Origin of the sequence: Pseudomonas sp. WS 5011 (assembly GCF_012985775.1) — a bacterium.
Lineage (GTDB): Bacteria > Pseudomonadota > Gammaproteobacteria > Pseudomonadales > Pseudomonadaceae > Aquipseudomonas > Aquipseudomonas peli.
Genome location: NZ_JAAQXA010000009.1, coordinates 114198 through 171868 on the forward strand (window position 1 = coordinate 114198; position 57671 = coordinate 171868).

Here is a 57671-nt window from a genome sequence, read left to right on the forward strand (position 1 = left end):
AAGTCGATGCTCTTGATCTCGATGCCTGAGCGCTCAGCGTAGTAGTCGGCGAACTGCTGGCGAGTCAGCATGCCAGGGGCATTGCTCGGCTGGCGGCGCATCATCTGAATCGGCGCCGAGTCGCCTGCTTCGATCCAGTAGGCGAGGGTGTTGCCCAGATCCATCAACGGGTCACCGATGGTGGTCAGCTCCCAGTCCAGTACGCCGATAATTTGACTTGGGTTCTGCGGGCTGAGGATGACGTTATCGAAGCGGTAGTCGTTGTGCACGATACCGGGCTTGTGGTGGTCGGCCGGCATCTTGTCTTTGAGCCAGGCCTTGACCGGTTCCCACAACGGTGCGTCGGGGGTCAGCGCCTTGTCGTAGCGATCACTCCAGCCGCCGATCTGCCGCTGCACATAGCCCTCAGGCTTACCCAGGTCACCAAGGCCGCAGGCTTGATAGTCGACGTTGTGAAGTTCGACCATCTTGTCGATAAAGCTCTTGCACAGCTCGCGGGTCTGCTCGGCGCTGAAGTTCAGCTCCGCTGGCATCTCTGAACGCAGTATGATGCCGTTGACCCGTTCCATGACATAGAACTCGGCACCGATCACCGACTCGTCGGTGCAGTGCACGTAGGCTTTCGGGCAGTAAGGAAAACCGGCGTTGAGCTGATTGAGGATGCGGTACTCGCGGCCCATGTCGTGAGCCGATTTGGCTTTGTGGCCGAAGGGCGGACGACGTAGTACAAATTCCTGGTTGGGGTATTCGAGCAGATAGGTCAGGTTCGAGGCGCCGCCAGGAAACTGGCTGATGCGCGGCTCGCCCGCCAAGCCAGGGATATGCGCCTTGAGGTACTGGTCGATGACCGCAGCGTCGAGTTCTTCGCCTTCGCGGATTCGGGTGGACTGGTCAGTAAGCGCCATGTTTATCCCTTCTGCTTATGATGGGTGCCTAAGATAATTAGCTAATCTAATGCTGCAGCCTGTAGCTCACAAGGAATACCCGCTGTTATAGGTGGGCGTGTTGCTGCTTAATCAAGCTGCCTGATTGGCCATTTAAGCCTGGTTTCTAGCCATAAAAAAACCGGAGTCAATGACTCCGGTTTTTGGTGCAGCGCAGAAGCGTTACCGCTTAAACCGGGAACAGCTCGCCCAGCTTCATGGCCAGCATCATGTCGCCTTCGGCGCGCAGTTTGCCGGACATGAACGCTTGCATACCGTCGGTTTCGCCGCTGGTGATGCCTTTCAGGGTCTCGGTGTCCATGATCAGGGTCACGTTGGCGTTGGCGTTGTCGCCTTTCTCAACGGCGCAGGTGCCGTCCTTGACGATCAGCGCGTAGTTCTCGCCGTCTTCGATGTTGAATTGAAACACCAGGTCCAGGCCTGCAGCGGCACCGGCGTTGAATTTGGACTGCATGGTATTGACGATGTCTGCAACGCTCATGGTTTCTTCCTTTTTCTCAGGTTTTTCTAGCGCCCGTGATGGGTGCAGTGGGCCGAAGCTCAGCGATACGTGATGAGCTCCGGCGCCTTCAACAGCTGTAAATGCACATGGCTGTTGAAGGAAGCCAGGCTCACTTGGCTGCCACGAAACTTAAGGCAGCTAAGTGAGGTGTTAACAATTTGCCAGTTCAGTTCAAACGCCTGTGCAGGCGCGATACCGGTAATGAGGTGCAATAGGGCGGTGATGGTGCCGCCTGAGGTGAATACGGCAATGTTTTGTTTGCTGTCAGCCTGTTCAAGTAGACGGGTAAGGCCGCCCTGAACCTGCTCGACGAAGCCTTGCCAGCTTTGCAGGTCCGGCATGTCGTGCTCACCGGAAATCCAGCGGCCAATCAGCTTGGCGAACAGGCGCTGAAATTCAGCTCGGTTTTGGGCGCCATTGCGCAGAATGTGCAGGGCTTCGGGTTCTTCGCCAAGCATGTCCGGCAGCAGGCTGCGGATTACGGCATCCGCATCAAACTCGTTGAAGGCAGAGTCAATCTCCAGCGATGGTGTGGCAATGCCTGCTTGCTCCAGCTGCTGTAAGGCACTGTTAGCCGTGTGCTGCTGGCGGCGCAGATCACCGCTTACACTGCGGTCAATGCGTATACCCAGTTGAGCAAGGTGCTCGCCCAGCACTTCGGCCTGGCGAATTCCAATGGGCGATAGCACATCGTAATCGTCTGCACCGAAGGAGGCTTGGCCATGTCGAATCAGGTAGATGCTGCCCACGTCCGCTCGATTCCGCTGCGGTGAAAGTTTCGCGAGGGTATGAGGAAGCTCAAGAGCTGTCAACGTAAAAACATACGCTTGTTTGAATTGCATGAATGCGCTGAATGTCTAGACCTTGCTTGCTGGCCGTGAACCCATGGCCTCGGTATGCTTGGGGGCTAATGTGCGCAGTCAGTGAGTGCGCGCAGCCATGGGGAAAAGGGGGAATACGTGGAGTTTTTTGCAGAGTACATCGGCTTTCTGGCCAAGACAGTGACCCTGGTTATTGCCATCGTGGTGGTGCTGGTGACGATTGCCGCTCTGCGTAGCAAAGGCCGTCAGGGCACGGGTCAGTTGCAGGTGAACAAGCTCAATGATTTCTTCAAGCAGCTGCATCAGCGCATGGAACATGCGGTGCTCGATAAAGAGCAACTGAAAGCCGCGAGTAAAGCTGAAGCCAAGGCTGCAAAGCAGGAAAAGAAGGCCGGTGTTCACAAACCGCGCGTTTACGTGCTGGATTTTGATGGCGACATCAAAGCCTCGGCCACCGACAGCCTGCGGCACGAAATCACTGCTTTACTGACTATGGCAACGCCGCAGGATGAAGTGGTGCTGCGCTTGGAAAGTGGTGGTGGCATGGTGCACAGCTATGGGCTGGCCTCTTCACAGTTGGCGCGCATTCGTCAGGCGGGCGTACCGCTGACTGTCTGCATCGACAAGGTCGCTGCCAGCGGTGGCTACATGATGGCCTGCATTGGCGAGAAGATCATTTCCGCGCCGTTCGCCATTCTTGGTTCGATTGGTGTGGTAGCCCAGCTGCCTAACGTGCACCGCCTGCTGAAGAAGCATGACATCGATTTTGAAGTGCTTACCGCCGGTGAATACAAGCGCACCCTTACCGTGTTCGGCGAGAACACCGAAAAGGGCCGGGAGAAGTTCCAGGAAGACCTGGAAACCACCCATGAGTTGTTCAAGGGCTTTGTTGCCCGCTACCGGCCGCAGTTGGATATCGATCAGATTGCCACCGGCGAAGTCTGGCTGGGCCTGGCGGCGCTGGATAAGCAACTGGTCGATGAGCTGAAGACCAGTGACGAATACTTGGCAGAACGCGCCAAGAGCGCCGAGCTGTTTCATTTGCACTATGCCGAGAAGAAAACCCTGCAGGAGCGCGTTGGACTGGCGGGCAGCGTTGCGCTGGATCGCTTCGTTCTGAACTGGTTGAGTCGTTTGAATCAGCAACGCTTCTGGTAATCGGTCCGTCATACAGAGGAAGAACATGAGCAAGTTCAGTGCATTGCAAGCCCGTGAAAGCGCAGCGGGCGGTTTCGAACAGGTGATTGTGCAGCGTGATATCGATGACTTGCCCGCCGGCGAGCTGCTGATTCGGGTCAAGTATTCCTCGCTTAACTACAAAGATGCGTTGTCCGCGAGTGGCAACCGTGGTGTGACCAAAAGCTTTCCACACACACCGGGTATAGACGCCGCGGGCGTAGTGGAGGCTTCCAGTGTGGCTGAATTCAGCGCCGGCGATGAGGTGATCGTCACCGGCTATGACCTGGGGATGAACACCTCTGGCGGGTTGGCTCAGTACATTCGCATTCCCGCCAGCTGGGCGCTGAAACGACCTAAAGGGTTATCGCTGCGCGAGGCCATGGTGCTTGGCACCGCTGGGCTGACGGCTGCGCTGTGTGTCGACAAGCTGGAGCAAAGCGGGCTGACGCCGGATGCCGGCACCTTACTGGTGACGGGTGCCACAGGTGGTGTTGGCAGTGTCGCGGTGGCTTTGTTAACTACCCTGGGTTACCGCGTAGCGGCATCGACTGGCAAGGCAGAGCAGGCGGATTACCTCAAGGCGCTAGGTGCTCAGCAAATTGTGTTGCGTGCCGAACTGCAGGACGGCACCGATAAACCGATGCTCAAAGAGCAGTGGGCTGGCGCAGTGGATTGTGTGGGCGGGGATATTCTGTTCAACGTGGTTAAGTCGCTGCGCTACGGTGCCAGCGTTGCCTGCTGTGGCCTGACGGCTGGGGTCGGTTTCAAGGGCAGTGTGCTGCCCTTTATTCTCCGTGGAGTGAATCTGCTCGGGGTTGATTCGGTTGAGCTGCCGTTGGTGGTTAAGGCGTCGATGTGGGACAAGCTGTCGCTGCAGTGGAAGGTCAAGCTCGATGCACTGGTCACCGAAGTGACGCTTGAGCAACTGCCGGATGCAATTGCGCAGATCCTCGCGGGCAATCAGGTCGGTCGTGTGCTGGTCAATCTGGGTTGAATCGCAATAAACAAAAAAGGCCACCCCAAGGGGTGGCCTTTTGAATTGCCGGCAGAATCAGGCGCGGCGACGGAACAGCGGTAGCGGCTGGTCCGTGGAGGCCTGATAGACCTCGCTGAACTCCTCGAAGGCTTTCAAGGCATCCAGCGGGTCTTTGTCCTCGCGCAGGGCGAAGGCATCGAAGCCTACGCGCAGGTAGGAGAACAGCTGATCGCGCAGCACATCGCCAATGGCACGCACTTCGCCTTTGTAGCCGTAGCGGTTACGCAGCAGGTAGGCGGTGGAGGTGTGGCGTCCATCAGTAAAGGCCGGGAAGTTCAGCGCGATGACCTGGAAGTTATCCAGCTGATCGGCGATTTCCTCGATTTCCTCTCCGGCATCCAGCCACACGCCCAAGCCGCCATCGCGGGCCTTGAGCGCAGTGCTGTGCTCGACCCACAGGCCCAGCGGCACGATCAGGTCGTCGCAGTTGGGAATGCCGTCCAGCGTGGCGTCCTTGGGCAACAGGTGCCAGCTTTCATCGATCAGCTGACCGTTCTTAATGATTCGCTGCATATACGCGCTCCTTGAACGGATCTACGCCAATACGGCGGAAGGTGTCGAGGAAACTCTCTTCTTCGGTGCGGCGCTCGACATAGACCTTGACGATCTTGTCGATCACGTCAGCCATGTCCGCTTCGGCGAAGGATGGGCCAAGGATCTGTGCCAGGCTGGCGTCACGACCGGCGCTGCCGCCGAGCGATACCTGATAGAACTCCTGACCTTTCTTGTCCACGCCGAGGATGCCGATATGGCCGACGTGGTGGTGGCCGCAGGCGTTCATGCAACCGGAGATATTCAGGTCGATATTGCCGATGTCGAACAGGTAATCCAGGTCGTCAAAACGGCGTTGAATGGCTTCGGCAATCGGGATCGACTTGGCGTTGGCCAGCGAGCAGAAGTCGCCGCCCGGGCAGCAGATGATGTCAGTCAGCAGGCCGACGTTCGGCGTGGCGAAACCGTTTTCACGCAGCTCGCCCCACAGGGTGAACAGCTGCGCCTGCTCAACATCCGCGAGGATGATGTTCTGGTTGTGGCTGTTGCGTATTTCGCCAAAGCTGTAGCGGTCGGCCAGGTCGGCAATCGCATCAAACTGCTTGTCGGTGACATCGCCCGGCGCCACGCCGGTTGGCTTGAGCGACAGAGTCACGGCGACATAGCCTGGCTTCTTGTGCGCGAAAGTGTTGCGCTGACGCCAGCGGGCAAAGCCTGGGTGTTCGGCATCCAAGGCAGCCAGAGCGGCATCTTGATCCTCGAGGGCTTTGTAGCTTGGGTCGATAAAGTGCGCGGTAACGCGGGCCACTTCGGCTTCGGTCAGGGTGGTCGGGCCATCTTTCAGGTGAGCCCACTCAGCATTCACGCGTTCGGCGAACACTTCAGGGGTCAACGCCTTGACCAGAATCTTGATGCGCGCCTTGTACTTGTTATCACGACGGCCGTAGCGGTTGTACACACGCAGGATAGCGTCGAGGTAACTGATCAGGTGCTGCCACGGCAGGAATTCGTTGATAAAGCTGCCGACGATCGGGGTACGGCCCAGGCCGCCACCAACGGACACACGGAAGCCCAGCTCACCGGCGTCGTTCTGGACCGCTTCCAGGCCGATGTCGTGCACTTCAATCGCGGCACGGTCGCTGACTGCGCCGTTTACGGCAATCTTGAACTTGCGCGGCAGGTGGGTGAACTCAGGGTGGAAGGTCGACCACTGACGAATGATCTCGCACCACGGACGTGGGTCGATGATTTCATCCTTGGCCACACCAGCGAACTGGTCGGTGGTGGTGTTACGGATGCAGTTGCCGCTGGTCTGGATCGCGTGCATCTGCACGGTGGCCAGCTCGGCAAGAATGTCAGGCACATCTTCCAGGTCTGGCCAGTTGAACTGGACGTTCTGACGGGTGCTGATGTGCGCGTAACCCTTGTCGTAGTCGCGGGCAATCTTGGCCATCATGCGCACTTGGGCGGACGACATCAGACCGTACGGCACGGCAACGCGCAGCATGGGCGCAAAGCGCTGGATGTACAGGCCATTCTGCAGGCGCAGCGGGCGGAATTCTTCACCGCTCAGTTCACCGGCAAGGTAACGGCGGGTTTGATCGCGATACTGCTTGACGCGGTCTTCGACGATTTTTTGGTCGTACTGGTCGTATACGTACATGGAGTGTCCTGTTATCAGGCTTTTTACAGCTATCAGCGCGCACGGCCGCGCACTCCCTGCGGAGCCGGAGGAAGATACCAGCTCAGGGTTATGCGCAAAAGTGATGTTTGAGTATATGGAAAGAACTTAAAGGGATAAGACGGCCGTTGAACATAGCCCTACGGCTTGAGTAAGCGAGCATGCTGGTCTTAACTGCAGAAGACGATTCACCCATAAACACAACAAGAGGGGTAGTCCATGAGTGAGCACAGCGAGCCGGATAATGCTGACAGCGTGGTCGATGCCAAGGCTATTTTCGCCTTGATTGTGATTTTCGTCGTCACCGCAGTGTTCTGGGTCAGCCAGCAATAAGACCTAGGCACGGCTAAAGCACAAAGCGGGATCAGTTAACTGATCCCGCTTTTTTATTGGCAGCAGGCTTGAGTGGTATTCAGTGGCAGCTGAGGCTGTCGGCCTGGCGATAGAGCATAAGCAGTTTGCGCGTAATGGACTGCTGAATATCGTCGCGCTCGAAGGTCGATAGCCGCGTCAGGCGACTAACCTGCAGGCGGTGCAGGTGGATATAGGGCATCTGCTGATCAAACTCACGCAGGTCGCCCTTCATCATGATTGGCAGGAAGATATCGCCTGCCTTCTTCTGGTTGCTGATGATTTGCGCCAATGCTGGTTTGAACGGCATGGTTTTCGGTGCTGGGCCACCTTCCTTGATCATCGTGGTCAGCAGCAAGCCAGGCTTGCGCAGGACCACGCCGGGCAGCACGCACAGCCCGGTTTTACGGACAGCATGCGCCTCGATGCCATGCAGGGTGTCGTGGAAGGCATAGGGGTTGGGCAGCACCACCATCTTGCGGCCCATATCGCTGGGGAAGTGCAGGTCATAGTTGGTGTACAACTGCCGCGTTGACTCCGAATACACGCACAGGCGGTTCTCGAACAGCTTGATAAAGCGTTCCGCCAGTTCGCGTCGGGCGATGCTGTCCAAGTCCCAAATCAGGTCCTGGTTTTGCGGTTTGCTCAGGTCGACTTCCTGGTGTTCCATGTTGCTCATTGCGTTCTCATACCCTGAACTGTCCAAGCAGACGATTGAGCTGCTCAGCCAACTGACCTAAGTGTTGCCCGGCATCGCTGGATTGCTGCGCCGCCAGGGCGTTGTTATGGGCCAGGCTGGCTGCCTGGGTGACGTTCTGATTGATGTCCTCGACCACGTGCGATTGTTGCAGTGTCGCGCTGGCGATGGAAGCGTTCAAACCGCTAAGGTTGCGCAGCCCGCTGGCGATTAACGTCAGGCTGGTTCCGGCCTGACGGGCCTGCTCGATGGTCAGCTGAGAGGCTTGGCTGCTGTCGTTGATCACCTTGACGGCTGCTTCCGAATTGCCTTGCAGGCGCTCGATCATGACCTGGATTTCCGCTGTGGATTTTTGCGTGCGTTGCGCCAGCAGGCGCACCTCATCGGCCACTACGGCAAACCCACGGCCTTGCTCACCGGCGCGGGCGGCTTCGATGGCCGCGTTGAGCGCGAGCAGGTTGGTCTGTTCGGCAATCGAGCGGATAACTTCTAATACGCTGCCTATCTGCGTGCTTTCCTGAGCCAGGGCCTGAATCACCGTTACCGCTTGGTCGATGGTGGCGGACAGCGCATTGATCTGGCGCAGGCTGGCCTCAATGTTCTGCTGACCTTGCAGCGCCTGCTCTTCGGCCGTGTGCACCTCTGTAGCGGCGTGTTCGGCATTTTTCGCCACATCCTGCACGCCATAAGTCACTTCATTGATCGCTGTGGCAACCAGTTCCATTTGCTGCGACTGCTGCTCGCTGTGCTGTTGCGATTGGCCCGCAACATCACCGAGGTTGCGGGCAGCAGCATCGAGTTGGCCGGCAGAGTCGAGGGAGTGTTTGATCACCTGGCGTAACTTTTCGGTAAACGCGTTGAAGTGACGGGACAAGGCGGACAACTCGTCGTTGCCCTGGGTATCGAGGGTTCGTGTCAGGTCGCCATCACCGCTGGCAATATTGGCCATGGCATCGACCGCGTGCTGCAGCGGCTGGGTGATGCTGCGCACGATCAGCACAATGAGCAGGGCCACCAAGGCGGCAATCACCAGGCCAATCAGCAGGGTTTTCAAGGCCTGGGTGTGAAACTCGGCCTGCACATCATCGACATAAACCCCTGAACCGATGATCCAGCCCCAGGGCTGGAACAGTTGCACATACGACACCTTGGGCACAGGGTCACTGGCACCAGGCTTGGGCCAACGGTAATTGACCTGGCCAGCGCCCTGATTTTTGCTGATAGCGACCATTTCATTGAACAGTGCCTTGCCATCTGGGTCTTTGAAACCTGAGAGGTTTTGCCCTTCCAGTTTGGGGTTGGTCGGGTGCATGACCATCACTGGGGTTTGATCATTAATCCAGAAATACTCCTGGCCGTCGTAGCGCAGGTTACGAATGATCTCTGCAGCCTGTTTTTGAGCCGCTTCGCGGGTGATTCCGCCCGCCGCTTCCAGTGCATGGTAATGCTGCAGAATGCCCGCGGCGCTTTGCACTACATGCTGGGTTTTTTCAGATTTGGCGGCATATAGGTCGGCCTCAATCTGCTTGAGTAACAGGGCGCCCTGAATAATCAGCATGACAATGGCGACCACCAGAATCAGCCAAAGACGACGGTTAATAGGCAAGCTGCGCAGGTTATTCATGGTGGGCTCCCTGGTTGTTTAGGCGCGGGGTCGCCTCTTACTAGATGATGAGTCTTGCTTCGCTACTCTAGACCTTAGGCTAATTGGAGGATAAGTGACGGCTCGGGTGGCGATTACTTTCATCAGGTCGAGGCCAGTACAGCGTGCCGTAGCCTCAATACTCAGGTTCTCTGCTAGGATTCGCGCGGTGCGGGTTAAGTGTGTGATTTGATTATTTATTCTACCGACCGGAACCTTTTAATAGCCGGTTGGTCGGAGGCCCTCGCGAGTTCATCATCATAATGTTGCTGTTCGTGCCGGTGCGCACGTATTGAGGAGTGAGGATGGATCTTTGGGTTGCTGTTCAGGCACTGATTTTGGGTATCGTGGAAGGCATTACGGAGTTTTTGCCCATTTCCAGTACCGGACACCAGATTATCGTCGCGGACCTGATTGGTTTTGGCGGTGAGCGGGCGATGGCCTTCAACATCATCATCCAGCTGGGGGCGATTCTCGCTGTGGTCTGGGAGTACCGGCGCAAGATCCTCGACATTGTCATCGGTCTGCCCAAAGAGCAGCAGGCTCAACGTTTTACTGCCAATTTGCTGATCGCTTTTCTGCCGGCCGTGGCGCTGGGTGTGCTGTTCGCCGATCTCATTCATCATTACCTGTTCAACCCGATCACCGTGGCGCTGGCGCTGGTGGTGGGTGGGCTGATCATGCTCTGGGCCGAGCGGCGCACGCACCTGGTGCACGCCGAGAGCGTCGACGACATGACATGGAAGGACGCGCTTAAGATTGGTTTTGCCCAGTGCCTGGCGATGATTCCGGGTACTTCACGCTCCGGTGCGACGATTATCGGCGGCTTGTTGTTCGGCTTGTCGCGTAAGGCGGCCACCGAGTTTTCCTTCTTCCTTGCTATGCCGACCATGGTCGGTGCTGCGGTGTACTCCGGCTACAAGTACCGCGACTTGTTCCAGGCCAGTGATCTGCCGGTGTTTGCCATTGGCTTTGTCACCTCGTTTATTTTCGCCATGATTGCGGTGCGGGCACTGCTCAGCTTCATCGGTAAGCACAGTTATGCAGCGTTCGCCTGGTACCGCATCGGTTTTGGCTTGTTGATTCTGGCGACCTGGCAGTTACAGTGGATTGACTGGAGCACGGCGCAGGGCTGATTGCTGCCGTTGTATTCGTCGGATGAATAAAGGCGCACCCCAGGGTGCGCCTTTGTCATAGTGGGACCTCACACAGGAGGTGCCATGCACAATACGGCCGATCATTTCCAACTCGATCTCAACGGTATATCCCTCAGTCTTTACTGCGCAGGGCCAGAACAGGGCGCGCCTGTGTGGTTATTGCACGGTTTTCCGGAGTGCTGGTATTCCTGGCGTCAGCAGGTTGATCCGTTGGTCGCGGCCGGCTATCGGGTGTTCATGCCCGAGATGCGGGGGTATGGCCGCAGCGAGGCGCCGGCGGAAGTGGCGGACTATGACGTACTGACGCTGTGCGCTGACATACGTGCGGCCATGGATCACTTTGGCCACACTCAGGTGGCAATGGTCGGCCATGACTGGGGCGCAATGGTCGCCTGGTATCTGGCACTGCTTGAGCCCTTGCGGATCAAAGCCCTCATCACCCTGTCGGTGCCTTTTGCCGGGCGGCCTCGTCGCCCAGCCACCGAGATCATGCGTGAGGCCAGTGCCGGACGATTCAATTACATCCTCTACTTTCAGGAACCTGGCCGCGCCGAACACGAGTTGGACGCTGACATCGACCGCACCTTGCGCCTGCTGATGTATTTCGAGGAGCGAAACCTGTTACTGCAGGACAAGCCTTCCGATGGGCGTTTGTTCGAGGACGACATGCAGGTGGGCGCGCTGCCCGACTGGTGCACGGAGGACGACTTTTCGGTGTATCGCCACACCTTTGCTCAGCACGGTTTACGGGGAGCGTTGAATTGGTACCGCAACTTCGAACGCAACTGGCACGTGACCGAGCCATTACAAGGGCTGACGATCAAACCGCCGACGCTGTTCTTGATCGGTGACCATGACCCGGTAGGCAAACTGGAAGCCTACACCCTGAAGAAAATGCCGGAATGGGTGGATGACTTGCAGCAGCACGTCCTAAAGGACTGTGGGCACTGGATCCAGAACGAGCAGTCTGAGCAGGTTAATCAGTATCTGCTTGAGTTTTTGGATCGCCATTTCCCTGGCTGCTAGAGTGCGCGCGGCGTATATCTGGTGAGAGTGATAGGAATGGAACAACGTGGCGTGTTGCGCAGCTGGAATGACGACAAAGGCTTTGGTTTTATCCAGCCGGAGCAGGGCGGGGCTGAGCTTTTTGCGCATATCTCGGCCATGGGCGGCGACCGTCGCCCTGTGACCGGGGATCAGGTGATGTACGTGCCTGGTAAGGACCCTCAGGGGCGTGCCCGTGCCGAGCATATCCGCGTTGCTGGCGAACTTGCGTTGGACCGTCCGGCGATTCGCCGTAAGCCTCGCGCTGTTAAGCCCACGGTTGCACCATCAGCGAAAGCCAGGGTGCGTCAGGTTTCGTCGATGCGCAGCCATGAGCCGATTCAGCACCTCGGACTGAAGTTAGTGCTGCTGACGGCGTTGTGTGTGTTGCCTCTAATGGGCGCTTGGCAGCTGTTTCTAACGTCTGGTTTTGTGTGGGTGCTGGTTGCTTACCCGCTCGCCAGCCTGATCAGTTTTGTGCAGTACTGTCAGGACAAGTCCAGTGCCCAGCGAGGCCGTTGGCGCACGCCGGAAAAAGCATTGCATCTGGTCGAGTCGCTGGGTGGCTGGCCCGGCGCGTTGATCGCGCAGCAGTGCTTTCGGCATAAAACGCGCAAGCTCTCTTTCCAGTTGGTGGTTTGGCTGATTGTTGCAGCCCATCAGCTGATATGGATTGACTGGCTGTTGTTGGATGGCCAGCTGTTCGGTGAACTCTTGCGCCGTTACAGCTGATGCAGCGGCGCTAAATCGGTTGGTCCCAGCGGCTGAAGGCGTCGCTGATATGCTCAATCCATGCCCGAACGGCTGGCAGCATGCCGCGTCTGTGGGTGTACACCGCTTGCAGGTGGGCAGCAGGCAGTGCCCAGTCCGGTAGCAGGCGGATCAGTCGTCCATCGGCCAGTTCATCCAGGCACAGGGGCGCGGGCAACATGGTAAATCCGAGGCCGCTCATCGCTGCATGTTTGCGGACGTTGAAGTCCTCGATGGCCAGTCGCGCGTCCAGCACCACTTCCTGCACGCGCCCATTGTCATCCTGCAAACGCAGATGAATTTTGCGGTCCGCTTCCAATGCGCCCAGGGCCGGCAGTGCCGCCAGATCGTCAGGTGTGCTGACCCGTGCGTGCTCCAGCAGGGCCGGTGCGGCAACCATAAAGGCCTGCGCGGGGCGCAAGCGCCGGGTGATCAGCGTAGGGTCTTCATCCTCGGCGCTACGTACGCGCAAGGCGACGTCTACGCCTTCGTTGAGCAGATCAATGCGCCGGTTGGTCTGAATCAGCTCCAACTGCACCTTGGGATAGGCCGCGAGAAAGCTCACCACCAACTCCGAAAGCAAAGCAATGCCGCCTGGCGCGCTGACACGTAGGCGGCCGCGCGGCTCGCTGGTCAGGCTGGCCACGGTTTCCTCGGCCTGTTCAGCCTCCTGCAGCATGGCTTGGCAATGGCGCAGGTAGCGCTCACCAATGTCGGTCAATGCCAGTTTGCGTGTGGTGCGTTGCAGCAGGCGCGCGCCGAGGCGATTTTCCAGCTCGGCAATGCGTCGTGACAGGCGGGATTTGGGAATGCCCAGGGTGCGCCCGGCAGCGGCAAAGCCGCCGGCTTCTACCACTTTGGCGAAATAAAACAGGTCATTGAGGTCATGCATGGTTTTATCGTCCTATTAGTGGGACGAACTATCGCATTTACAAAGACTAATCGACCATTGCTTTCATCGATAGTATCTCCAACATCTTGATCGCCGTGGGGCGATCTCACTTTGGAGATTGTCATGAAACTACTGCACCTCGATTCCAGCATCCTTGGCGACTCGTCTGCTTCCCGCCAACTCAGCCGCGCTGTGGTCGACGCCTGGGTGGCCGCTGAACCTGAAGCTCAGGTGAGCTATCGCGATCTGGCCAGCGATGCGCTGAGCCATCTGTCCGCCGCCAGTCTGGTCGCCGGCGGTACACCTGCGGAGCTGCGCGATGCAGCGCAAAAGCATGAAGTCGAGCTGGCGGAAGGCACCCTCAATGAGTTTCTCGCGGCCGACGCCATCGTGATAGGTGCGCCGATGTACAACTTCACCGTGCCGACTCAGCTCAAAGCCTGGATCGACCGCGTGGCAGTAGCCGGTAAAACCTTTGCCTACGACGAGAATGGCCCCAAGGGCCTGGCAGGTGGCAAGAAGGTGGTGATCGTGTCCACTGCAGGCGGTATTCATGCGGGTCAACCAAGCGGTCAGGCGCACGAAGAGTATTTACTGCTGGTGCTGCGCTTCCTCGGCATCACCGACATCGAGATCGTTCGTGCCGAAGGCCTGGCCTACGGTGAAGAGCCGCGCGCGAATGCTTTTGCAGCAGCGCACGCCCAGATCGGTGGTTTGTTCGCCGCAGCGTAATAACCGCACCCAGCAAAAAGCCCGCTCAGTGAGCGGGCTTTTTTATGCCGGCTAGGAGCCGGTTAGACGATCACGCCCTGGCTGCGCAGGTAGTCATCGTAGGTACCGCTGAAGTCCGTGATGCCGTTGGCTGACAACTCGATGATGCGCGTAGCCAGGGAGCCCACGAACTCGCGGTCGTGGCTAACGAAGATCAGTGTGCCTGGGTAGTTTTCCAGCGCCAGGTTCAGCGCTTCGATGGATTCCATGTCCAAGTGGTTGGTCGGTTCGTCCATCACCAGCACGTTAGGCTTTTGCAGAATCAGCTTGCCGAACAGCATGCGGCCTTGCTCACCACCGGAGATGACTTTTACCGACTTGAGGATCTCGTCGTTGCTGAACAGCATACGACCCAGTGTGCCGCGGATCATCTGCTCGCCGGTGGTCCACTGGCCCATCCAATCGAACAGGCTGACGTCGTCTTCGAAGTCGTGGGCGTGGTCCTGGGCGTAGTAGCCGATTTCCGCGCTGTCGGTCCATTTCACCGCACCGGCATCCGGTGCCAGTTCGCCAACCAGGGTGCGCAGCAGGGTGGTTTTACCAATACCGTTCGGGCCGATGATGGCTACGCGCTCGCCCGCTTCAACCTGGAAGCTGAAGTTCTTGAACAGCTCCTTGCCGTCGAAACCCTTGGCCATTTTCTCGATCATGACGGCCTGGCGGTGCAGCTTCTTGTTCTGTTCGAAGCGAATGAATGGGCTGACACGGCTGGACGGTTTGACCTCGGCCAACTGGATCTTGTCGATCTGCTTGGCACGCGAGGAAGCCTGCTTGGATTTCGAGGCGTTGGCCGAGAAGCGGCTGACGAAGCTTTGCAGCTCGTTGATCTGCGCCTTTTTCTTGGCGTTTTCGGACAGCAACTGCTCGCGCGACTGGGTCGCTGCAGTCATGTACTCATCGTAGTTGCCTGGGAACAGGCGCAGCTCGCCATAATCCAGGTCCGCCATGTGCGTGCACACGCTGTTCAGGAAGTGGCGGTCGTGCGAGATGATGATCATGGTGCTATTACGCTGGGTCAGGATGTTTTCCAGCCAGCGGATGGTGTTGATGTCCAGGTGGTTGGTCGGTTCGTCCAGCAGCAGCACTTCTGGATCGGAGAACAGCGCCTGGGCCAGCAACACGCGCAGTTTCCAGCCGGGCGCTACTTCGCTCATCGGGCCGAAATGCTGCTCCAACGGAATACCCAGGCCGAGCAGCAACTCACCGGCGCGGGATTCGGCGGTGTAGCCGTCCATCTCGGCGAACTCACCTTCGAGTTCACCGACCTTCATGCCGTCTTCTTCGCTCATTTCCACCAGGGAATAGATACGGTCGCGTTCGGCTTTGACTTTCCACAGTTCTTCGTGACCCATGATCACGGTGTCGATCACCGTGAATTCTTCATAGGCGAACTGGTCCTGACGCAACTTACCCAGGCGCACGTTCGGCTCCAGCATCACCTGGCCACCGCTCGGCTCTAAATCGTCGCCGAGAATTTTCATAAAGGTCGACTTGCCGCAGCCGTTGGCCCCGATCAGACCGTAACGATTGCCGCCGCCAAACTTGACGGAAACGTTCTCGAACAAGGGCTTAGCCCCGAATTGCATTGTGATGTTGGCGGTGGAGATCACGAATCTTGGTCCAGATAAACGGGCGCACGGGCGCGAAAGGGGCGCGATTGTAGCGGTTTACGGCCGCAAAAGGCAGCGGATGGACAGGCGGAGTGTCTGTTCGACGCTGCTATCTGCTGCGATTGCCCCTCAGCGCGACGAGTATCAGCCACTCATGCGTACACTTTGTGAACGTCGACGGCTGTCAGCACGTTACTCAGTGCAGTGGGTTGCGCGCGTTGCCAGGCGATGGACCCACGGAATCATTAATAACGCCACACCGGCAACGGCTGCCGCGACATAGCCGACATAGCCGATACCCGCGGTTTGGATGGTTAGGCCGCCGACCAGCGCGCCGATCCCAATCCCGGCGTTGGCCGCAGACACGTTGGTTGTGCCTGCCAGCGCCTGAGAATGCGCCACCGAGTTCATGACCCGAACCTGGCAGATCGGGTACAGCGCCGTGTTGGCAATGCCCCACAGCGCGAGCGCGATACACACCAGTACGCCTGCTCCTGCCAGAGGTTTCACCGCTGCCATTCCCAGTGCAAGCAGTGCCACAAACAAAGCAGTGGCGTTGAGTGGCGAGTGATCCACTGCTTTGCCGCCCATCCAATTGCCAATCAGGCCGACGGCGCCAAACCCCATCATCCACCACCCGACATCTGCTGGCGCCACATCAGCCAGGCGTTCCAGCATGTCGGCCAGGTAGGTGTACGCAACGAACATAGCGCTGAAGATAATGATCGACAGTGCGACATTGGCCAGAAACAACGGCTCCTTGAAAATGCGTGCCTGTTTCAGGAAGTCAACTCGCTCGCTACGCGCGACAGTAGGCATGCAGATCAGTACAGCCAACGCCATCAGCAGTGACAACCCAGCCAGCAATGCAAAGGCGCCTCGCCAGCCAATCCCGTTAGCCGCCAGCGTCCCCAATGGAATACCCAACAGCAGCGCAGCGGTAATGCCCAGGTAGACCCGGGCAATGGCCTGGCCTGCTTTGGCTGGGCCGGCCAGCTGGGCTGCCGTTTCACTGGCCGTGCCCCAGAAGACCGGCAGCATCAGCGCAGGGATGAAACGTGCAACGGCGAGCATCCAGATGTTCGAAGACAGTGCCGCCAGAGCATTGGCGAATGCGAAGACCAGCAGGATCGCGATAAACAGCTTTTTTCTGTCTAAGTGGGCGAGGGCAGCGGTAAGAGGGGGACCGAAGAGCATGACTGTAAAGGCGAACAGCGTGACCAGCTGGCCGGCTGCGGCAATTGAAACGCCGAGGTCACGGGCCAGGGCGGGCAGTAGGCCGATGATCAGAAACTCAGTGGTTACGATCAAAAAAGCCGAGATGGCCAGGATGATAATGCTGAGTGAAGAGCCTGCCGCAGGCATAACCTGGGGGCTGGATGAATCGATAGCACTCATAACGACGCTCTTGGTTGGGGAGGGCGCTATGGTATTGATTCTTTAGCGGTCTATTTGTGGCGTTTTTTCTAACAATTACTGATTTTAATTCACTTATCTGATGGTGTCGGCAATGTGTGGCCACTGGGGGATAAACACTTGGCTAAGACCTCTAACAGCGCGTTGACCTTGGGCAGTGTTTCGCGCTTTTTCAGCCAGACCAAGTTCATCGGCAGGCCATCACTAGATAGCTGCGGCAGCACTTCAACCAAGGCTCCGCTATCTAAATGCGTTTGCACCAGCCACGTGGGCAATTGCGCAATGCCATAGCCTGCCAGCACAGCCAGTACTTCACCCTCGCCATCTCCCACGGCGATGCGTGCCGGCATGATTAGTCGCTTCTTGTCGCCGGGCTGTGGGCCTTCTCGATACCACGGGCTAACCAGGCCATTACTGAGGCCGTAGAGCACGCAGTCATGCTCTTCAAGCGCGGCTTCAGTGGTCGGCATGCCACGCCTGGACAGGTATTCGGGGGCGGCGCAGTAGATCAACCGCTCAGCACCCAGGTAGCGGTGGCCCAAGGTCGTCGGCCACACGTCTGAACCGCCGATGCGCACCAGCAGGTCGATGCCCTGATCAGCCGGTTCAACAAAGCTGTCGGTAAAGGAAATATGCGGCGTCAACAGCGGATATTGCTTCACGAAGTGCAGGATCACCGGCAGCACGTGCAAGCGCCCATAGGATGCCGGCAGGTCGATCCGAATCCTTCCGCGCGGTTCGAGGAACTCGGCATGCAGCGCCAGCTCCGATTCTTCAAGGTCTGAGAGCACGCGGGTGCAGGTTCGGTAGAAGGCTGTACCCGCGTCAGTCAGCGCCAATCGGCGCGTGGTGCGCTCAAACAGGCGTATATCGAGGCGACTTTCCAGCCGTGCAATGCCTTTACTCACCGCCGAGCTGGTCAGGCTCAGACGCTCTGCCGCCGCAGTAAAGCTGCCCAGTTCTGCGACGCAGACGAAAACATCGATGCCTTTCAAACGCTCAGAGGAGAACACGTGGCGGCCTTATATCGCAGTGGAATGCTGAGAAGGTTAACTCAGCTGATCAGTGAAGACTGCTGGCAGCTTTCTGACATGACCGGTCAGCTTGCTCCGTCAAGCCAGCGTCGTTGCTGTCCCTGCGCCGGGCATCCGAGCTGCGCACGGAGCCTGTGGAGCCGGCGGCAGTTAACCGTTCGCTGTTGGCGGATCAAGCAGCAGTGCTAGCTTTAAGCGTTTGGGTAGTTTACTGACCACCAACTGATGGGAGCGCGTTAGCAGGGCTTGCAGTTCGCTATCGCTCAGCTTATCCAGCGGGCGCGGGCCAGATAAGGAGCCGGGCGGATGCCGGGGCGGTCGCAATAGCCAAGGAAGAGGTCATCATCCACCTTAAAGGCCAGGCCGTCATGGCTGCCCAAGTGAAACAAGGCGAACATCTTGCTCTCAGCCACTGAGAATACCCGCACGCCGCCCCATTTGATGTCCTCACGGACACCCGGCAGGTTCAGGCAAAAAGCAGCAACGTGTTCGGGCGTCATGGCAGATCACTCGCGGTAGAAAACCTGCACCAGATGGTAGCCAAACTGGCTTTTCACCGGTCCGTGCACTTCACGCACCGGCTTTTTGAAAATGACTTGATCAATAGCACGCACCATTTGTCCGGGACGTACTTCACCCAGATCGCCGCCTTTCTTGCCGGAGGGGCAGGTTGAGTACTTGCGTGCCAGCACATCGAAGGCTTCACCAGCGGCGATGCGTTTTTTCAGCGCAGCGGCTTCTGCTTCGGTTTTCACCAAAATGTGGCGGGCCATTGCCTTAGCCATGACAGGCTCCTCGGAATTCAATCAACCTATTGTGCCAGTATTCTCAACCGCTTAGCGCCTGAACCAGGCACGCTCCGATTTTCTCAGGAGCGATGTGAAATCTTGGCCTAACGTAATACATCCAACTCACGGGATAGCTCGTTATGGACCTCAACGCCATGCTCAAAATCCTGTCCAGCCAGGACGGGTCCGACCTTTATCTTTCCACCGGAGCGCCGCCCTGCGCCAAGTTCAATGGCGTGCTCAAGGCACTCAGTGCTGAACCGCTAAAGGCTGGCGAGGTGGCGGCGATTGCCGATTCGGTGATGGATAGCGCGCAGCGTGAGGAGTTCGAGCGTGAGCTGGAAATGAACCTGGCGATCTCGATTGCCAGTGTTGGGCGCTTTCGCATCAATATTTTCAAACAACGCAACGAAGTGTCGATCGTGGCGCGCAATATCAAGATGGATATCCCCAAGTTTGAAGACCTCAAACTGCCGGAGGTGCTGCTCAAGACGGTGATGGAAAAACGCGGGCTGGTGCTGTTCGTCGGTGGCACGGGCTCGGGCAAGTCGACCTCGCTGGCGGCGCTGATCGACTACCGCAACCGCAACAGCGGCGGCCATATCATCACCATCGAGGACCCGGTGGAGTACGTGCACAAGCACAAGAAGTCGATCATCAACCAGCGTGAAGTCGGCGTGGATACGCGCAGCTTTCACGCGGCGCTGAAGAACACCTTGCGCCAGGCGCCAGACGTAATACTGATCGGTGAGATCCGCGACCGCGAAACCATGGAGCATGCCCTGGCCTTTGCTGACACCGGCCACCTGGCAATCTCCACGCTGCACGCGAACAACGCCAACCAGGCGCTGGACCGTATCATCAACTTTTTCCCGGAAGACCGACGTCCGCAGCTACTCAACGACCTGGGCAACAACCTCAAGGCGTTCGTTTCCCAGCGTCTGGTCAAAACCATCGACGGCAAGCGCCGGGCGGCGGTGGAAGTGCTGCTCGGCACTCCGACCATTCGTGACCTGATCAAGCGCAACGAGTTTTCCGAGATCAAGGAGATCATGGAAAAGTCGAAAAACCTCGGCATGCAAACCTTCGATCAGGCGCTGATCGACCTGGTCAACGATGGCTCGATTGATGAAGAAGAAGCGGTGAAAAACGCCGATTCGGCGAACAACGTGCGCCTCAAGCTCAAGCTCTACCGCGACAACCCAGGTACCTCAGCGCCTGCCGCTGCGCCCGCGCCAGTGGCCGCCGCACCGACTCCTGCTGCGCCTGCGGCACCCGCAGCGTCGGCGGGTGAATGGGGGCTGGAGTTGAAACTGGAGGATATCGAAGAGGAGCAGCTGCCTGAGGACCCTGGGCGCAAAGGCATTTAAACACCGGTGACGACACGGATGTCCGCTGTTAGCGCGCGGGTTGGTAGGCGTCCTGAATACGTTGGATCATGCCTTCGGCGCGTAGCGCGTCGACCGCTTTGCGTAGATTCTCCTGCAAGTCTGCGTCGCACGCTTTGGAGCAGGCTAGGTACAGATCGGTACTGGCCATCACGGGGCTCATCTGCAATCGATTGTCGCTTTTCGGCCACAGGTACAACCCTTCCGGCACCCAGGTAAACCAGGCATCGACGCGGCCCAGTTCGAGCATGCGTGCGGGGTTATCGCCAAGCTTGAGGCTGACAATCTGCTTATCGGTAAACCCTTCGCGCTTGAGTATTTCCATCTGTGCGGTGCCCAGACCGACGGCGATACGCTTATAACGCTGACGCGCTTCGGCAAAGTCGGCCACTGGCGTGTCGAGGCTGAAGAAGGCGCGCTCAAGCGGTGAGATCGGGGCGATCCAGGTGTACAGCGCTTCCCGTTCCGGCGTGCGCGAGAGCGGGATAATCAGCAGGTTGTTGCCACGGCTGACCCGCTGCTGGGCCCGAGCCCAGGGGGTTACATGGATATGGCTGAGATACCCCGCGCGGGCAATGGCGGCCAATGCCACATCGCCCACCATGCCGTAACCACCCTGAAAGCTGACAAAGGTCAGCGGTGGCGCGTCCGGCATATGCAGCTCCAGCGGTTCCTGTGCTGTTGCGCTTAGGCTCAGCGAGGTTAGCAGTACAGCGAGACAGATCCAGCGCAAAACCACGGCAGCACTCCAGCAACGACTGACTTGGAGTATAAGCACCGTGCGCTTGGATCGGCTGGAGTTTTTGGTACTTTAGTCCCGTAGTTCTGCCAGATCGCGGTACAACTCCAGCGCCTGTGGGTTGGCCAGGGCGTCGGTATTCTTCACCGGTTTGCCGTGTACCACGTTGCGCACCGCCAGTTCGACGATCTTGCCGCTGATGGTGCGCGGAATATCCGCCACGGCGATGACCTTGGCTGGCACATGGCGCTGTGTGGTGTTGGCGCGGATCATCTGGCGAATCTGTGCTTGCAGCGCATCGTCAAGCTCAACGCCTTCGCGCAGGCGCACAAACAACACCACGCGCACGTCATCTTCCCATTCCTGGCCTATAGCGATGGACTCCAGCACTTCTTCGACCTTTTCCACCTGGCGGTAGATTTCGGCGGTGCCGATGCGTACACCGCCGGGGTTGAGTACGGCATCCGAACGGCCATGTATCACCAGACCGCCGTGCTCGGTTATCTCAGCGTAGTCGCCGTGGGCCCAGACTCCGGCGAAGGTATCGAAATAGGCCGCCTGGAACTTACTGCCATCTTCATCCTTCCAGAAGCCAATCGGCATTGACGGGAAATGCTGGGCGCAGACCAGCTCGCCTTTTTCGCCTGTCACCGGTTGGCCGGCGTCATTCCATACCTGCACGTCCATGCCTAAGCCTTTGCACTGCAGCTCGCCGCGCCACACCGGCAGCACCGGGTTGCCCAGGGCGAAGCAGGAGACAATATCGGTGCCGCCGGAGATCGACGATAAGCAGATATCGGCTTTGATCTCGCGGTAGACGTACTCGAAGCTCTCATGGGACAGCGGCGAGCCGGTCGATAGAATCGCTTTGAGCCGCTGCAGCTTGTGCGTGCTGCCCGGTTTGGCGCCGGCTTTTTCAAGCGCGGCGAGAAACTTCGCACTGGTGCCGAAGATACTAATGTTCTCCGCATCAATCAGGTCGATCAGGCGCTCGGCTCCCGGGTGGAAAGGCGAGCCGTCAAACAGCACCAGGGTTGCGCCCAAGGCCAGGCCAGAGACCAACCAGTTCCACATCATCCAGCCGCAGGTGCTGTAGTAGAACAGCGTGTCGTCGGCATGCAGATCGGTATGCAGGCCGAGTTCTTTGGCGTGTTGCAGCAAGGTGCCGCCAGTGCCATGCACGATGCACTTGGGCACGCCGGTGGTGCCGCTGGAATAGAGGATATACAGAGGATGATCGAACGGTACTGGGGTGAATTCGGGTTCGCCGCCGGCCTGGTAGAAGTCCTGCCACAACGCAACTTTGGCCGCAGTGTGGAAGTCGGCGGCTTTGGCCTGGGGATTGGAGTAGGGCACCACAATCAGCTGTTCAAGCGAGGGCAGACGTTCGAGGATTTCATTGAGCTTGGCGCTCAGGTCGAGAGTCTTACCTGCGTAGCGGTAGCCGGCGGCGGCGATCAGCACCTTGGGTTCGATCTGGCCGAAGCGATCGATTACGCCCTGGGTGCCAAAATCCGGCGAGCAGCTCGACCAGGTGGCGCCCAGGCTGCTGGCGGCCAGCATGCCGACCAGGGTTTGCCAAGTATTAGGCATAAAGGCCGCAACCCGGTCGCCGATGCTAACGCCGGCATCGCGCAGGCTTTTCTGCAGCCCGGCGACATGAGCGGCCAGTTCTGCGTAGCTCAGTTGTTCGCGCGAGCCGTCCTCGCCAATGGCGATAAGAGCAGGGTGATTATCACGGCGGCGCAGCAGGTGTTCGGCAAAGTTCAGCGTCGCGCCGGGAAACCAATGGGCGCTGGGCATGGCGCTGCCTTCTTGCAACACGGCTTCGGGCTGCGCGCTAAAGCGGATGTCGAAGAAGTCCACTACCGCCTGCCAGAAGGCTTCACGCTGCGCCACGCTCCAGGTGTGCAGGGCCGGATAGTCGGCCAGTTGCATGCTGTGGCGCTGATTGACGAAGCGGCGGAAGCTGTCCATTCGCGTCGAGGCGATACGTTCGGCAGAAGGCGTCCACAGTGGCTGTTGCATCGTGCTTCCTCATCATTCTTGTTATGCCGACACTGTTAGCCGGCTTGGTGCGGCAAGCCTACTGACTGGCGGCGGGCTTGCGTCGAACTGTTGGGGGCCGGTTTTGTTCGGTTTCAGCAGTAGCTGTAGTCGCTTTGCACCGCCGTCAGGCAACGGGCAGTGAGTCTGAGGGTTGTGCTTTACAGTGCGTAAACAAAACCTTACGCACTGCCTGCAACTAAGCGCTGGCCAGTTTGGCCCGCGCCACCCGAGAACCGTTTGGCTTGTCCAGCACCGCGCAAATACGCTGGCCGGCTGCGATTAACCTGTCCATATCGATACCCGTTTCGATGCCTAGGCCATTGAGCAAATACAGCACATCCTCGGTGGCGACGTTGCCAGTCGCGCCCTTGGCATACGGGCAGCCGCCCAGTCCTGCGACCGAGCTGTCGAACACGCTGATGCCTTCCAGCAGGCTGGCATAAATATTCGCCAACGCCTGGCCGTAGGTGTCGTGGAAGTGTCCGGCCAGCAGGTTGCGTGGCACCTCGCGGCCAACCACGTTGAACAGGTGGCGGGTTGCCCCAGCTGTGCCGGCACCGATGGTGTCGCCCAACGACACCTCATAGCAGCCCATGGCATATAGCTCACGGGCCACGCTGGCGACTTGCTCAGGCGGCACAGAACCGTCATACGGGCAGCCCAGTACGCAGGAAACATATCCGCGCACGCGGATGCCATGCTGCTTGGCGGCGTCCATCACCGGTACAAAACGTTCCAGGCTCTCGCTGATCGAGCAGTTGATATTCTTCTGTGAGAAGGCTTCTGAAGCCGCGGCAAATACCGCAATTTCCTTGACGTCCGCTTCCAGCGCGCCTTCAAAACCTTTCAGATTGGGGGCCAGGGCCGCGTAGACGATGCCTGGCAGTTGCTGAATTTGCGCAAACACCTCGGCGCTGCCTGTCATCTGCGGCACCCACTTGGGCGAGACAAAGCTACCGACCTCGATATAACCGAGGCCAGCGGCCGACAGGTCATCGACCAGGCGCACCTTGTCGGCCACGCTGATCGGTTGTTTCTCATTCTGCAAACCGTCGCGGGGGCCGACTTCGACCAGGCGAACTTGTTTGGGTAGGTTCATCGTTGCCTCGTTGTTCGTCTCGATGGGTATCACGCTCAACGTCGTAGGAGGCGCTTTAGCGGCGAGCTTGGCTAAACGCACTCCTACAAAAGGTTATGCGCTGATTTCTTCCAGCTCCACCAGCACTGCACCTTCGCTGACCATCTCGCCCTCGCTGCAATACAGCGCCTTGACGGTTCCGGTATGCGGCGCGCGGATGCTGTGTTCCATCTTCATCGCTTCCAGCACCACCAGCGCAGTGTCGGCTTCGACTTGCTGGCCGGCTTCGACCAGCACGCGCACGATACTGCCGTTCATGGGGGCCGTCAGGCCGCCGTGATGCTGATGGCCGGCTTCAACTTCAGCAATCGGGTCGACGCGTTGAATGCTGCGCAGCTCGCCGGCATAGTGCAGATAGAGGCTGTCGCCGCGGCGAATTGCCAGATGTTGCTGACGCAGACCATCGCGTTCAACCGACAGGCTTTCCCCCTGCAGTTCTACGGTAGAAGCCGTCGCATGGCGCAGGCGAATTACCTGGCGTTCGCTCTGGCAGTTCAGATGTAGATCGGTTTCCGCTGGCAGGCCCAGGCGCAGGCCGTTATTGCAGGCCCAGGGCGAGTAATAGTCGTCGTGGCGCTGCAGCGGCGCTTCACTTTGCACAAAGGCTTCGGCGGCCAGTTGCCAGAACTCGGCCGGCAATTCAGTTACTGGAGGCAGAAGCTGCGCTTCGTGACGCGGAATAAAACCGGTATCCAGCTCCGCATTGGCAAAGGCCGGTTGGGCTAGCACGCGGGTGAGAAAGGCTAGATTGGTTCTGACTCCGCCGACGCAGGTTTCTTTAAGCATGGCCAGCAGGCGCAGGCGCGCCTCCTCGCGGTTTTCGCCCCAGGCGATCAGTTTGCCGAGCATCGGGTCATAGAAGGGCGAGACTTCATCGCCTTCGCTGACGCCGCTGTCTACCCGGCGACCTGGGCCGGCATTGGCTTCGCGGTACAGCGCCAGGGTGCCGGTGGCCGGCAGAAAGTCGTTGTCCGGATCTTCCGCATACAGGCGCACTTCAATGGCGTGACCAATCAGCGGCACTTGCTCCTGGGTGATCGGCAGCGCTTCGCCACGGGCGACGCGAATCTGCCAGGCCACTAGATCCAGACCGGTAATCAGCTCGGTGACTGGGTGCTCGACCTGCAGGCGGGTGTTCATCTCCATAAAGAAGAAGTCGCCGCGCTCATCCAGCAGAAATTCCACGGTGCCGGCACCGACATAACCGATGGCTTGCGCGGCTTTGACCGCAGCCTCGCCCATGGCGCGACGAAGTTCGGCTGACAGACCCGGAGCCGGCGCTTCTTCGACGACCTTCTGGTGACGGCGCTGGATCGAGCAATCGCGCTCATTCAGGTACAAGCAGTTGCCGTGCTGGTCGGCAAAGACCTGAATTTCCACATGGCGCGGCTTGAATACGTATTTTTCCACCAGCATGCGCGAGTCGCCGAACGAGGACTGCGCTTCGCGCTGGGCGCTGGCCAGGGCCTCGGCTAGTTCGCTTTCGCGCTCGACCACCTTCATGCCCTTGCCACCGCCACCGGCCGCCGCCTTGAGCAGCACCGGGTAGCCGATTGCGTTCGATGCTACGCGGAAGGTTTCCACATCCTGTGCTTCGCCGTGATAACCGGGCACCAGCGGCACGCCGGCGGCTTCCATCAGTGCCTTGGCGGCGGATTTGCTGCCCATGGCGTCGATGGCGCTGGCGGGCGGGCCGAGAAAGACCAGTCCAGCGGCTTCGATGGCGCGGGCAAAGCCGGCGTTTTCCGAAAGAAAGCCATAACCGGGGTGAATCGCCTGGGCACCGCTGGCTTTGGCCGCAGCGATCAGCGCGTCGATCCGCAGGTAGCTTTCCGCCGGCTTGGCACCGCCAAGATTCACCGCCAGATCGGCTTCGCGCACATGGCGGGCGTTGGCGTCGATGGCGCTGTGTACCGCCACGGTCTGGATACCCATGACTTTGGCCGTGCGCATCACCCGGCAAGCGATTTCGCCACGGTTGGCCACCAGCAGGGTATCGATAGGCTTGAGACTCATGCTTGTGGCTCCTGCCAGGCGGGTTTGCGCTTATCCAGGAATGCCCGTAGGCCTTCCTGACCTTCGGGGCTAACGCGGATACGGGCAATCGCGTTCTCGGTATAGCGGCGCAGCGCAGGGGTCAGCACGCCGCTGCCGACTTCGCGCAGCAAATCCTTGCTGGCGAGCATCGCTTGCGGGCTATTGAGCAGCAGCGTGTCGACCCACTCGGCCACGGCCGGCTCCAGGGCATCGGCGGCATAGGATTCGGCAAACAGCCCCAGCTCCTGGGCGCGCTGACCACTAAAGCGCTCAGCCGTCAGGGCATAACGGCGCGCAGCGCGTTCGCCGATGGCTTGGACAACAAACGGGCTGATCACCGCCGGCGCCAGGCCAATGCGCACTTCGGACAGGCACAGCTGGGCATCAACGGTGCCGATGGCCATGTCGCAGCAGCTGATCAAACCCAGCGCGCCGCCAAAGGCCGCGCCTTGTACCACGGCCAGGGTGGGGATCTTCAGCTGATAAAGGTTGTGCATCAGCTCGGCCAGCTCACGCGAATCAGCCAGGTTGGCGTTGTAGTCCAGGGTCGCGGCGTGCTGCATCCAGGCCAGGTCCGCGCCGGCGGAAAAGTGCTTGCCGCGGCCGCGCAGCAGCAGGAAGCGCAGGCTTTTGTCGGCCATCACCGTATCGAGGGCGAGAATCAGCTCGCGGATCATTTCGGCGTTAAAGGCGTTGTTCTTGTCCGCACGGTTCAGCCAGAGGGTGGCAAAGCCGCGTGGGTCTGTTTGCAGTTCGATGGTGTTGAAGTCGGTCATGGTCTGTCGCTCTAGAATCCGGGGCAGGGCGCTGCCTTACATGCGGAACACGCCAAAGGTGGTCGGCTCGATTGGCGCGTTAAGGCTGGCGGACAGCGCCAAGCCCAAGATGTCGCGGGTTTGCGCCGGGTCGATAACCCCGTCATCCCACAGGCGGGCGCTGGAGTAGTAAGGGTGGCCCTGGCGCTCATACTGTTCGAGGATCGGCTGCTTGAGCTTGGCTTCATCCTCGGCGGAGAAGCGCTGCCCGGCGCGGGCGGCCTGTTCGTGTTTGACCTGCACCAGTACGCCAGCGGCCTGTTCGGCGCCCATTACGCCGATGCGCGCATTCGGCCACATCCACAAAAAGCGTGGATCGTAGGCGCGGCCGCACATGCCGTAGTTACCCGCGCCGAAGCTGCCGCCGATGATCACGGTGAATTTTGGCACCTTGGCGCAGGCCACCGCGTTTACCAGCTTGGCGCCGTGTTTGGCGATGCCGCCGGCCTCGTACTTCTGCCCGACCATAAAGCCGGTGATGTTCTGCAGGAACAGCAGGGGAATGCCGCGCTGGCAGGCCAGCTCGATAAAGTGCGCGCCTTTTTGTGCGGATTCGGCGAACAGGATGCCGTTATTGGCGAGGATCGCCACCGGATAGCCGTGGATATGCGCAAAACCGCAAACCAAGGTTGCGCCAAACAACGCCTTGAATTCATCAAATACACTGCCATCGACGGTGCGGGCGATCACTTCACGCACATCGAACGGCTGCTTGGCGTCCGCCGGAATCACCCCGTACAGCTCTTCGCCGTTGTACAGCGGGTTGATCGGTGCACGGTTATTCAGCACGCCGAGTTTGCGCCAGTTCAAATTGCTGATGCTGCGCCGCGCCAGGGCCAGGGCGTGTTCGTCGTTGTCGGCGTAATGGTCGGCCACGCCGCTGGTTTTGCAGTGCACATCGGCACCGCCAAGGTCTTCTGCGCTGACCACTTCACCGGTGGCGGCTTTTACCAGCGGCGGGCCGGCGAGGAAGATGGTCGCCTGGTTGCGCACCATGATCGCTTCATCGGCCATGGCCGGCACATAGGCCCCGCCAGCGGTGCAGGAACCCATGACTACGGCGATCTGCGGTATACCCATGGCCGACATATTGGCCTGGTTGAAGAAGATCCGCCCGAAGTGCTCGCGATCCGGGAATACCTCATCCTGGCGCGGCAGGTTGGCGCCGCCGGAATCCACCAGATAGATGCACGGCAGGCGATTCTGCTGGGCGATGGTCTGCGCGCGCAGGTGCTTTTTCACCGTCAGTGGATAGTAGCTGCCGCCTTTTACCGTGGCGTCGTTGGCCACGATCATGCATTCGACACCCTCGACCCGGCCGATACCGGCCACCACCCCAGCCGCCGGCACTTCTTCGCCGTACACCTCATGGGCGGCCAGTTGACCGATTTCGAGGAAGGGAGAGCCGATATCCAGCAGGCGGTTGATTCGTTCACGTGGCAGCAACTTGCCGCGCGAGGTGTGACGCTCCTGAGCCTTGGCACCGCCGCCTTCATGGATGCGGGCGAGCAGGGCGCGCAGGTCGTTGACCTGGGTGAGCATCGCCGCGCTATTGGCGGCGAACTCCGGCGAACGGGTGTTGATCTGGGTGTGCAGAATGGCCATCTGGCGCGCTCCGTCAGGCTATTTGGTTTCGTTGAATAGTTCGCGGCCGATCAGCATGCGGCGGATTTCGCTGGTGCCGGCGCCGATCTCGTAGAGTTTGGCGTCGCGCAGCAAACGGCCGGCCGGGTATTCGTTGGTGTAGCCGTTACCACCGAGCAGCTGGATGGTGTCCAGCGCCATCTTGGTGGCCATTTCGGCGGTGTAGAGGATCACGGCGGCGGCGTCCTTGCGCGATTCCTCGCCGCGGTCGCAGGCCTTAGCGACGTTGTAGAGGTAGGACTTGGAGGCGTTCATGCCGGCGTACATGTCGGCCAGCTTGCCCTGCACCAGCTGGAACTCGCCGATCGATTGCTTGAACTGCTGGCGTTCGTGCACGTAGGGCAGTACCACATCCATGCAGGCGGTCATGATCCCGGTCGGCCCGCCCGAGAGCACGGTGCGCTCGTAGTCTAGGCCGCTCATCAGCACGCGTACGCCGCCGCCTTCGGCACCGAGGATGTTCTCTTCCGGTACTTCGCAATCCTCGAACACCAGCTCGCAGGTGTTCGAGCCGCGCATGCCCAGCTTGTCCAGCTTTTGGTGGCGGGAGAAGCCCTTGTAGTCGCGCTCGACGATAAACGCGGTCATGCCGCGCGAGCCGGCATTGATGTCGGTCTTGGCGTAGATCACGTAGGTGTGGGCATCGGGGCCGTTGGTGATCCACATCTTGTTGCCGTTGAGCACGTAGCAGTCGCCACGCTTTTCCGCGCGCAGCTTCATCGACACCACGTCGGAGCCGGCATTCGGCTCGCTCATGGCCAGGGCGCCGACGTGTTCGCCGGAGCACAGCTTGGGCAGGTACTTGGCCTTTTGCTCGTGGGTGCCGTTTTTGCGGATCTGATTGAGGCACAGGTTGGAGTGCGCGCCGTAGGACAGACCGACCGAGGCCGACGCGCGGCTGATCTCTTCCATCGCCACCACATGCGCCAGGTAACCCATGTTGGTGCCGCCGTATTCCTCTTCCACGGTCATGCCGAGCAGGCCCATGTCGCCGAACTTGCGCCACATGTCCATGGGGAACTCGTTGTCGCGGTCGATCTGTGCGGCACGCGGGGCCAGTTCGGCTTGTGAGAACTGATACACCGAGTCGCGCAGCATATCGATGGTCTCGCCGAGACCGAAGTTGAGGGATGGGTAGCTCATGGTTCCACCTGTAATTGTTCGAATTAAGTTCAGGAGATAACGGTTTGTTTTTTATCAGTTTCAGCTAAAGCCGCCAGGCAGCGTTCTTCGGCGGTATCCAGCTCAAGCTGCATCTGTTCGATGTCCAGCAGTTGCTGCTGCAGCTGGGCGCGGCGCTCGGCGATCTTGGCCATAAAGGTGTGCAGCTGCTTGTGATTGCCGTGCACCGGGTCGTATAGCTCGATCAGTTCCTTGCACTCGGCCAGCGAAAAGCCGATGCGTTTGCCGCGCAGGATCAGCTTGAGAGTCACTTTGTCCTTGGCGGTGTAGATGCGCTCCTGACCGCGACGCTCGGGACTGAGCATCTGCTGTTCTTCATAGAAACGAATGGCGCGGGTGGTGATATCCAACTCGCGGGCCAGTTCGGAAATGGAGTAGGTGGTGGCGGACATACGGCAGCGCTCTTGTTTACCTTTACGTTAACGTAAGCTTGCCGACGCCTGTAGTCAATCAGAGCGCATGCTGCGCGATCAGGTTGATCAAACCTGATGCGGATTTATGAGCTGAAAAGTGTTATCTGATAAAGGCTTACGGCGCTTATCTAGAAAGGTAGGGCGGTACGCGCTGTTGCAGCACATGCACCAGCGCGGGCTCCATATACGCGTAATGGTCGGGGGTATTCAGGTTGTAGATGGGCTTTTTACCAAGCTGGCGGCGAAACTTTTCCGCCAGTTTGCGCCGATGGCGACTTTCCATCACCAGGATCAACTCGGCCCACTCGAGCAGTTCGCGGCTGACGGGGTTGTCAGCATCGCGGTTAACCCCAGCCGAGGCGGTTTCTACCCCAGGCCAATTGGCGAAAACCTGTTCAGCGGTGGGGCTGAGCAGGCGGTTCTTGGCGCAGATAAACAGCACCCGTAGTGGCTTACGCGTGCTGGCCAATGGCATCAGGCCTGAGCCTTCTCGGCTTTTTTCTCCAAGGCGATGGCCTGCTGGGCAATTTCGATGATCTGTTCGCGCATCCAGCGATTGGCTGGGTCCTGGTCGGTGCTTTCGTGCCAGTACAGGTGGGTTTCCAGGGGCGTCATGTCCTTGATCGGCAACTCGACAAAATGCAGGTCATTGCGACGGGCAAAGCGCTCCGGCACGGTCATGGCCATGTCTGTGCTCTGCAGCACAGTGGTGGCCATCAGATAATGCTGCGAGCGCAGGGCAATCTTGCGCTGGATGCCCATGCGGCCCAGAGCCAGGTCAACGTGGCCCAAACCGCTGCGCCGGCTGGAAATATGGATATGGGTCAGGCCCATGTATTCGTCGAGGCTGATCTTGTCTTTGGCCAGCGGATGGCTACGGCGCAGGGCGCAGACGTAACGGTCTTCCATCAGCTTGACGTGGCGCACCTGCGGGTCCGTATTAAGCGGTGCGTCCACCGCAAAATCCAGGCGGCCAGCAGCCAGCTCCTTGGTGGTTTCGCGGCGCCGCGCGAGCATGCTTTCAATGTTTACGTTAGGTGCCATGCGGCGCAGGCGCTGGAACAGCGGCGGCAGAATGATGGCCTCGGTGAGGTCAGTCATGCTGATGCGGAAGGTTTTATTGGCCTGCGCTGGGTTGAAAATGCGGCTTTCCTGCACGGAGATACGCAACTGCTGCAGCGCGTTGCGCACTGGGCCGATGATGTTTTGAGCCATTGGCGTGGGCACCATACCCTGGGCGGTGCGTACAAACAGCGGGTCATTGAAGGTTTCCCGCAGGCGTGCCAGGGCGTTGGAAACGGCGGGTTGGGTAATACCGACGATCTGTCCGGCGCGGGTTAGATTGGCCTCGGTGTAGATGGCATCGAAGACGACAAAGAGGTTGAGGTCGACCTTGTTCAGATTCATTACACGCTCGCTCCGCAGGTTGTCGGTATCAGTGGATCATATATCGGTGATGAATGTTTATACACGGTGAGAATAGATTAGATAAATCCTAAGCCCTGTTCTAGCATCATTTCCACTTCACCGAATTCCCCAAAAATCAGCGTCAGAAGGTAGCCATCATGGATTTCGCCTACTCCCCCAAGGTTCAGCAGCTGCGTGAGCGCGTCACCGCGTTTATGGAGACCCATGTCTATCCAGCCGAAGCCGTGTTCGAGCAGCAGGTCAATGAAGGCGATCGCTGGCAGCCCACTGTGATCATGGAAGAGTTGAAAGCCAAGGCTAAAGCCGAAGGCCTGTGGAACCTGTTTCTGCCGGAGTCCGAGCTGGGCGCCGGGCTGACCAACACCGAATACGCGCCGCTGGCGGAAATCATGGGCAGCTCGTTGATCGGCGCCGAGCCGTTCAACTGCGCCGCGCCGGATACCGGCAACATGGAAGTGTTGGTGCGCTATGCCAATGAAGCGCAGAAAGAGCAGTGGCTCAAGCCGCTGCTGGACGGCACCATCCGTTCCGCCTTCGCCATGACCGAGCCCGGTGTAGCGTCCTCCGATGCCACCAATATGCAGGCCAGCGCTGTGCGCCAGGGTGATGAGTGGGTGATCAACGGCCGCAAATGGTGGACATCGGGCGCTTGCGACCCGCGCTGCAAAATCATGATCTTCATGGGCCTGACCAATCCGGATGGCCCGCGCCATGCACAGCACTCGATGATTCTGGTGCCGATGGACGCCCCCGGCGTGAAAGTGCTGCGTCCGCTGCCGGTGTTCGGTTACGACGATGCGCCACACGGCCATGCCGAAGTACTGTTCGAAAACGTCCGTGTACCTTACGAAAACGTGCTGTTGGGTGAGGGCCGTGGCTTTGAAATTGCCCAGGGTCGCCTTGGCCCAGGCCGTATTCACCACTGCATGCGCTCCATCGGCATGGCCGAGCGCGCACTGAAGTTGATGTGCGAGCGCTCCATCAGCCGCACCGCCTTCGGCAAACCGCTGGCGCGTCTGGGCGGCAACATTGATCACATCGCCGACTCGCGCATGGAAATCAACATGGCACGTCTGCTGACGCTGAACGCGGCGTACATGATGGACACCGTTGGTAACAAGATTGCCGCCAGTGAGATCGCCCAGATCAAGGTGGTCGCACCGAACGTGGCGCTGAAAGTGATTGACCGCGCCATCCAGATTCACGGCGGCGCAGGGGTTAGCAACGACTTCCCGCTGGCCTACTGGTACGCCATGCAGCGCACCCTGCGTCTGGCTGACGGCCCGGACGAAGTGCATCGCGCGGCGATCGGCAAGTTCGAGATCGGCAAGTACGTGTCCAAGGATGTGATGAAAGCCAGCCGCTAAGGCGCCGGGCACGTCACTGAAAACGCACAAGGCCCGCAATTGCGGGCCTTGTGCGTTGTGGGCAGTGCTGTTTTAGGCACGCGCTGTCGTTGTTTGCCAGTCTATGTGGGGAGGTCTTTAGTCGCGATTGATCGTGAACGTGTCGCGGCTAAAGCCCTTAGCAAAGAAAGCACAGGCTATTCGTATGATTTGCCCGGCGGGGCAAACTCATCATCTGGGTTGGCATGCTCTTGCAGCCATAGTAAACGCATATGCAGTTGCGCAGCGAAGGCACGAGCGGCCTGCTCCTGATGGAAGATCAAGCTGCGTCGCCCCATGCGCACTTGCCAACGCAGCTTGCCGCGCTGCGCCAGCGGCTCGATAACGATGCTCGGTGAGCTCAAACGATCAATGCTCCTGAAAGGGCTGTGTATGTCGGCAATCACCAACACAGACATGGCCTAAGCATTAGGCTCTCGCAGCAAACTTGGCAAGCACCAGAGCGGGCGATTTAGTTGCTGTATTGGTAGATGATTGGGGCAAAAATGCCCGTGTCGTGGCCATTCTTCAGGCACTGATTGAACTGCTCCAGGAACCAGCCCATCTTCAGTGTTTTGGCGATGCCCATGTGCTTGCTGTCACTCTTGAACGGCACCGGCAACGTTGTGAAGGCATCGGCCTGCAAGCCAGGCCAGCTCTGGGCGAGCCGGCTGATATCAACGCTGGAGCCGACCAGGATCGCATCAATGCGCCCGCGCTGCAGCATGCCCAGACCGCTGCGAGTGTCATTGAAGCCGACGATGGTCAGGGTGCCGTTAGCCACGGCTTCGTCATAGGCAGTGCCATAGCTGGTGCCGATAGTGGCGCCGATCAGCTTGTCTTTCAGGTCAGTGATGTTCTGGTAGGCAAACTCGCGGCCTTTCTGCACCACCAGCACGATATGTTCGGTGAAAATTGCTTCGGAAAAGTCGAACAGGGCCAGCCGCTCATCACTGATCGACAAACCAATTACGCCGCCTTCGCTGCGTTCAGCCATGGTATAGGCGCGTTTCCATGGCAGCAGCTGGATCTGGTAGGGCACCTGCATCTGGTTCAGGCAGTGTTTACTTATGTCCACGACAATGCCCTTGGCCTCACCATCCTCCTCAAAGTATTTGGGGAAGCCATCGTGTGCGCCAAACACGCGGAACACCTCGGCCTGGACGGTTTGTACGACCAGCAGTGCCAGTAGCAGGATCAACCGCAGAGGTGTAGCGAGCATGGCAGAACCTCAAGTAGAGGCGAGAAAGTTTGTTCAGCTTAGCCACTCGGCGTTGTTAATCACTGCCTAATGCAGCAATACCTGCAAACAACGCCGGGGCTGAGCCAGGCTTAATAAACCCAGACTTCAACTCGGCGGTTCTTGATCCGCCCGTCATCGCCGCTGTTGGCGGCCACTGGCAGCTCATCACCCAGGCCGATGATATCGCGGAAGATCACGCCACCTTTGTTCAGTTCACGGCGCACTGCCATGGCGCGCAGCTTCGACAACAGTTCAGCGCGGGCAGTGTCAGCCTTGGTATCGCCAAACCCAACCAGCACCACTTTATCGCGCAGCTTGTTCTGCTCGTTTAGGTAGGTCATCAGCCGGTTGAGATCACGCAGGGCTTTATTGTCGAGAGTGGCGCTGCCTTCCTGAAAACGGAAGTTTACCGACAGACGTTGCGCATGCTCGGCCAGCTCTTGGTAATTCGCCGGCATCTGCGGGTTTACGGGGATTTTTACCGCTTGAACGGTCTGCGCAATAAATCCGCTCTGTTCAACGATCGCCTGGCCGCGCGGACTATGAGCAAACTGCACCAGAGCGCGTCCCCAAGGGTTGCTCAACTCTGGCTGGTTATAGAAGAACAAGCGTCGCGACAGCGGGTAATCCTCGGTAGCGATCAGGGTCAGGCTTGGCAGCATGGGTTGCGAATCACCCGCGGCAATCGCCAGCGCTTTGGCCTGGCGGATATACGGCAGACCAATAAAGCCGATGCCATTAGGGTCCTGACTGACCGCATCGGAGAGTTTTTCACTCGACTCAAAGCGTTTGGCGCTGGCCGCCAAGGCTTTGCCGTTGGCGCTCAGCACCAGCTCCTTGAACGTGTCGAAGGTGCCGGACTTGTCATCCCGGGCGTACAGGGTGATGGCGCCAGCCGGAGCGCCGAGTTGCGACCAGTTGCTGATCTCGCCAGCGAATATCTGTGCCAGTTGTGCCGTGTTCAGCGCGCCCAGCGGGTTATTCGGGTGCAGGATAATAGCCAGGCCATCGAGGGCGATGATCTGCTCGGCGCTGGCGCTTTTCAGGTCTCCCAAGTTCAGCAGGCTAGTGGCTTCGCTGTCCTTGATCGGTCGGGACGAGGCCGCCAGTTCAGCACTGCCGTCGGCCAGTGAGGTAAACCCAGTGCCCGAACCATGGGCCGCTACCTCGATGCTCACACTGCGGCCATCGGTGGTTTTGCCGATGATTGTCTGCTCGTTTTCTGCATTGCCTGCTTCGATGCGGATTGCGCTCAGGCCTTGTTCCTCGAGCAGGCCTTTGACCAATGCCGGGCCCAACCGTGCACCAATGGTGTTTGAGCCCTGTATGCGCAATACGCTGCTGTTGTCGCTTGGGACTGGCAGGGCGGCAAATACTGACCAGGGCAGGGCGTAGCAGATGGAGCCGAGCAGCAAAAAGCTGACGGTGCGAATCCAGGTGTCACGTTCGAAGGCAGAGGAGGCGCGCAGCATGCGGCAAACACCTTATATGGGTGAGTGAAAGTGCCGCGACGATAAGACAAAAAAGTGACTGCAATATGACAGTCACTTACCTATGTGAAGGCTCTATTGCAGGCTTACTGAGCCAACTCAAGCCAGATGGGGGCATGGTCCGATGGCTTTTCCATGCCGCGAAGGTCGTAGTCGACGCCGGCGTCCTTGATCCGCGCCTGCAACGCCTGAGAGGCGAGAATCACGTCGATGCGCAGACCGCGCTTGGGTTCATCCTCAAAACCCCGGCTGCGGTAATCAAACCAACTGAAACGGTCATTCACTGTGGGGTTGAGGTGGCGGAAGCTGTCAACCAGGCCCCAGTTCTTTAGGGTGGCCAGCCACTCGCGCTCTACTGGCAGAAAGCTGCATTTGCCGGTTTTCAGCCAGCGCAGACGATTAGGCTCACCAATGCCGATGTCGCAGTCTTCCGGCGAAATATTGATATCACCCATCACCACCAGCGCTTGCTCGGGGCTGAACTGGCTCAGCAGCAGCTGTTGCAGGTCGGCATAGAAACGCTGTTTTGCCGGGAACTTGGTCGGATGGTCGCGGCTTTCACCTTGCGGGAAGTAGCCGTTCATCACCGTCACCGGGTTGCCCTGGGCATCGGCGAAGGTGCCGTAGATAAAGCGCCGCTGCGCGTCTTCGGCGTCGCCGGGAAAGCCCTTGTGCAAGCTCAGGGGTTCCTGGCGCGAGAGCAGGGCGACGCCGTAATGGCCTTTCTGGCCATGGTAATGCACGTGGTAGCCGAGCTCACGGATATCCGCCTCGGGGAACTGCTCGTCGGCAACTTTGGTTTCCTGCAGGCCGATCACATCCGGCTGGTGTTTCTCGATCAATGCTGCCAGTTGATGCGGGCGTGCACGCAGGCCATTGATATTGAAGGAGACGATCTTCATGGGCGGCAGTCCTGGCTGTGGCTCTGGAAAGCCCGCGATGCTAGCCGATTAGCGGCCCTGCCGGCCAGCCTGTGGCGGCGCAGGGTGCGCGGTGCTAACGTGGCTGCAGGCCCAGTAAATCAAGAACAACAGAGGTCAATTCGATGCCCAACAGTCTCGCCGAAGTACGTATGCTCGATAGTGGCTATGCCCGCGAAGCACGCTCGCTGCTGTATCACGCCTATCGTCACGACCCCACCTTTGCCTACCTGTTTGAAGCCGAGCGGCCAGGCTATGACCAGCGCGTACGCGCCACGGTACGTGAGCTGGTGCAGCAGCACTTTGCCGAAGACCTGCCGGCGATTGGCTTGCTTATCGACGATCGACTGATCGGCATGGCGTTGATCGCTCCGCCACAGCGGCGCATGGACATCACCGAAAGCTGGGGCTGGCGCATGCGCATGCTGCTGACCACCGGCTTCCGTTGCACCAAGCGCTATCTGGAATACCACGATGCAGTGATCGCCTGCCTGCCGCCGGGGCCCTACCACGTGTTGCCGCTGCTGGGCATTCATCCGGAATACCAGGGCAAAAACCTTGGTGAGCAACTGCTTGAAGCACTGCACAACTGGTGCGCCGAAGACGCCAGTTCCCAGGGTGTAGTACTGGATACGGGCAATGGACATTACCTGGAGTTCTATAAACGTCAGGGTTACGAAGAAATCGGCGAGGTGGCCATCGGCCCGATTATCGAGCACGTTTTCTTCCATCCAAGTCCGCAACTGGCAATCAAGGCCAGTGCTTGATAACGGCCTGCTTGGTGTGTCTGCAGACACACCAAGTCGCAACTATTTGCCCGCACTGGTGCTCTAAGTCGGCCCTGAGCTCGTGCTAGCATCGCCCTCATGCCTGTTCCTCTCCACCTTTTCACCGCGCTGTTTCTTCTGCTGCTGAGTGCTACGGCCCTGGCCGAAGCACAGTTGCGTGTGCGGGTTGAGCCGGCCAACAGCGCGCTGAAAAGCAATATCGAGGGCTACATCGGCAGCTTGGGTGAGCGTGATGCTGAAGCCTTGCAGCGCTTTCGTCGGGTCGCCGAAAACCAGGCAGAGAAAGCCGCCCAGGCGCTGGGCTTCTACCAGGCGCAGATCACGACTGAAGTCAGCGAGGGCGCAACACCGCGCCTGACCGTACGCATTCAGCCGGGTGAACCGGTGCGTTTGCGTGATGTGGTGGTGCGCGTCGAAGGCCCAGCGGCGCAACTGCGCGCCTTTCGTACGCCCAATGACCCGCAATTGCGTAGCGGGGCACAACTTAACCACGGTCAGTACGACGCCGCGAAGCGCGAAATTCAGAATCAGGCTTCGCGTTATGGCTTCTTCGCTGGGCGCTTTAGTCGTCAAAAACTCAAAATCGACCCCGAGGCTGGAGTGGCCGATATCGAACTGATTTATCTCAGCGGCCTGCGCTATCAACTGGGCGCGGTGAGTTTTGTCGGCGATGCGCCCTTCGATGAGCAATTGCTGCAGCGCATGGTGCCGTTCCCGGCGGATACGCCCTATGACTCGGCACTTATTGCCGAGTTGTATCAGGCGCTGCGCTCCAGTGGTTATTTCGAGTCGGTGCAGGTGGATGCCAACCCCGGTACTGCCAGTGGTGAACAGATCCCTGTGCAGGTTCAATTGCAGGCGCGCAAGCCACGCAGCATGGGCCTGGGCTTGGGTTTTTCCACCGACGTGGGGCCGCGTGGCCGGGCCAACTGGACGCGGCACTGGGCCAATCCGCAGGGGCACAGCTATGGCGCGGAGTTCGAACTGTCGGCGCCGCGGCAGAATGTTGGCCTGTGGTACGACGTGCCGCTCGATCCGCCGCTGACCGATAAATTGCGGGTAGCCGGCGGCTATCAGGCCGAAGACCTGGCCAATACCGACAGCAGCAGCCGTCTGCTGACCTTTGGCCCGGAATGGCACAGCAAGCTCGACAGCGGCTGGCAGCGCGTGCTGTCACTGAAGTGGCAGCACGAGGAGTACGACCTAGGCGATGACGCCGGTACCAGTACGCTGCTGATGCCGGGCCTGAGTTACTCCTACCTGCAGAGTGACAACCAGATCGACCCCAACCACGGCTACCGCCTGCAGTTTGATCTGTCCGGTGCGGCCAAGGGGCTGTTGTCCGATGCCAATGTGCTGCACGGCAATATCCAACTCAAAGGTCTGACCACCGTATTCAAGCGCCATCGACTGCTGGGGCGGGTGCAGGTGGGCGGCACTGAATCCGATGGGTTTGCCAAGGTGCCGCCATCCCTACGCTTCTTCGCGGGTGGTGACCAGAGCGTGCGCGGCTATGACTACCAGAGCCTGTCGCCGGAAAACCGCGCCGGCGACAAGATCGGTGGGCGCTACCTCTTTACCAGCAGCCTGGAATACCAATACAGCCTGACTGAGCGCTGGCGCTTGGCGAGCTTCTTCGATCAGGGCAATACCTTTGACTCGCTGCAGCTTCCGTCGCTGAAAAGTGCCGTGGGTCTGGGCGTGCGTTGGGTATCACCACTCGGACCGTTGCGCCTGGATCTGGCGCATCCATTGGATGACCAGGGCGGCGTGCGCCTGCATTTTTCCATGGGGCCGGAACTGTGAAGCGCTGGTTACGTTATGGGCTGTTCAGTCTGCTGGGCCTGCTGCTTGTGCTGGCCATCAGCCTGAGCTTGCTACTGGGCACCCAGGGCGGCAGCCGCTGGTTATTGGCGCAGGTGCCGGGCTTGCAGGTTGACGACCTCGATGGCCGCCTAGGCGGTAGTTGGAGCGCGACACAGCTGCGCTGGCAACAAGGCGAGAATAGCGTGCAGGTAATGGCGCCTAGCCTGGATTGGTCGCCTACCTGCCTGTTACGCCTGACGTTGTGTATCGAGCAACTGCGCAGCGGGCCGATCAACCTGGTTTTCCAGGATGATGAGCAGCCCAGCAGCGAGCCGTTCAGTCTGCCGGACCTGAGCCTGCCGCTGGCGTTGCAACTGGGGCAGGTGCAGATCGACAGCCTGCAGCTTAATGGCGTCGAACAGTTGCAAGGCTTGCAGTTGGCTGCGCGCTGGACTGCAAAGGGTATTCAGATTGACAGCCTCAGCCTGGCTACCGGCGATCTTCAGGTGGCGTTGCAGGGCCAGGTGCAAACCTCCGGCAACTGGCCGCTGCAACTGAACGGACAGCTACGACTGCCTGCGCCCGAGCAGCAGGCCTGGCCGGTGGCACTGCAGCTCAACGGTGAGCTGCGCGAGCGGGTGCAACTGACAGCCAGCAGCAGCGGCTATCTGACCGGCGAACTGAGCGGTTGGGTACAGCCTTTGGCTGAACACCTGCCGGCGCAACTGCGCTTTCAGGTCGCCAGCTTCAAAGCCAGCGCTGAGCTGCCCGACACCCTTAACCTTGAGCAGGTTGAGCTAAATGCCCAGGGCGATTTGCAGGCCGGCTATCAGATCATCGGCAGTGCCAGCCTGCCAGCAACTGAAGGGCCTATTGCTATGGCGCTGGCGGGGCTGCTCAAGGCTGACGGCGCGGCCATCAGCAACCTGAGCTTGACCGCCGAACCGGAGCAGCAGGTACAGCTCAGCGGCGAGCTGAACTGGCAGCAAGGTCTGAGCCTGGATAGCCGCTTCAACTGGCAGAGCTTCCCCTGGCAGCGCCTTTATTCGCTGGACGAGCCAGCGCCTGTGGCGTTGCGGGTGCTTAATGGCGAGCTGGCTTATCAGGATGGCAACTATCTCGGGCATTTCGCTGCCGAGCTGGATGGACCGGCCGGCGCGTTTAGCCTGCAAAGCCCGCTGAGTGGCGATCTACAGAAGCTGTATCTGCCAGAGCTGCGTATGCAGGCCGGCCAAGGCCGCGCCGAAGGCCAGGTCAGCTTGGGTTTTGCCGAGCAGCTGAGTTGGGATGTGCGCCTGCAGTTGAGTCAGCTTGATCCGGCTTACTGGCTGGCCGAGTTACCCGGCAGCCTGGCGGGCCCCTTGAACAGCTCAGGCGGCTTGATCAATCAGCAGCTTAACCTTAACGCCGACATCGACCTCACCGGCCGCCTGCGTGGTCAGCCGGCCAAGCTGCTGGCGAAGTTTGCCGGTGGCCTGGAGCAGGGCGAGCTGAGTGCCTTGGATATCCGCCTGGGTGATAACCGCATCAGCGGTCAGGCCGCCTTGCAGCAACAGCTGAGCGGCCGGTTATTACTAGCGATGCCGCGATTGGGGCAGCTTTGGCCAGGCTTGCAGGGTCACCTTAATGGTCAGCTGGACCTGGCTGGGAGTCTGCAAGCACCCCAGGGCCAGTTGCAGCTGCAAGGTCAGCGCCTGGCCTATGACGATCAACGTCTGCAACAGCTCAAGCTCGACGCCAGCCTGAACAGTGCCCAGCGTGGCCGAATCACCCTGGAGGCATTGGGTATTCAGCTGGGTGAAACCGAGTTGGGGCGCCTGGATGTCACTGCCGCTGGTGATCAGCAGCAACAAAGTCTTGAGCTGCAACTGCACGGTCCCTTGTTGCAAAGCCAGCTGGCCCTGGCCGGCAAGCTGGACAAGGGTAACTGGCGCGGCAGCCTGAGTAGTGGCGAGGTGCAAAGCGGTGGCCAGGATTGGCGCCTGCAACAGCCGGCCACGCTGGTGCGGCTGGCCAATGGGCAGCTCAGCCTGGGCGCGCATTGCTGGCGTTCTGGCGAGGCCAGTCTGTGCGGCACGGAGCAGCGCCTGCTGCCGCAGCCCAAGCTCAACTACCAGCTGAGCAACTTCCCCATGGAGAGCTTGGCGGCGCTGTGGCCGAAGGATTTCAGCTGGCAGGGTGAGCTCAATGGTCGGCTGCAGCTCGATATGCCGGCCAGCGGTCCGAATGGCAGCCTGGAACTGGATGCCGGCAGCGGCATCTGGCGCATTCGTGATCAGCAGCAGTGGCTGGAGTTTGCCTACGACAGCCTGCGCCTGAGTACACAGTTGCGCCCGCAGCGCATCGATAGCCTGCTGGAGCTGCGTGGCCCAACCATTGGCGAGCTGTCGCTGCAGGCTCAACTGGATCCACGTCCGGCGAGCAAGCCGTTGTCTGGCAGCTTCCGCCTCAATGGTCTGGACCTGGCGCTGGCGCGTCCGTTTGTTCCGATGGTCGAGCGTATCGCCGGGCAGCTGAATGGCGCGGGTACATTGTCGGGCGGGCTGTTGGCACCGCAGATCAACGGCAACCTGCGGGTGTTGAATGGCGAAATAAGCGGCGCTGAACTGCCGATGAACATCGAGCAGCTGCAACTGCAGGCGCAGATCGCAGGCGAGCGGTTGCTTCTCGAGGGCGATTGGCGCAGTGGCGAGCAAGGGCAGGGCAGCCTGAATGGCGAGCTGAATTGGGCGGCTGGATTGGTGGCGAATATGCAGCTGCGTGGAAGTCGTCTGCCGGTCACTGTTGAGCCCTATGCCGCGCTGGAGGTCGAACCGGATCTGCGTTTAAGCCTGCGTGATGAGCAGCTGTCGCTGGCCGGCAAGGTCCTGATCCCCAGCGGCAAGATTGAGGTGCGCGAGTTGCCGCCCTCAACGGTACAGGTGTCCAGTGACGCCCAGGTGGTAGGGCGCGACAGCCCGCAGCAGCAGGCGACGGCCATCGCCATGGATGTTGACGTTGAAGTGGGTCAACAGCGCCTCACCTTCAGCGGCTTTGGACTGGATGCCGAGCTGCTGGGCCGCGTACACATTGGCAATGACCTGGATACACGCGGTGAGCTGAGCCTGAACAAGGGCCGTTTCCGCGCCTACGGCCAGCGCCTGAATGTACGCCGCGCACGCCTGCTGTTCGCGGGGCCGATTGATCAGCCATTTCTTGATATCGAGGCCGTGCGCCAGGTCGATGGCGTGACGGCTGGTTTACGCCTCAGTGGCAATGCCGCGCAACCGACCAGTACGGTGTTTTCCGAACCGGCCATGAGTCAGGAGCAGGCGTTGTCTTACCTGGTTATGGGGCGGCCACTGGGGCAGGGTGGTGGTGACAATACGATGCTGGCACAAGCTGCGCTGGCCCTGGGGATGGCCGGCAGTGCACCGTTGGTCAATAACCTGGCGCAGGGCTTGGGTATCAGTGATTTTCAACTCGATACCCAGGGTTCTGGGGTAACCACCAGCGTGGTCGCCAGCGGCAATCTCTCGGAGCGGTTGAGCCTGCGCTACGGCGTGGGGGTGTTCGAACCGGCGAATACCATTGCGTTGCGCTATGAACTGAGCCGACGGCTCTACCTAGAGGCTGCCAGCGGGTTGGCGAGCTCTCTGGATTTGTTCTATCGGCGCGATTTCTAGGCCATGTTTCTGCGGGAGGACGCTGGATTAAGCCTGTTAATTCGCGTTTAAATTGCGCCCCTCGCTCAAAACGTCTGAGCGTTGAAATCTAAACAGTGAAAACCACTATCACAGTCTTCATATACTGACCGCCGCTGATACCGGGCAGTCGTTGTGCTGGCTGGTATAGCCCGATCCGCTGTTTGCAGGCGCGCCAACCCGATTCGCGTTCTGTTCATCAGTTTGGCCTACCCGGCAATCGGACAAGCGAAGGCTACCCACCTCGCGTTCACTACAAGAATAAGGAAATGAGCATGGAATTCGTCAACACCCTGGTCAATCAACTCAATGGCGTGGTCTGGGGCCCGCCCATGCTGGTGCTGATTCTCGGCACCGGTCTGTTCCTCATGTTGCGTCTGAAATTCATGCCGCTGAGCAAGATTGGCGCGGGCTTCAAACTGATGTGGCAAGGCCGTCAGAAAGGCGATGCCGAGAGCGGTGAAATCAGCCCGTTCCAGGCCCTGATGACCTGTCTGGCCGCCACTGTCGGTACCGGCAATATCGCCGGTGTAGCCACAGCGATTTTCCTCGGCGGTCCCGGTGCGTTGTTCTGGATGTGGTGTACCGCACTGGTCGGTATGGCTACCAAGTACTGCGAAGTGGTGCTTGCGGTGCATTACCGCGAGAAGGATGAGCGCGGCGAGCACGTCGGCGGCCCGATGTACGCCATCAAGAACGGCCTGGGTAAAAAATGGCTGTGGTTGGGCACTGCGTTCGCCATCTTCGGCGGCTTTGCCGGTTTTGGCATCGGCAATATGGTACAGGTCAACAGCATGGCTGCAGCCCTGCAGACCACCTTCAACATTCCGCTGTGGGTTACCGGTGTGGTGACCATGGTGATTGTCGGCATGGTGATCCTCGGCGGCATCAAGCGTATCGGTAAGGTCGCTGCGACCCTGGTACCCTTTATGTGCGTGGCCTACATCATCGCCGCCATGGTGGTGTTGGTGGTCAATGCATCGGAAATCCCCAAAGCCATTGAAATGATCTTCACCTACGCCTTTACCCCTATAGCTGCTACCGGTGGTTTTGCCGGTGCGGCGGTGATGGCGGCGATTCGCTTCGGTGTGGCGCGCGGTATTTTCTCCAACGAAGCAGGTCTGGGTACTGCAGGTATCGCTCAGGCGGCTGGCACCACCAACAGCCCGGTACGTTCGGGGATGATCGGCATGCTCGGGACCTTCATCGACACCATCATCATCTGCTCGATGACTGGCCTGGCGATCATCACCTCCGGCGTGTGGACCAGCGGTGCCAGCGGTGCAGCACTGTCGGCAGCAGCCTTCGAACAGGCGATGCCAGGCGTCGGCGGCTACATCCTGACGTTGGCTCTGGTGGTGTTTGCCTTTACCACCATCCTCGGCTGGAGCTACTTCGGTGAGAAGTGCTGGGAATACATGGTTGGCACCAAGTCGATCCTGCCGTTCCGCATTCTCTGGGTAGTGGCCGTGCCGTTCGGTGCGATTGCCCAGCTGGACTTCGCCTGGTTGGTGGCCGATACCCTCAACGGTCTGATGGCGATTCCTAACCTGTTGTCGCTGCTGTTGCTCAGTCCGATCGTGGTCAAGCTGACCAAGGATCATTTCGCAAAAAATTGATGTGTCGCCTGGGCGCGCAGGGTAGTCTGACTCAACGGTCAGCTCTGCTTGCCCTCTTTGCAGGGGCGCGTGCTTGCCATTTGGCCGGTTCGCGCCCTTACTTGTTCACCGCCCCTCAAATCCACTGATAAGGATCGTTTCCAATGGCACAAGTCACCCTCAAAGGTTCCCCGGTTGAAGTTACCGGTCAACTGCCGCAGGTTGGTCAGCAAGCGCCGGCGTTTAGCCTGGTTGCCGGCGACCTAAGCGACGTGAGCCTGGCCAGCCTGGCCGGCAAGCGCAAAGTCCTGAACATTTTCCCAAGTGTTGATACCCCAACCTGCGCCACCTCCGTGCGTACGTTCAACGCCGGTGCCAGCAAACTGGCCAACACCGTGGTGCTGTGCATTTCCACTGACCTGCCATTTGCTCAGGCGCGTTTCTGCGGTGCTGAAGGTCTGGAAAACGTGATCAACCTTTCGACCATGCGTGGTGCTGACTTCCTGCAGAACTACGGTGTGGCCATCGCCAGCGGTCCGCTGGTGGGTGTTGCTGCCCGCGCTGTGGTGGTGCTGGATGAAAACGACAAGGTGCTGCACAGCGAGCTGGTTGGCGAAATTGCTGACGAGCCGAACTACGCCGCTGCGATGGCTGCGCTTCAGTAACAGCTGTTTACGTTGTGCCAACGGCCTGCTTTGCAGGCCGTTTTTATTTCTGCCTGCCATCACTTACGGGCCATCGCCGCGCAGCGTTTACTACTGTTCCGGCAATTTTCTATTCGGATCAGACATTTAGTTACGTAAGGAAAAGGTAAATAGGCGGTAAAGAGGCTTTGCAGGGTGGCTGATAGTGAATATCGTTCACGCTCCCCAAGGAAGTGATTGTCGCCATGCCTGATACACAGCTCACCACCCGTCCTCGTAATCTGTCGCGCCAATGGCTGGTCGGCTCGCTTGCGCTGGTAGTTCTGGCCTTACTGTTGTGGTGGTTCTGGCCCAGCCCGCCGGAGGCGCCCGCACGGGGTGGGCCGTGGCGCGATGGTGGGCCGGTGCCCGTGCGTGTAGCCAACGTGACGCAAGGTGATTTCCCGGTTGAGCTCAAGTCCTTGGGTACCGTCACCGCCTATAACACGGTGAATGTGCGCGGCCGGGTCGAAGGTGAGCTAGTCAAGCTGCTGTTCAAGGACGGCCAACAGGTCAAAGCCGGCGACTTGCTAGCGGTTATCGACCCGCGCTCTTATGAAATCGCCTTGCAGCAGGCCCAGGGCGCCTTGCAGGAAAGCCAAGCGCAACTGCGCAATGCCGAGTTGGACCTGGCGCGTTACCGCGGTCTGTACGCCGAAGATTCGATTGCTAAACAGACCCTCGACACTCAGGAATCCCTGGTCAACCAGTACCGTGGCGGGATCAAGAGCCTGCAAGCGGATGTCGCCACCGCGCGGCTGAATCTGGAGTTCACCCAGATTCGCGCACCGATTACCGGTCGCCTGGGCATCCGTCAGGCCGACGTCGGTAACTTGGTTAGCAGTGGCGATGCATTGCCGCTGGTGGTGATTACCCAGACGCTGCCAATCTCCGTGATGTTTACCCTGCCCGAAGCCGAATTGCCGGCGGTGGTGCAGCAGCTGCGCGCAGGTGAAACCCTGGCTGTCGAGGCGTGGGACCGCAGCGAAAAACTCAAACTGGCCGAAGGCGAGCTGGAGAGCGTCGACAATCTGATCGATACCGCCACTGGCACGGTGAAGCTCAAAGCGCGTTTCGCCAACGCCGAAGAAATGCTCTTCCCCAACCAGTTCGTCAACGTGCGCCTGCGGGTGAAAACCCTGCAAAACGTCACCCTGATGCCGGCCGCCGCACTGCAGTTCGGCGCCAGTGGCACCTTCGCCTATGTGGTGGACGCTGAAGACAAGGTGCAGCTGACGCCCATCAGCATCGGCGCCAGTGACGGCCAGCTCAGCGTGGTCGAGCAGGGGCTCAAGGCCGGGGATCGTCTGGTGCTGGAAGGCACTGACCGTTTGCGCTCCGGCAACAAGGTTGAGGTGATTGGCGACACACCGGTCGCCGCCCAGCCCGCGGCGGCCACGCCTGAAGGCAAACGAGCACCGCGCGCCCAATGAACGCCTCTCGCCTGTTTATCCTGCGCCCGGTCGCCACCACGCTGATCATGCTGACGATCTTCCTGAGCGGCCTGATTGCCTATCGATTGCTGCCCGTCTCGGCGCTACCGGAAGTGGATTACCCGACCATTCGGGTGATGACCCTTTATCCCGGCGCCAGCCCAGACGTGATGACCAGTGCAGTCACAGCGCCGCTGGAGCGTCAGTTCGGGCAGATGGCCGGACTGAAACAGATGTCCTCGACCAGCTCCGGCGGCGCCTCGGTAATCACCCTGCGCTTCAACCTGGAAGTGAAGCTAGATGTCGCCGAACAGGAAGTGCAGGCCGCGATCAATGGCGCGAGCAACCTGCTCCCTGACGATTTACCAGCGCCGCCGGTGTACAACAAGGTCAACCCGGCCGACACACCGATACTGACCCTGGCCATCCGCTCGAACACCTTGCCGCTGCCGCAGGTGTTTGACTTGGTCGATACCCGCTTGGCGCAAAAGCTCGCGCAAACCAGCGGTGTTGGCTTGGTCAGCTTGGCCGGTGGACAACGTCCGGCCGTGCGATTGCGGGTTAACCCGGAAGCGCTGGCTTCCTATGGCTTGAACCTCAGCGATGTGCGTACGCTGATCACCGCCAGCAACGTCAATCAGCCCAAGGGCAACTTCGACGGCCCGACCCGGGTGTCGCAGCTGGATGCCAACGACCAGCTGAAATCCGTCGACGAATACCGCGAGTTGATCCTCGGGTACAAGGACGGCGCCACGCTGCGCCTTAAAGATGTCGCCGAGATTATCGACGGCGCGGAAAACCAGCGCCTGGCCGCCTGGGCCAACCGCAATGAGGCGGTGCTGGTCAACGTGCAACGCCAGCCCGGCGCCAACGTGATTGATGTGGTCGACCGCATCCAGACGCTTTTGCCCCATCTGACCCAGGGCCTGCCGGCCAGCGTGGAAGTCAGCGTACTGACCGATCGTACCGAAACCATCCGGGCGGCGGTCAAGGGTGTGCAGCATGAATTGCTGCTGGCCATTGCCCTGGTGGTGCTGGTGACCTTCCTGTTTTTGCGCAAGGTGTCGGCGACCATCATCCCGTCCATCGTCGTGCCGCTATCGTTGATCGGCACCTTTGGTGTGATGTACCTGGCCGGTTTCACCATCAACAACCTGACGCTGATGGCGCTGACCATCGCCACCGGCTTTGTGGTGGACGATGCCATCGTCATGCTGGAGAACATCGCACGCCATCTGGAAGAGGGCGAAACGCCGCTAAATGCGGCGCTCAAAGGCGCCAGGCAGATCGGCTTTACCCTGGTATCGCTGACCATTTCCTTGATTGCCGTGCTGATTCCGCTGCTGTTTATGGCCGATGTGGTGGGGCGCCTGTTCCGCGAATTTGCCATCACCCTGGCGGTAGCCATTCTGATTTCCCTGGTGGTGTCGCTGACCCTGACGCCGATGATGTGCGCGCGCCTGCTCAAGGCGGAAAAGCCCGAAGAAGAAGGGCGTTTCTACCGCGCCGCTGGAGCGGTAATCGACGGGATGATCGCCCGTTACGGCGTATGGCTGACCTGGGTGCTCAAGCATCAGCCGCTGACCTTGCTGGTTGCCATCGGCACGATGGCGCTGACCGTAGTGCTCTACCTCGTCGTGCCCAAGGGCTTTTTCCCGGTGCAGGACACCGGGGTGATCCAGGGTATTTCCGAGGCGCCGCAGTCGATTTCCTTCCGCGCCATGAGCGAGCGTCAGCAGCGCCTGGCCGAAGTGATATTGCAGGACCCGGCCGTGGCCAGCCTGTCGTCCTACATCGGCGTGGACGGTGACAACCCGACACTCAATAGCGGCCGTCTGCTGATCAACCTGACGCCACGGGCCGAGCGCGATGTCAGTGCCAGCCAGATTATCGAACGCCTAAGGCCAGAACTGGCGCGGATTCCTGGCATTGAGCTGTATCTGCAGCCGGTGCAGGACCTGTCCATCGAGGATCGGGTCAGTCGCACGCAGTTCCAGTTCAGCATGGAGTCGCCGGATATCAGCCTGCTGGAAGAGTGGGTGCCCAAGCTGGTCAGTGCGCTGCGCGAGCAGCCGGAATTGACTGACGTGGCCAGCGACCTGCAGAACCGTGGGCTGCAGGTGTTTCTGCAGATCGACCGCGATATGGCAGGGCGCCTTGGCGTGAGCATTGCCGATATCGACAACGCCCTGTACGACGCCTTTGGCCAGCGACAAATCTCCACTATTTACACCCAGTCCAGCCAGTACCGCGTGGTGCTGGAGAGTGAGAACGCCGGCAGCATTGGCCCGGCGGCGTTGCGGCAGATTCACGTCAAGGCCGCCGACGGCCAGCAGGTCGCGCTGTCGACTCTGGCCCAGGTCGAGGAACGCGCCGCCAGCCTGTTGATCAACCACATCGGCCAATTCCCGGCCGCGACCCTATCATTCAACCTGGCCAGCGGTGTATCGCTGGGCGAGGCGGTGGCAGTGATCGAGCGGGTCGAGCAGGAGATCGGTATTCCTCCGGCGGTGCAGACGCGCTTCCAGGGCGCGGCTGAAGCCTTCCGTGCGTCCTTGTCGAGCACCTTGCTGCTGATTCTCGCGGCCATCGTCACCATGTACATCGTGCTCGGCGTGCTCTACGAGAGCTACATCCACCCGATCACCATTCTCTCCACCTTGCCGTCTGCAGGGGTTGGCGCGCTGCTGGCGTTGCTGATCAGCGGCAACGAGCTGGGGCTGATTGCGATCATCGGCATCATCTTGCTGATTGGCATCGTCAAGAAGAACGCGATCATGATGATCGACTTCGCCCTCGACGCCGAACGCAACCAGGGCATGCAGCCGGAAGCGGCGATCTACCAGGCGGCGCTGCTGCGCTTTCGGCCGATCCTGATGACCACCTTGGCCGCGCTGTTTGGCGCGATACCGCTGATGCTGGCTACCGGCTCCGGCGCTGAACTGCGTCAACCGCTGGGCCTGGTGATGGTCGGCGGGTTGCTGCTCAGCCAGATCCTCACATTGTTCACTACGCCGGTGATTTACCTGTACTTCGATCGCCTGTCGCGGCGCATTAGCGGCCGAAGCGCAGCCGGGCTAGTGGTCAACCGATGAACCTCTCCGCGCCCTTTATCCGCCGGCCGGTGGCGACCTTGCTGCTGAGCCTGGCGATTCTGTTGCTCGGCGGCGTCAGCTTTGGTTTGCTGCCGGTCGCGCCGCTGCCGCAGATGGATTTCCCCACGATCACCGTGCAGGCGAGCCTGCCGGGGGCCAGCCCCCAGATCATGGCGTCGAGTGTGGCCACACCGTTGGAACGCTCACTCGGCACCATTGCTGGCATCAGCCAGATGAACAGCCGCAGCAGCCAGGGCAGTACGCGGATCATGATCCAGTTTGATCTGGATCGGGACATCAACGCCGCCGCCCGCGAAGTGCAAGCGGCCATCAATGCCTCACGCGAGTTGCTGCCCAGCGGCATGCGTAGCATGCCGACCTACGCCAAGATCAACCCGTCGCAAGCGCCGATCATGGTGCTGTCGCTGACCAGCGACGTGCTCAGCAAGGGCCAGCTGTATGACGTGGCTTCGACCATCCTGGCGCAGAAGCTCGCCCAGGTCACCGGTGTGGGTGAAGTGCAGATCGGCGGCAGCTCCTTGCCCGCCGTGCGCGTGGCGTTGGAGCCACGCTTGCTCGATCAGTACGGCATCGCCCTGGATGACGTGCGCCAGAGCATCAGCGCGGCCAACGCCAAGCGGCCGAAAGGCGCGGTGGAAGATGCCGAGCGGCACTGGCAAGTGCAGGCCAGCGATCAGCTGGAGAAAGCCGCCGATTACCTGCCGCTGATCATTCGCTACCAGGACGGCGCAGCCGTGCGACTGGGCGATGTCGCGAGCGTCACCGATGGTGTCGAGGACCGCTACAACAGCGGCTTCTTCAACGATGAGCAGGCAGTGCTGCTGGTCATCAACCGGCAGACCGGGGCCAATATCATTGAAACCATTGCTGGCATTCGCGAGCAGTTGCCGGCCTTGCGCGCGGTGATCCCCGCCAGTATCGAGTTGGAAGTGGCGATGGACCGCTCGCCAGTGATTCGCGCCACCCTGCATGAGGCCGAGCAAACCCTGCTGATCGCCGTGGTGTTGGTGATACTGGTGGTGTTCGCCTTCCTCGGCCGTTGGCGCGCGGCGCTGATTCCGGCCCTGGCCGTGCCGGTGTCGCTGGTCGGCACGTTTGCGGTGATGTACCTGCTGGATTTCTCCCTGAACAACCTGTCGCTGATGGCGCTGATCATTGCCACCGGCCTGGTGGTGGACGATGCCATCGTCGTCTTGGAAAACATTTCGCGGCATATCGAGGCCGGCGAAACGCCGATGGCGGCGGCGTTCAAGGGCGCGCGCGAGGTGGGCTTCACCTTGCTGGCGATGAATCTGTCGCTGGTCGCGGTGTTTATCTCGATCCTGTTCATGGGCGGTATCGTCGAGCGGTTGTTCCGCGAGTTTTCCATCACCCTGGCCGTGGCCATCGTGATCTCGCTGCTGGTGTCGCTGACGCTGACGCCGATGCTCTGTGCGCGCTGGCTCAAGGCCGACACCGTTGAACGCCCGCCCAGCATCATGCAACGCTGGGGCGCGGCCGTGCAGACACGTGTGCTGGCGTTTTATGCACGGGGGCTGGACTGGGCTCTCAAGCATTCGCTGCTGATGTTGTTCAGCCTGCTGGCCACTATCGCGCTGAATATCTTCCTGTTTATCAGCGTGCCGAAAACCTTTATGCCGCAGCAGGACACCGGCCAATTGATCGGCTTTATTCGCGGCGATGACGGTCTGTCATTCCAGGTCATGCAGCCGAAAATGGAGATTTATCGCCGTGCCGTGCTGGCCGATCCAGCAGTAGAAAGCGTGGCCGGGTTTATTGGCGGCAGTGGCGGCATCAACAACGCCTTTATGATCGTGCGCTTGAAGCCAGTTACTGAGCGCAAGGTCGACGCCCAGGCGGTAATCAACCGCCTGCGCCAGTCAGTGCCGACAGTGCCGGGCGGGCGGATGTTCCTGATGCCGGATCAGGACCTGCAGATCGGCGGGCGAGAAGGGCGCAGCTCGGAAAACGAGTACATGCTGCTGTCAGGCGACCTCGATGCCCTGCGCACTTGGTTGCCCCCCGTACGTGAAGCGTTGCGAGCCTTGCCAGAGCTGACCGATATCGATGCCAAAGAGGCCGAAGGCACTCAGCAGATTCGTCTAGTGGTTGACCGCGATGTGGCCAAACGCCTGGGCGTGGATATGAACATGATTACCGCTGTGCTGAATAACGCCTTTAGCCAGCGCCAGGTGTCGACCATTTACGACAGCCTCAATCAATACAGCGTGGTCATGGAGATCAATCCGAAGTTCGCTGAGTACCCGGAAACCCTCGACCAGATCCAGCTGATTACCAGCGAGGGCGCGCGGGTGCCCTTGTCCAGCTTTGCCCGTTGGGAGCGCAGCCTGGAAGAAGACCGGGTAAGCCACCAAGGGCAGTTTGCCGTGGAAAATATCGGTTTTTCCCTGGCCGAAGGGGTCAGCTTGGATCAAGCCAGTCAGGCCATTGATCGGGCCATTGCGCGCATTGCGTTACCCACGGAAGTTCAAGGCATGCTGGGTGGTACCGGTGGTGCTTTCCAGCAGACGCAACAGAATCAGCCATGGATGATCCTGATGGCCCTGGTCGTGGTGTATATCGTCCTCGGCGTACTGTACGAGAGCTATATCCATCCGCTGACCATTCTCTCCACCTTGCCATCGGCCGGCGTCGGCGCATTGCTTGCGTTGGAATTGATGAGCATCGAGTTCAGCCTGATTTCATTGTTGGGGTTGTTCCTGCTGATCGGTATCGTCAAAAAGAACGCGATTCTGATGATCGACCTGGCCCTGCAGCTTGAACGTCAGCAGCATATGAGCCCGTACGAGTCGATCCGCCAGGCATGCCTGCTGCGTTTCCGACCGATCATGATGACCACCCTGGCGGCGATTCTCGGCGCATTGCCGCTGATGCTGAGCAGCGCCGAAGGCTCGGAAATGCGCCAGCCGCTGGGCATCACCATTGTCGGTGGGCTGGTATTGAGCCAGTTGCTGACCCTCTACACCACACCGGTGATCTACCTGTATTTCGACCGCCTGCGCCACCGGGTCAACCGCTGGCGCGGAGTGCGCACTGACGCTGCCCTGGAAACCCCGCTATGAAAGCCCTCGCTGCCTATCGTTTACCCACCTTGCTGGCGTTGAGTCTGGCCCTGAGCGCCTGTGCCATCGGCCCGGATTATCAGCGCCCGCAGTTGCAAACCCCGGCGCAGTTCAAACAGATTGAAGGCTGGACCCAGGCCAAGCCCGGTGATGTGCTGGAGCGCGGCAGCTGGTGGCAGTTGTATGGCGACAGCGAGCTGAATGCTCTGGTCGAGCGGCTGAATGTTTCCAACCAGAACCTAGCCGCCAGCGAGGCGCAGTACCGCCAGGCCCGTGCGTTGGTGCGCGGTGCGCGCGCGGCGTTCTACCCGAGCCTGTCGAGCAGCGCCGGTGCTACCCGTAGCAGCCAGGGCAACGGTTCCAACACCAGTAGCGTCAGCACTACAAGCAGCACGGGGGGGATCAGCAAGAGTTATGAACTTGGCCTGAATGCCGCCTGGGAGCTGGATATCTGGGGCAAGTTGCGCCGCTCGCTGGAGTCCAGCCGCGCCAGCTATGAGGCCAGCGCTGCCGACCTGGCGGCACTGAAGCTCAGCTTGCAGGCCGAGCTGGTGCAGAACTACCTGCAACTGCGCGTGCTGGATGATCAACAACGCCTACTCGATGCCACTGTGGCGGCCTATGAACGCTCGCTGAAACTCACGGAAAACCAGTACAACGCTGGCATCGTGCCGAAGTCCGATGTCAGCCAGGCGCTGACCCAGTTGAAAAGCACCCAGGCTCAGGCCATCGACCTGAAATGGCAGCGTGCGCAGCTGGAGCATGCGATTTCCGTACTGATCGGCGTGCCGCCGAGCGAGCTGAGTATTGCCGTACGCGAGCAGTTGCCCGCGTTGCCAGCAATCCCCGTGGCTTTGCCGTCGCAACTGCTGGAACGCCGTCCCGATGTCGCGGCTGCGGAACGCCGGGTGATCGCCGCTAACGCCGAGATTGGCGTCGCCGAAGCCGCCTGGTATCCAGATCTGACCATTTCCGCCAGCGGTGGCTACCGTGGCAGCAGCTTTGCCGACTGGATCGATCTGCCCAACCGTTTCTGGTCGCTCGGCCCGCAGTTGGCGCTGACCCTGTTCGATGGCGGCGCGCGCAGCGCCGAGCTGGATCGCAGCGAAGCGGCCTACGACCAGACCGTGGCGCAATACCGCCAATCGGTGCTCGACAGCTTCCGCGAGGTGGAGGATTACCTGGTGCAACTGCGTGTGCTGCAGCAGGAAGCCGTGATCCAGCAGGAAGCGCTGGATGCCGCACGCGAATCCCTACGCCTGATCGAAAACCAGTACCGCGCCGGTACAGTGGACTTCAACAGCGTGGTCAGTGTGCAGGCCACTGCGCTGAACAATGAACGCACCACCCTCAGCTTGCTGGGCAATCGTCTGACCGCCAGCGTGCAGCTGATCGCGGCCCTTGGGGGTGGTTGGCAGCAACAGCTGTTGTTGGAAGAGCAACCAGCTAGTGCTAGCGCGTCTGCTCCTGGCACAGTTGATACAACCGCTCCTTGAGGGCTGTACCCGCTGGCCCCAGGTTGGGCCGTGCATAGAGCGTCAGGTGCATACCTTCTACTGCTGGCAGGCTGTCGATCCGTTGATGATCCGCTTGCAGTACCCGTTTCGGCAGCAAGCTGATACCCAGCCCAGCAGCGACTGCGGCGCAGACGCTGGCCAGGCTGCTGCTGGAATAGCTGATGCGCCAAGCCCGAGCTTGTACCTCCAGGGTCTGAATCATTTCCTGGCGATACAGCCCTCCGGGAGCAAATACCACCAGCGGCACAGGATTGCGCTGCAGCGCCGGATGCTGCCGGCTGTCGAGCCAACAGAGTGGTTCCGGCCAGGCCGCCAGGCAATCGCTGCCGGGGTTCATCTGCTTGCTCAGTAGTACATCAAATTGGCCCTCACGGTACTGCCGCAGTAGCTCGGGGCTGAGCCCGCTGCTGACTTCCAAGCGCACGCTGGTTTGCCGGCCGGCAAAGTCGGCGAGTAGCGGCATCAAGCGTTCGGCGGCGAAGTCTTCGGGCACGCCTAAACGCAGCACGCCTTCACTTTGTCGGTTACGCAGCACATCTTCAGCCTCATCATGTAACGCGAGAATGCGTCGGGCATAGCTGCACAGTTGTTCGCCTTCTGCAGTCATCAACACCTGCCGCACACTGCGGTCGAACAGGCGATAGCCAAGGCTGTCCTCTAGGCGGCGGATCTGCTGGCTAACAGTTGACTGGGTAAGGTGCAGCCGCTCGGCCGCACGGGTGAAGTTGGCGCAGTCGGCCACGGCGACAAAACTGCGCAAAAGCAGGAGATCAAGCATTCGGGTATTCCTGAATCAACTGATTGGCATGCTTATATTTAATTTCAGCATACCTGTGCCGCTCAGGATAATCCTCGCCACGATTCCTCCGCTGGTGAGTACGCCGTGTGTAATGACCGCAACTTTCTTGAGCAGGCCATCGCCTTGGCTGCTGCCAACCTGGCGCAGGGCGGTCGGCCGTTTGGTGCGGTATTGGTCCGTGATGGCACGCTGATCAGCGCCGCCAGCAATCAGATGCACCTGAGCCACGACCCAACTGCGCATGCAGAACTGCAGTGCATCCGCCAGGCCAGTCAGGTGCTGGCCAGCAACCGCTTGGCCGGGTGTGTGATCTATGCCAGCGGGCAACCATGCCCCATGTGCCTGAGCGCGATGCACCTGTGCGGCATCAGCCGGGTGGTGTTTGCCGCCGCCAACGCAGACGCTGAGCCTTTTGGTTTATCTACAACAGACGCGTATCAGCAACTGTGTTTGCCACTGGCCGAACAACGCATCTGCATTGAACACATGGCGCACCATGCCGTGCCAGCGCTCTATCAACGCTGGCATGCGCAACATGTTTAGCTGGTCTCAGCGGCATGTCAGTCCCGGTTGGCGCACCGGCGCCTGGCTGTGCGTTGTGGTGTTCGTGGCGCTCAACCTGCGCCCGAGTTTGACGTCCATCAGCCCTTTGCTGAATGACATTCGCGGCGCCGTCGGCCTGGGGTTCCAAATGGCGGGGATGCTCACCACGTTGCCAGTGGTGTGCATGGGGGTGTTGGCATTGTTCAGTGCCCAGGTAGAGACACGTCTGGGTGAGGGCAGGGGCATCGCGCTCGGCTTGTTGTGCATTCTGCTGGCCTGCGCGCTGCGCGGGATGGTTCACAGCAGCCTGGTGCTGCTGCTTACGGCGTTAATCAGTGGGGTGGGTATAGCGCTTATTCAGGTATTGATGCCTGGTTTGATTAAGCGCCGATTTGTAGGGCGCGTGGCACTGGCCATGGGCATTTACTCCGCTGCGTTAATGAGTGGCGGAGGGCTTGCAGCCTGGTTTAGCCCGCAACTCAGCAACCATTTTGGCCATTGGCAGATCGGTCTGGAGGTATGGGCACTGCCGGCGCTCATCGGCTTGCTGTTATGGGTAAGAACGCCCTGGCGTGCCGCTCAGCTATTACCGGCAGAGCACCGTTTGAGCCGTTTTGTACGCAACAAGCGAGCATGGACCTTGGCGGTGTATTTCGGCTTATGCAATTGCGGCTACATGCCCGTGGTGGCCTGGCTCCCGGCGTACTACCAGCACTTGGGCTGGAGCAGCCAGAACAGTGGGCTGTTACTGGCGTGGATGACGCTGTTTCAGGTGATAGCCGCCTTGGGCATGCCCGCGCTAGCCCAGCACATGCGCGAGCGCCGTGGTTTGCTGAGTATCAGCTTGATGGCGCAGTTATTGGGCTTTGCCGGGTTGTTACTGGCGCCGCAACAGCTGCCCGGTCTTTGGATCGCTTTTATCGGCTTTGGCCTGGGGGCCTGCTTTGCCCTCTGCCTGCTCCTCAGCCTGGATCATGTGCAGGAGCCGATTGCCGCTGGCCAATTGGCGGCTTTTGTATAGGGGGTTGGCTTCCTGATTAACGCATTAGCGCCCGCCGCCGGTGGCTGGCTGCGGGCATACACTGGTGGCTTTTCCGCAACCTGGCTGCTGATGCTCATCTGCATCATTGTGATGCTGGTACTGACACAGCGCTTGAGTCCTAGCAGTTACTGGCGGATTTCCAGCAACCGCCAGCAGCCTGGTGACGCGGCAAGGTGAGAGTAAGCGTCAGCCGCAGGGTCAATTGTGGCTGTTGCGGTTGACCGTTTGGGCGGCCTTCATCACGTCAGCCCCGATAACCCCTTCGAACTGTTTCCACACCGGCTGCATGGCTTGGCGCCAGGCATCGCGTTGTTCATCGTTAAGGGCGATAACTTGCGTGCCGGTGGCTGCGGCGATGCGGTCGCGGTCGGCCTGGTTAGCGGCTTCAGCCTGGCGGTTCACCTCGTAGGTCACCTCGTCGATGATGCCTTCAAGCTCCATGCGGATCTGGTGCGGAATGCCGTACCAGAAACGTGGGTTGCTCACCAGCATGTAGTCGAGTACGCCATGGTTGGTCTCGGTTATAAACGGCTGCACCGTGTGCAGTTGCTTGCTGTAAATATTTGACCATGGGTTTTCCGCCCCCTGCACTTTGCCGCTTTTCAGCGCGTCGAAGACTTCGGCAAATGGCATAACCAGCGGCGTGGCGCCGAGCTGGTTGAACTGCGCCTCAAGCACCGATGAAGGCTGGATACGGAACTTCAAACCGGCTGCGTCACCCGGTACCAGCAGCGCTTTGGTTGCCGAAAGTTGCTTCATGCCGTTGTGCCAATAGGCCAGGCCGACAATGTTGTGGTCTTCCATAGAGCGCAGCAACTGGCGGCCTTTCGCGCGCTTCTGGAAGCGGTTGACGGCGTTCAGGTCATCGAACAGGAAAGGCAGGTCGAACACCTGCAATTGCT

46 protein-coding genes and 2 pseudogenes (2 of these 48 cut by a window edge) are annotated in these 57671 nt (G+C 59.8%); 19 read left to right on the forward strand and 29 right to left on the reverse strand.

What is annotated here, in order from left to right:
- The 3 genes from HBN63_RS11960 to HBN63_RS11970 all read right to left on the reverse strand — a co-directional run.
- A protein-coding gene (locus tag HBN63_RS11960) for a phosphotransferase family protein (RefSeq protein WP_160086808.1) crosses the window boundary here: on the reverse strand, positions 1-905 show its 5' portion. 163 nt of this gene lie to the left of the window's left edge; 905 of the gene's 1068 nt are visible here — the first part of the coding sequence; it begins with the start codon at positions 903-905; its stop codon lies off the left edge, out of view.
- A 208-nt stretch (positions 906-1113) separates the two neighbouring features.
- On the reverse strand, positions 1114-1425 hold the full coding sequence (locus tag HBN63_RS11965; protein ID WP_090255840.1) for an SCP2 sterol-binding domain-containing protein: 312 nt from the start codon (positions 1423-1425) through the stop codon (positions 1114-1116).
- A gap of 59 nt (positions 1426-1484) precedes the next feature.
- On the reverse strand, positions 1485-2195 hold the full coding sequence (locus HBN63_RS11970; RefSeq protein ID WP_090255839.1) for a histidine phosphatase family protein: 711 nt from the start codon (positions 2193-2195) through the stop codon (positions 1485-1487).
- Between the two features lie 210 nt (positions 2196-2405).
- Between HBN63_RS11970 and sohB the strand changes: the two genes are divergently transcribed.
- Together sohB and HBN63_RS11980 are read left to right on the forward strand one after the other, a co-directional pair.
- Positions 2406-3425 carry a protease SohB gene (sohB, locus tag HBN63_RS11975; protein WP_090255932.1) on the forward strand — a complete coding sequence of 340 codons (1020 nt, stop codon included), beginning with the start codon at positions 2406-2408 and terminating at the stop codon, positions 3423-3425.
- Positions 3426-3450: 25 nt separating this feature from the next.
- Positions 3451-4440, forward strand: a complete 990-nt coding sequence (locus HBN63_RS11980; protein ID WP_170049557.1) for a YhdH/YhfP family quinone oxidoreductase — start codon at positions 3451-3453, stop codon at positions 4438-4440.
- A gap of 57 nt (positions 4441-4497) precedes the next feature.
- Here the strand turns inward: HBN63_RS11980 and HBN63_RS11985 are convergent, their stop codons facing one another.
- The 4 genes from HBN63_RS11985 to HBN63_RS12000 form a co-directional block, all read right to left on the reverse strand.
- A complete protein-coding gene (locus HBN63_RS11985) occupies positions 4498-4995 on the reverse strand; it encodes a DUF934 domain-containing protein (protein WP_090255837.1) in 498 nt (165 codons plus the stop codon).
- The gene (locus HBN63_RS11990) at positions 4979-6637 is read right to left on the reverse strand and encodes a nitrite/sulfite reductase (RefSeq protein WP_170049558.1); all 1659 of its coding nucleotides are present in this window, start codon (positions 6635-6637) and stop codon (positions 4979-4981) included. Before HBN63_RS11990 ends, HBN63_RS11985 begins: the two co-directional genes overlap by 17 nt.
- Positions 6638-7067: 430 nt before the next feature.
- A complete protein-coding gene (locus tag HBN63_RS11995) occupies positions 7068-7685 on the reverse strand; it encodes a hypothetical protein (RefSeq protein ID WP_170049559.1) in 618 nt (205 codons plus the stop codon).
- Between the two features lie 7 nt (positions 7686-7692).
- A complete protein-coding gene (locus tag HBN63_RS12000; RefSeq protein WP_170049560.1) occupies positions 7693-9327 on the reverse strand; it encodes a methyl-accepting chemotaxis protein in 1635 nt (544 codons plus the stop codon).
- 323 nt (positions 9328-9650) lie between these two features.
- On the opposite strand from HBN63_RS12000, the gene HBN63_RS12005 reads away from it, so the two are divergent.
- From HBN63_RS12005 to HBN63_RS12015, 3 genes are all read left to right on the forward strand, one after another.
- Positions 9651-10481, forward strand: a complete 831-nt coding sequence (locus tag HBN63_RS12005; RefSeq protein ID WP_170049561.1) for an undecaprenyl-diphosphate phosphatase — start codon at positions 9651-9653, stop codon at positions 10479-10481.
- 84 nt (positions 10482-10565) lie between these two features.
- Complete coding sequence (locus HBN63_RS12010; RefSeq protein ID WP_170049562.1) at positions 10566-11528, forward strand: alpha/beta hydrolase; 963 nt, start codon at positions 10566-10568, stop codon at positions 11526-11528.
- A gap of 36 nt (positions 11529-11564) precedes the next feature.
- On the forward strand, positions 11565-12278 hold the full coding sequence (locus HBN63_RS12015) for a DUF1294 domain-containing protein (RefSeq protein ID WP_170049563.1): 714 nt from the start codon (positions 11565-11567) through the stop codon (positions 12276-12278).
- 10 nt (positions 12279-12288) lie between these two features.
- On the opposite strand, the gene HBN63_RS12020 is transcribed toward HBN63_RS12015, so the two are convergent.
- Positions 12289-13188, reverse strand: coding sequence for a LysR substrate-binding domain-containing protein (locus HBN63_RS12020; RefSeq protein ID WP_170049564.1), 900 nt, complete (start codon positions 13186-13188; stop codon positions 12289-12291).
- Positions 13189-13311: 123 nt separating this feature from the next.
- Here HBN63_RS12020 and HBN63_RS12025 point away from each other — a divergent pair, with 123 nt between their 5' ends.
- Positions 13312-13920 carry an FMN-dependent NADH-azoreductase gene (locus HBN63_RS12025; protein ID WP_170049565.1) on the forward strand — a complete coding sequence of 203 codons (609 nt, stop codon included), beginning with the start codon at positions 13312-13314 and terminating at the stop codon, positions 13918-13920.
- Between the two features lie 62 nt (positions 13921-13982).
- Here the strand turns inward: HBN63_RS12025 and HBN63_RS12030 are convergent, their stop codons facing one another.
- From HBN63_RS12030 to HBN63_RS12050, 5 genes and pseudogenes are all read right to left on the reverse strand, one after another.
- Positions 13983-15569: an ABC-F family ATPase gene (locus tag HBN63_RS12030; RefSeq protein WP_170049566.1), complete on the reverse strand. Its 1587-nt coding sequence runs from the start codon at positions 15567-15569 to the stop codon at positions 13983-13985.
- Positions 15570-15761: 192 nt separating this feature from the next.
- The gene (locus tag HBN63_RS12035) at positions 15762-16967 is read right to left on the reverse strand and encodes an MFS transporter (RefSeq protein WP_170049567.1); all 1206 of its coding nucleotides are present in this window, start codon (positions 16965-16967) and stop codon (positions 15762-15764) included.
- 89 nt (positions 16968-17056) lie between these two features.
- Complete coding sequence (locus HBN63_RS12040) at positions 17057-17998, reverse strand: LysR family transcriptional regulator (protein WP_170049568.1); 942 nt, start codon at positions 17996-17998, stop codon at positions 17057-17059.
- Between the two features lie 171 nt (positions 17999-18169).
- Positions 18170-18519: pseudogene (locus HBN63_RS12045) on the reverse strand (MmcQ/YjbR family DNA-binding protein).
- A 6-nt stretch (positions 18520-18525) separates the two neighbouring features.
- Entirely contained in the window at positions 18526-18804 is a 279-nt protein-coding gene (locus HBN63_RS12050; protein WP_090253882.1) for a peptidylprolyl isomerase, read from the reverse strand.
- A gap of 143 nt (positions 18805-18947) precedes the next feature.
- On the opposite strand from HBN63_RS12050, the gene HBN63_RS12055 reads away from it, so the two are divergent.
- The gene (locus HBN63_RS12055) at positions 18948-20177 is read left to right on the forward strand and encodes a PilT/PilU family type 4a pilus ATPase (RefSeq protein ID WP_170049569.1); all 1230 of its coding nucleotides are present in this window, start codon (positions 18948-18950) and stop codon (positions 20175-20177) included.
- A gap of 28 nt (positions 20178-20205) precedes the next feature.
- Here HBN63_RS12055 and HBN63_RS12060 read toward each other — a convergent pair whose 3' ends face one another.
- The 10 genes from HBN63_RS12060 to HBN63_RS12105 all read right to left on the reverse strand — a co-directional run bounded on the left by HBN63_RS12060 (position 20206) and on the right by HBN63_RS12105 (position 31619).
- Positions 20206-20850, reverse strand: coding sequence for a transporter substrate-binding domain-containing protein (locus HBN63_RS12060; protein ID WP_170049570.1), 645 nt, complete (start codon positions 20848-20850; stop codon positions 20206-20208).
- Between the two features lie 156 nt (positions 20851-21006).
- Positions 21007-22962, reverse strand: a complete 1956-nt coding sequence (locus HBN63_RS12065; protein WP_170049571.1) for an acetoacetate--CoA ligase — start codon at positions 22960-22962, stop codon at positions 21007-21009.
- Positions 22963-23179: 217 nt separating this feature from the next.
- The gene (locus HBN63_RS12070; RefSeq protein ID WP_170049572.1) at positions 23180-24082 is read right to left on the reverse strand and encodes a hydroxymethylglutaryl-CoA lyase; all 903 of its coding nucleotides are present in this window, start codon (positions 24080-24082) and stop codon (positions 23180-23182) included.
- A gap of 93 nt (positions 24083-24175) precedes the next feature.
- Entirely contained in the window at positions 24176-26137 is a 1962-nt protein-coding gene (locus HBN63_RS12075) for an acetyl/propionyl/methylcrotonyl-CoA carboxylase subunit alpha (RefSeq protein ID WP_170049573.1), read from the reverse strand.
- Entirely contained in the window at positions 26134-26934 is an 801-nt protein-coding gene (locus tag HBN63_RS12080) for a gamma-carboxygeranoyl-CoA hydratase (RefSeq protein WP_170049574.1), read from the reverse strand. Before HBN63_RS12080 ends, HBN63_RS12075 begins: the two co-directional genes overlap by 4 nt.
- 36 nt (positions 26935-26970) lie before the next feature.
- Complete coding sequence (locus HBN63_RS12085) at positions 26971-28578, reverse strand: carboxyl transferase domain-containing protein (protein ID WP_170049575.1); 1608 nt, start codon at positions 28576-28578, stop codon at positions 26971-26973.
- A gap of 18 nt (positions 28579-28596) precedes the next feature.
- Positions 28597-29760 (reverse strand): isovaleryl-CoA dehydrogenase, encoded by a 1164-nt coding sequence (locus HBN63_RS12090; RefSeq protein ID WP_170049576.1) that lies wholly within the window; start codon positions 29758-29760, stop codon positions 28597-28599.
- Positions 29761-29789: 29 nt separating this feature from the next.
- The gene (locus HBN63_RS12095) at positions 29790-30191 is read right to left on the reverse strand and encodes a MerR family DNA-binding transcriptional regulator (RefSeq protein WP_090253868.1); all 402 of its coding nucleotides are present in this window, start codon (positions 30189-30191) and stop codon (positions 29790-29792) included.
- Between the two features lie 145 nt (positions 30192-30336).
- Complete coding sequence (locus HBN63_RS12100) at positions 30337-30687, reverse strand: phosphotyrosine protein phosphatase (RefSeq protein WP_170049577.1); 351 nt, start codon at positions 30685-30687, stop codon at positions 30337-30339.
- Complete coding sequence (locus tag HBN63_RS12105; protein ID WP_170049578.1) at positions 30687-31619, reverse strand: LysR family transcriptional regulator; 933 nt, start codon at positions 31617-31619, stop codon at positions 30687-30689. The genes HBN63_RS12100 and HBN63_RS12105 overlap by 1 nt, the downstream gene beginning before the upstream one ends.
- 158 nt (positions 31620-31777) lie before the next feature.
- Between HBN63_RS12105 and HBN63_RS12110 the strand changes: the two genes are divergently transcribed.
- Positions 31778-33007: an acyl-CoA dehydrogenase gene (locus HBN63_RS12110; RefSeq protein ID WP_170049579.1), complete on the forward strand. Its 1230-nt coding sequence runs from the start codon at positions 31778-31780 to the stop codon at positions 33005-33007.
- Between the two features lie 176 nt (positions 33008-33183).
- On the opposite strand, the gene HBN63_RS12115 is transcribed toward HBN63_RS12110, so the two are convergent.
- From HBN63_RS12115 to xthA, 4 genes are all read right to left on the reverse strand, one after another.
- Complete coding sequence (locus HBN63_RS12115) at positions 33184-33390, reverse strand: hypothetical protein (protein ID WP_170049580.1); 207 nt, start codon at positions 33388-33390, stop codon at positions 33184-33186.
- 107 nt (positions 33391-33497) lie between these two features.
- A complete protein-coding gene (locus HBN63_RS12120) occupies positions 33498-34247 on the reverse strand; it encodes a transporter substrate-binding domain-containing protein (RefSeq protein WP_167144583.1) in 750 nt (249 codons plus the stop codon).
- Positions 34248-34357: 110 nt separating this feature from the next.
- Positions 34358-35740, reverse strand: coding sequence for a phosphate ABC transporter substrate-binding/OmpA family protein (locus HBN63_RS12125; RefSeq protein ID WP_170049581.1), 1383 nt, complete (start codon positions 35738-35740; stop codon positions 34358-34360).
- Positions 35741-35844: 104 nt separating this feature from the next.
- Positions 35845-36660: an exodeoxyribonuclease III gene (gene xthA / locus HBN63_RS12130; protein WP_170049582.1), complete on the reverse strand. Its 816-nt coding sequence runs from the start codon at positions 36658-36660 to the stop codon at positions 35845-35847.
- Positions 36661-36803: 143 nt separating this feature from the next.
- Between xthA and HBN63_RS12135 the strand changes: the two genes are divergently transcribed.
- From HBN63_RS12135 to HBN63_RS12175, 9 genes are all read left to right on the forward strand, one after another.
- The gene (locus tag HBN63_RS12135) at positions 36804-37445 is read left to right on the forward strand and encodes a GNAT family N-acetyltransferase (protein WP_167144585.1); all 642 of its coding nucleotides are present in this window, start codon (positions 36804-36806) and stop codon (positions 37443-37445) included.
- Positions 37446-37544: 99 nt separating this feature from the next.
- Positions 37545-39272, forward strand: coding sequence for an autotransporter assembly complex family protein (locus HBN63_RS12140; protein ID WP_170049583.1), 1728 nt, complete (start codon positions 37545-37547; stop codon positions 39270-39272).
- Positions 39269-42937 carry a translocation/assembly module TamB domain-containing protein gene (locus tag HBN63_RS12145; RefSeq protein ID WP_170049584.1) on the forward strand — a complete coding sequence of 1223 codons (3669 nt, stop codon included), beginning with the start codon at positions 39269-39271 and terminating at the stop codon, positions 42935-42937. Before HBN63_RS12140 ends, HBN63_RS12145 begins: the two co-directional genes overlap by 4 nt.
- A 293-nt stretch (positions 42938-43230) precedes the next feature.
- A complete protein-coding gene (locus HBN63_RS12150) occupies positions 43231-44574 on the forward strand; it encodes a sodium:alanine symporter family protein (protein WP_170049585.1) in 1344 nt (447 codons plus the stop codon).
- 143 nt (positions 44575-44717) lie between these two features.
- A complete protein-coding gene (tpx, locus tag HBN63_RS12155; protein WP_160086855.1) occupies positions 44718-45218 on the forward strand; it encodes a thiol peroxidase in 501 nt (166 codons plus the stop codon).
- 224 nt (positions 45219-45442) lie between these two features.
- On the forward strand, positions 45443-46669 hold the full coding sequence (locus HBN63_RS12160; RefSeq protein WP_170049586.1) for an MdtA/MuxA family multidrug efflux RND transporter periplasmic adaptor subunit: 1227 nt from the start codon (positions 45443-45445) through the stop codon (positions 46667-46669).
- Complete coding sequence (locus HBN63_RS12165; RefSeq protein ID WP_170049587.1) at positions 46666-49764, forward strand: MdtB/MuxB family multidrug efflux RND transporter permease subunit; 3099 nt, start codon at positions 46666-46668, stop codon at positions 49762-49764. Before HBN63_RS12160 ends, HBN63_RS12165 begins: the two co-directional genes overlap by 4 nt.
- Complete coding sequence (locus tag HBN63_RS12170) at positions 49761-52868, forward strand: efflux RND transporter permease subunit (protein WP_170049588.1); 3108 nt, start codon at positions 49761-49763, stop codon at positions 52866-52868. Before HBN63_RS12165 ends, HBN63_RS12170 begins: the two co-directional genes overlap by 4 nt.
- A complete protein-coding gene (locus HBN63_RS12175; protein ID WP_170049589.1) occupies positions 52865-54364 on the forward strand; it encodes an efflux transporter outer membrane subunit in 1500 nt (499 codons plus the stop codon). The genes HBN63_RS12170 and HBN63_RS12175 overlap by 4 nt, the downstream gene beginning before the upstream one ends.
- Here the strand turns inward: HBN63_RS12175 and HBN63_RS12180 are convergent.
- Positions 54321-55163 carry a LysR substrate-binding domain-containing protein gene (locus tag HBN63_RS12180; RefSeq protein WP_170049590.1) on the reverse strand — a complete coding sequence of 281 codons (843 nt, stop codon included), beginning with the start codon at positions 55161-55163 and terminating at the stop codon, positions 54321-54323. The genes HBN63_RS12175 and HBN63_RS12180 overlap by 44 nt on opposite strands.
- A gap of 105 nt (positions 55164-55268) precedes the next feature.
- Here HBN63_RS12180 and HBN63_RS12185 point away from each other — a divergent pair, with 105 nt between their 5' ends.
- A complete protein-coding gene (locus HBN63_RS12185; protein ID WP_170049591.1) occupies positions 55269-55727 on the forward strand; it encodes a nucleoside deaminase in 459 nt (152 codons plus the stop codon).
- Positions 55720-56946, forward strand: a pseudogene (locus HBN63_RS12190) (CynX/NimT family MFS transporter). The gene HBN63_RS12185 and the pseudogene HBN63_RS12190 overlap by 8 nt, the downstream one beginning before the upstream one ends.
- Before the next feature lie 21 nt (positions 56947-56967).
- Here HBN63_RS12190 and HBN63_RS12195 read toward each other — a convergent pair.
- Positions 56968-57671: the 3' portion of a TRAP transporter substrate-binding protein gene (locus HBN63_RS12195; RefSeq protein ID WP_170049592.1), read on the reverse strand. The gene runs 304 nt beyond the window's last position; only the last 704 of its 1008 coding nucleotides appear in the window; the start codon falls outside the window, past its right edge — the gene reads right to left on this strand; its stop codon occupies positions 56968-56970.

Bases quoted from the DNA above. Each gene is read 5' to 3' on its own strand.
- HBN63_RS12100 (WP_170049577.1), bottom strand. From the start codon at position 30,687: ATGCCATTGGCCAGCACGCGTAAGCCACTACGGGTGCTGTTTATCTGC.
- HBN63_RS12120 (WP_167144583.1), bottom strand. From the start codon at position 34,247: ATGCTCGCTACACCTCTGCGGTTGATCCTGCTACTGGCACTGCTGGTC.
- HBN63_RS12085 (WP_170049575.1), bottom strand. From the start codon at position 28,578: ATGGCCATTCTGCACACCCAGATCAACACCCGTTCGCCGGAGTTCGCC.
- HBN63_RS12015 (WP_170049563.1), top strand. From the start codon at position 11,565: ATGGAACAACGTGGCGTGTTGCGCAGCTGGAATGACGACAAAGGCTTT.
- HBN63_RS12180 (WP_170049590.1), bottom strand. From the start codon at position 55,163: ATGCTTGATCTCCTGCTTTTGCGCAGTTTTGTCGCCGTGGCCGACTGC.
- HBN63_RS12035 (WP_170049567.1), bottom strand. From the start codon at position 16,967: ATGAGTGCTATCGATTCATCCAGCCCCCAGGTTATGCCTGCGGCAGGC.
- HBN63_RS12110 (WP_170049579.1), top strand. From the start codon at position 31,778: ATGGATTTCGCCTACTCCCCCAAGGTTCAGCAGCTGCGTGAGCGCGTC.
- HBN63_RS12125 (WP_170049581.1), bottom strand. From the start codon at position 35,740: ATGCTGCGCGCCTCCTCTGCCTTCGAACGTGACACCTGGATTCGCACC.
- HBN63_RS12050 (WP_090253882.1), bottom strand. From the start codon at position 18,804: ATGGCTAAGGCAATGGCCCGCCACATTTTGGTGAAAACCGAAGCAGAA.
- HBN63_RS12150 (WP_170049585.1), top strand. From the start codon at position 43,231: ATGGAATTCGTCAACACCCTGGTCAATCAACTCAATGGCGTGGTCTGG.
- HBN63_RS11965 (WP_090255840.1), bottom strand. From the start codon at position 1,425: ATGAGCGTTGCAGACATCGTCAATACCATGCAGTCCAAATTCAACGCC.
- HBN63_RS12160 (WP_170049586.1), top strand. From the start codon at position 45,443: ATGCCTGATACACAGCTCACCACCCGTCCTCGTAATCTGTCGCGCCAA.
- HBN63_RS12025 (WP_170049565.1), top strand. From the start codon at position 13,312: ATGAAACTACTGCACCTCGATTCCAGCATCCTTGGCGACTCGTCTGCT.
- HBN63_RS12135 (WP_167144585.1), top strand. From the start codon at position 36,804: ATGCCCAACAGTCTCGCCGAAGTACGTATGCTCGATAGTGGCTATGCC.
- HBN63_RS11985 (WP_090255837.1), bottom strand. From the start codon at position 4,995: ATGCAGCGAATCATTAAGAACGGTCAGCTGATCGATGAAAGCTGGCAC.
- HBN63_RS11990 (WP_170049558.1), bottom strand. From the start codon at position 6,637: ATGTACGTATACGACCAGTACGACCAAAAAATCGTCGAAGACCGCGTC.
- HBN63_RS12010 (WP_170049562.1), top strand. From the start codon at position 10,566: ATGCACAATACGGCCGATCATTTCCAACTCGATCTCAACGGTATATCC.
- HBN63_RS12065 (WP_170049571.1), bottom strand. From the start codon at position 22,962: ATGCAACAGCCACTGTGGACGCCTTCTGCCGAACGTATCGCCTCGACG.
- HBN63_RS12165 (WP_170049587.1), top strand. From the start codon at position 46,666: ATGAACGCCTCTCGCCTGTTTATCCTGCGCCCGGTCGCCACCACGCTG.
- HBN63_RS12075 (WP_170049573.1), bottom strand. From the start codon at position 26,137: ATGAGTCTCAAGCCTATCGATACCCTGCTGGTGGCCAACCGTGGCGAA.
- xthA (WP_170049582.1), bottom strand. From the start codon at position 36,660: ATGAAGATCGTCTCCTTCAATATCAATGGCCTGCGTGCACGCCCGCAT.
- HBN63_RS12070 (WP_170049572.1), bottom strand. From the start codon at position 24,082: ATGAACCTACCCAAACAAGTTCGCCTGGTCGAAGTCGGCCCCCGCGAC.
- tpx (WP_160086855.1), top strand. From the start codon at position 44,718: ATGGCACAAGTCACCCTCAAAGGTTCCCCGGTTGAAGTTACCGGTCAA.
- HBN63_RS12175 (WP_170049589.1), top strand. From the start codon at position 52,865: ATGAAAGCCCTCGCTGCCTATCGTTTACCCACCTTGCTGGCGTTGAGT.
- HBN63_RS12095 (WP_090253868.1), bottom strand. From the start codon at position 30,191: ATGTCCGCCACCACCTACTCCATTTCCGAACTGGCCCGCGAGTTGGAT.
- HBN63_RS12020 (WP_170049564.1), bottom strand. From the start codon at position 13,188: ATGCATGACCTCAATGACCTGTTTTATTTCGCCAAAGTGGTAGAAGCC.
- HBN63_RS12090 (WP_170049576.1), bottom strand. From the start codon at position 29,760: ATGAGCTACCCATCCCTCAACTTCGGTCTCGGCGAGACCATCGATATG.
- HBN63_RS12060 (WP_170049570.1), bottom strand. From the start codon at position 20,850: ATGCCGGACGCGCCACCGCTGACCTTTGTCAGCTTTCAGGGTGGTTAC.
- HBN63_RS12005 (WP_170049561.1), top strand. From the start codon at position 9,651: ATGGATCTTTGGGTTGCTGTTCAGGCACTGATTTTGGGTATCGTGGAA.
- HBN63_RS11980 (WP_170049557.1), top strand. From the start codon at position 3,451: ATGAGCAAGTTCAGTGCATTGCAAGCCCGTGAAAGCGCAGCGGGCGGT.
- HBN63_RS12105 (WP_170049578.1), bottom strand. From the start codon at position 31,619: ATGAATCTGAACAAGGTCGACCTCAACCTCTTTGTCGTCTTCGATGCC.
- HBN63_RS11995 (WP_170049559.1), bottom strand. From the start codon at position 7,685: ATGAGCAACATGGAACACCAGGAAGTCGACCTGAGCAAACCGCAAAAC.
- HBN63_RS12140 (WP_170049583.1), top strand. From the start codon at position 37,545: ATGCCTGTTCCTCTCCACCTTTTCACCGCGCTGTTTCTTCTGCTGCTG.
- HBN63_RS12055 (WP_170049569.1), top strand. From the start codon at position 18,948: ATGGACCTCAACGCCATGCTCAAAATCCTGTCCAGCCAGGACGGGTCC.
- HBN63_RS12000 (WP_170049560.1), bottom strand. From the start codon at position 9,327: ATGAATAACCTGCGCAGCTTGCCTATTAACCGTCGTCTTTGGCTGATT.
- HBN63_RS12170 (WP_170049588.1), top strand. From the start codon at position 49,761: ATGAACCTCTCCGCGCCCTTTATCCGCCGGCCGGTGGCGACCTTGCTG.
- HBN63_RS12080 (WP_170049574.1), bottom strand. From the start codon at position 26,934: ATGACCGACTTCAACACCATCGAACTGCAAACAGACCCACGCGGCTTT.